This window comes from Variovorax sp. PCZ-1, assembly GCF_018413605.1.
Taxonomy (GTDB): domain Bacteria; phylum Pseudomonadota; class Gammaproteobacteria; order Burkholderiales; family Burkholderiaceae_C; genus JANMDU01.
Window position 1 is genome coordinate 57,672 of the sequence record NZ_JAHCDN010000004.1, and the last position, 57,671, is coordinate 115,342.

Annotated in this window: 49 protein-coding genes, 2 tRNA genes and 3 rRNA genes (2 of these 54 cut by a window edge); 29 read left to right on the forward strand and 25 right to left on the reverse strand. The window is 54.1% G+C overall.

What is annotated here, in order from left to right; translation table 11 throughout:
• Positions 1-160, forward strand: the 3' portion of a protein-coding gene (gene xdhB, locus KIH26_RS15270; protein WP_213446558.1) for a xanthine dehydrogenase molybdopterin binding subunit. The gene continues 2,231 nt to the left of window position 1, outside the view; the window shows 160 of its 2,391 coding nt (coding positions 2,232-2,391); its start codon lies beyond the left edge, outside the window; it ends in the stop codon at positions 158-160.
• A 181-nt stretch (positions 161-341) separates the two neighbouring features.
• On the opposite strand, the gene KIH26_RS15275 is transcribed toward xdhB, so the two are convergent.
• Positions 342-494: a hypothetical protein gene (locus KIH26_RS15275; RefSeq protein WP_213446559.1), complete on the reverse strand. Its 153-nt coding sequence runs from the start codon at positions 492-494 to the stop codon at positions 342-344.
• Here KIH26_RS15275 and KIH26_RS15280 point away from each other — a divergent pair.
• The 6 genes from KIH26_RS15280 (at position 493) to KIH26_RS15305 (ending at position 5,262) form a co-directional block, all read left to right on the forward strand.
• A complete protein-coding gene (locus KIH26_RS15280) occupies positions 493-729 on the forward strand; it encodes an oxidoreductase-like domain-containing protein (protein ID WP_213446560.1) in 237 nt (78 codons plus the stop codon). The two genes, KIH26_RS15275 and KIH26_RS15280, sit on opposite strands and share 2 nt — an antisense overlap.
• Positions 726-1,127: a lactoylglutathione lyase gene (gene gloA / locus KIH26_RS15285; protein WP_213446561.1), complete on the forward strand. Its 402-nt coding sequence runs from the start codon at positions 726-728 to the stop codon at positions 1,125-1,127. The genes KIH26_RS15280 and gloA overlap by 4 nt, the downstream gene beginning before the upstream one ends.
• 4 nt (positions 1,128-1,131) lie before the next feature.
• On the forward strand, positions 1,132-1,671 hold the full coding sequence (locus KIH26_RS15290; RefSeq protein WP_213446562.1) for a PaaI family thioesterase: 540 nt from the start codon (positions 1,132-1,134) through the stop codon (positions 1,669-1,671).
• 16 nt (positions 1,672-1,687) lie between these two features.
• On the forward strand, positions 1,688-2,416 hold the full coding sequence (locus KIH26_RS15295; RefSeq protein WP_503005260.1) for an FFLEELY motif protein: 729 nt from the start codon (positions 1,688-1,690) through the stop codon (positions 2,414-2,416).
• Positions 2,417-2,529: 113 nt separating this feature from the next.
• A complete protein-coding gene (locus KIH26_RS15300; RefSeq protein ID WP_213446564.1) occupies positions 2,530-4,245 on the forward strand; it encodes an AMP-binding protein in 1,716 nt (571 codons plus the stop codon).
• A 90-nt stretch (positions 4,246-4,335) separates the two neighbouring features.
• On the forward strand, positions 4,336-5,262 hold the full coding sequence (locus KIH26_RS15305; protein WP_213446565.1) for an MBL fold metallo-hydrolase: 927 nt from the start codon (positions 4,336-4,338) through the stop codon (positions 5,260-5,262).
• A gap of 168 nt (positions 5,263-5,430) precedes the next feature.
• On the opposite strand, the gene rrf is transcribed toward KIH26_RS15305, so the two are convergent.
• From rrf to KIH26_RS15340, 7 genes are all read right to left on the reverse strand, one after another.
• Positions 5,431-5,543: ribosomal RNA gene (rrf, locus tag KIH26_RS15310) — 5S ribosomal RNA — on the reverse strand.
• A gap of 162 nt (positions 5,544-5,705) precedes the next feature.
• A 23S ribosomal RNA gene (locus KIH26_RS15315) occupies positions 5,706-8,584 on the reverse strand.
• A 411-nt stretch (positions 8,585-8,995) separates the two neighbouring features.
• Positions 8,996-9,071 (reverse strand) — tRNA-Ala (locus KIH26_RS15320).
• Between the two features lie 27 nt (positions 9,072-9,098).
• Positions 9,099-9,175: transfer RNA gene (locus KIH26_RS15325), tRNA-Ile, on the reverse strand.
• A 105-nt stretch (positions 9,176-9,280) separates the two neighbouring features.
• Positions 9,281-10,805 (reverse strand): 16S ribosomal RNA (locus KIH26_RS15330).
• The 16S, 23S and 5S rRNA genes sit together here with 2 tRNA genes alongside, the layout of an rRNA operon.
• Before the next feature lie 536 nt (positions 10,806-11,341).
• Complete coding sequence (locus KIH26_RS15335) at positions 11,342-12,040, reverse strand: DsbC family protein (RefSeq protein ID WP_213446747.1); 699 nt, start codon at positions 12,038-12,040, stop codon at positions 11,342-11,344.
• Positions 12,041-12,149: 109 nt separating this feature from the next.
• Positions 12,150-13,253 carry an FAD-dependent monooxygenase gene (locus KIH26_RS15340; RefSeq protein ID WP_213446566.1) on the reverse strand — a complete coding sequence of 368 codons (1,104 nt, stop codon included), beginning with the start codon at positions 13,251-13,253 and terminating at the stop codon, positions 12,150-12,152.
• Between the two features lie 73 nt (positions 13,254-13,326).
• Between KIH26_RS15340 and KIH26_RS15345 the strand changes: the two genes are divergently transcribed.
• Positions 13,327-14,223: an MOSC domain-containing protein gene (locus tag KIH26_RS15345; RefSeq protein WP_213446567.1), complete on the forward strand. Its 897-nt coding sequence runs from the start codon at positions 13,327-13,329 to the stop codon at positions 14,221-14,223.
• Here the strand turns inward: KIH26_RS15345 and KIH26_RS15350 are convergent.
• Positions 14,220-16,106 carry a sensor domain-containing diguanylate cyclase gene (locus KIH26_RS15350; protein ID WP_213446568.1) on the reverse strand — a complete coding sequence of 629 codons (1,887 nt, stop codon included), beginning with the start codon at positions 16,104-16,106 and terminating at the stop codon, positions 14,220-14,222. The two genes, KIH26_RS15345 and KIH26_RS15350, sit on opposite strands and share 4 nt — an antisense overlap.
• A gap of 103 nt (positions 16,107-16,209) precedes the next feature.
• Between KIH26_RS15350 and ychF the strand changes: the two genes are divergently transcribed.
• On the forward strand, positions 16,210-17,304 hold the full coding sequence (gene ychF / locus KIH26_RS15355) for a redox-regulated ATPase YchF (RefSeq protein WP_213446569.1): 1,095 nt from the start codon (positions 16,210-16,212) through the stop codon (positions 17,302-17,304).
• A 73-nt stretch (positions 17,305-17,377) separates the two neighbouring features.
• On the opposite strand, the gene KIH26_RS15360 is transcribed toward ychF, so the two are convergent.
• Positions 17,378-18,367 carry a magnesium and cobalt transport protein CorA gene (locus KIH26_RS15360; protein WP_213446570.1) on the reverse strand — a complete coding sequence of 330 codons (990 nt, stop codon included), beginning with the start codon at positions 18,365-18,367 and terminating at the stop codon, positions 17,378-17,380.
• Positions 18,368-18,800: 433 nt separating this feature from the next.
• Here KIH26_RS15360 and KIH26_RS15365 point away from each other — a divergent pair, with 433 nt between their 5' ends.
• The 5 genes from KIH26_RS15365 to KIH26_RS15385 all read left to right on the forward strand — a co-directional run bounded on the left by KIH26_RS15365 (position 18,801) and on the right by KIH26_RS15385 (position 25,719).
• The gene (locus KIH26_RS15365; protein WP_213446571.1) at positions 18,801-19,949 is read left to right on the forward strand and encodes an ABC transporter substrate-binding protein; all 1,149 of its coding nucleotides are present in this window, start codon (positions 18,801-18,803) and stop codon (positions 19,947-19,949) included.
• A 42-nt stretch (positions 19,950-19,991) separates the two neighbouring features.
• On the forward strand, positions 19,992-21,452 hold the full coding sequence (gene dacB, locus KIH26_RS15370; protein ID WP_213446572.1) for a D-alanyl-D-alanine carboxypeptidase/D-alanyl-D-alanine endopeptidase: 1,461 nt from the start codon (positions 19,992-19,994) through the stop codon (positions 21,450-21,452).
• Positions 21,453-21,539: 87 nt separating this feature from the next.
• Positions 21,540-23,477, forward strand: coding sequence for a DNA helicase RecQ (gene recQ, locus KIH26_RS15375; RefSeq protein WP_213446573.1), 1,938 nt, complete (start codon positions 21,540-21,542; stop codon positions 23,475-23,477).
• A 206-nt stretch (positions 23,478-23,683) separates the two neighbouring features.
• Positions 23,684-24,421 carry a M14 family murein peptide amidase A gene (locus tag KIH26_RS15380; protein ID WP_213446574.1) on the forward strand — a complete coding sequence of 246 codons (738 nt, stop codon included), beginning with the start codon at positions 23,684-23,686 and terminating at the stop codon, positions 24,419-24,421.
• A gap of 92 nt (positions 24,422-24,513) precedes the next feature.
• Positions 24,514-25,719, forward strand: a complete 1,206-nt coding sequence (locus KIH26_RS15385; RefSeq protein WP_213446575.1) for an ABC transporter substrate-binding protein — start codon at positions 24,514-24,516, stop codon at positions 25,717-25,719.
• A 73-nt stretch (positions 25,720-25,792) separates the two neighbouring features.
• Here KIH26_RS15385 and pyrC read toward each other — a convergent pair whose 3' ends face one another.
• The 9 genes from pyrC to purB all read right to left on the reverse strand — a co-directional run bounded on the left by pyrC (position 25,793) and on the right by purB (position 35,391).
• Positions 25,793-26,824 carry a dihydroorotase gene (gene pyrC / locus KIH26_RS15390; RefSeq protein WP_213446576.1) on the reverse strand — a complete coding sequence of 344 codons (1,032 nt, stop codon included), beginning with the start codon at positions 26,822-26,824 and terminating at the stop codon, positions 25,793-25,795.
• Between the two features lie 76 nt (positions 26,825-26,900).
• Positions 26,901-27,638 carry an amino acid ABC transporter ATP-binding protein gene (locus KIH26_RS15395; RefSeq protein ID WP_213446577.1) on the reverse strand — a complete coding sequence of 246 codons (738 nt, stop codon included), beginning with the start codon at positions 27,636-27,638 and terminating at the stop codon, positions 26,901-26,903.
• A gap of 29 nt (positions 27,639-27,667) precedes the next feature.
• A complete protein-coding gene (locus tag KIH26_RS15400) occupies positions 27,668-28,336 on the reverse strand; it encodes an amino acid ABC transporter permease (RefSeq protein ID WP_213446578.1) in 669 nt (222 codons plus the stop codon).
• A gap of 2 nt (positions 28,337-28,338) precedes the next feature.
• Entirely contained in the window at positions 28,339-29,097 is a 759-nt protein-coding gene (locus KIH26_RS15405) for an amino acid ABC transporter permease (RefSeq protein ID WP_213446579.1), read from the reverse strand.
• Between the two features lie 153 nt (positions 29,098-29,250).
• A complete protein-coding gene (locus tag KIH26_RS15410; protein WP_213446580.1) occupies positions 29,251-30,150 on the reverse strand; it encodes an amino acid ABC transporter substrate-binding protein in 900 nt (299 codons plus the stop codon).
• Positions 30,151-30,284: 134 nt separating this feature from the next.
• Positions 30,285-31,187 (reverse strand): amino acid ABC transporter substrate-binding protein, encoded by a 903-nt coding sequence (locus KIH26_RS15415; RefSeq protein ID WP_213446581.1) that lies wholly within the window; start codon positions 31,185-31,187, stop codon positions 30,285-30,287.
• Between the two features lie 99 nt (positions 31,188-31,286).
• Positions 31,287-32,735: an aspartate ammonia-lyase gene (locus KIH26_RS15420; protein WP_249661435.1), complete on the reverse strand. Its 1,449-nt coding sequence runs from the start codon at positions 32,733-32,735 to the stop codon at positions 31,287-31,289.
• A gap of 151 nt (positions 32,736-32,886) precedes the next feature.
• Complete coding sequence (locus KIH26_RS15425; protein WP_213446582.1) at positions 32,887-33,879, reverse strand: LysR substrate-binding domain-containing protein; 993 nt, start codon at positions 33,877-33,879, stop codon at positions 32,887-32,889.
• Positions 33,880-33,993: 114 nt separating this feature from the next.
• Positions 33,994-35,391: an adenylosuccinate lyase gene (purB, locus tag KIH26_RS15430; protein ID WP_213446583.1), complete on the reverse strand. Its 1,398-nt coding sequence runs from the start codon at positions 35,389-35,391 to the stop codon at positions 33,994-33,996.
• A gap of 320 nt (positions 35,392-35,711) precedes the next feature.
• On the opposite strand from purB, the gene KIH26_RS15435 reads away from it, so the two are divergent.
• Both KIH26_RS15435 and KIH26_RS15440 read left to right on the forward strand, forming a co-directional pair.
• A complete protein-coding gene (locus KIH26_RS15435) occupies positions 35,712-36,692 on the forward strand; it encodes a fasciclin domain-containing protein (protein WP_213446584.1) in 981 nt (326 codons plus the stop codon).
• 59 nt (positions 36,693-36,751) lie between these two features.
• On the forward strand, positions 36,752-37,207 hold the full coding sequence (locus KIH26_RS15440) for a fasciclin domain-containing protein (RefSeq protein WP_213446585.1): 456 nt from the start codon (positions 36,752-36,754) through the stop codon (positions 37,205-37,207).
• A 49-nt stretch (positions 37,208-37,256) separates the two neighbouring features.
• Here the strand turns inward: KIH26_RS15440 and KIH26_RS15445 are convergent, their stop codons facing one another.
• On the reverse strand, positions 37,257-38,174 hold the full coding sequence (locus tag KIH26_RS15445; RefSeq protein ID WP_213446586.1) for a LysR family transcriptional regulator ArgP: 918 nt from the start codon (positions 38,172-38,174) through the stop codon (positions 37,257-37,259).
• Positions 38,175-38,251: 77 nt separating this feature from the next.
• Here KIH26_RS15445 and KIH26_RS15450 point away from each other — a divergent pair, with 77 nt between their 5' ends.
• The 7 genes from KIH26_RS15450 (at position 38,252) to KIH26_RS15480 (ending at position 45,382) form a co-directional block, all read left to right on the forward strand.
• Positions 38,252-39,553: a D-amino acid dehydrogenase gene (locus KIH26_RS15450; RefSeq protein WP_213446587.1), complete on the forward strand. Its 1,302-nt coding sequence runs from the start codon at positions 38,252-38,254 to the stop codon at positions 39,551-39,553.
• 102 nt (positions 39,554-39,655) lie between these two features.
• On the forward strand, positions 39,656-40,075 hold the full coding sequence (locus tag KIH26_RS15455) for a BLUF domain-containing protein (RefSeq protein WP_213446588.1): 420 nt from the start codon (positions 39,656-39,658) through the stop codon (positions 40,073-40,075).
• Positions 40,076-40,184: 109 nt separating this feature from the next.
• Entirely contained in the window at positions 40,185-43,052 is a 2,868-nt protein-coding gene (locus KIH26_RS15460) for a class I SAM-dependent DNA methyltransferase (RefSeq protein WP_213446589.1), read from the forward strand.
• A gap of 67 nt (positions 43,053-43,119) precedes the next feature.
• The gene (locus tag KIH26_RS15465) at positions 43,120-43,497 is read left to right on the forward strand and encodes a hypothetical protein (protein ID WP_213446590.1); all 378 of its coding nucleotides are present in this window, start codon (positions 43,120-43,122) and stop codon (positions 43,495-43,497) included.
• A 110-nt stretch (positions 43,498-43,607) separates the two neighbouring features.
• Positions 43,608-43,901, forward strand: a complete 294-nt coding sequence (locus tag KIH26_RS15470; protein WP_213446591.1) for an ADP-ribosyl-(dinitrogen reductase) hydrolase — start codon at positions 43,608-43,610, stop codon at positions 43,899-43,901.
• A 51-nt stretch (positions 43,902-43,952) separates the two neighbouring features.
• Positions 43,953-44,309, forward strand: coding sequence for a BrnA antitoxin family protein (locus tag KIH26_RS15475; protein WP_249661436.1), 357 nt, complete (start codon positions 43,953-43,955; stop codon positions 44,307-44,309).
• Between the two features lie 11 nt (positions 44,310-44,320).
• On the forward strand, positions 44,321-45,382 hold the full coding sequence (locus KIH26_RS15480; protein ID WP_213446593.1) for a restriction endonuclease: 1,062 nt from the start codon (positions 44,321-44,323) through the stop codon (positions 45,380-45,382).
• A gap of 31 nt (positions 45,383-45,413) precedes the next feature.
• Here the strand turns inward: KIH26_RS15480 and KIH26_RS15485 are convergent, their stop codons facing one another.
• Both KIH26_RS15485 and KIH26_RS15490 read right to left on the reverse strand, forming a co-directional pair.
• A complete protein-coding gene (locus KIH26_RS15485; protein ID WP_213446594.1) occupies positions 45,414-46,442 on the reverse strand; it encodes a zinc-binding alcohol dehydrogenase family protein in 1,029 nt (342 codons plus the stop codon).
• Positions 46,443-46,466: 24 nt separating this feature from the next.
• Entirely contained in the window at positions 46,467-47,561 is a 1,095-nt protein-coding gene (locus tag KIH26_RS15490; RefSeq protein ID WP_213446595.1) for an alkene reductase, read from the reverse strand.
• 160 nt (positions 47,562-47,721) lie between these two features.
• On the opposite strand from KIH26_RS15490, the gene KIH26_RS15495 reads away from it, so the two are divergent.
• From KIH26_RS15495 to KIH26_RS15520, 6 genes are all read left to right on the forward strand, one after another.
• Entirely contained in the window at positions 47,722-48,621 is a 900-nt protein-coding gene (locus tag KIH26_RS15495; protein WP_213446596.1) for a LysR family transcriptional regulator, read from the forward strand.
• Between the two features lie 90 nt (positions 48,622-48,711).
• Positions 48,712-49,449, forward strand: coding sequence for a DUF3025 domain-containing protein (locus KIH26_RS15500; protein ID WP_213446597.1), 738 nt, complete (start codon positions 48,712-48,714; stop codon positions 49,447-49,449).
• 68 nt (positions 49,450-49,517) lie between these two features.
• Positions 49,518-50,399: a protease HtpX gene (gene htpX, locus KIH26_RS15505; RefSeq protein ID WP_213446598.1), complete on the forward strand. Its 882-nt coding sequence runs from the start codon at positions 49,518-49,520 to the stop codon at positions 50,397-50,399.
• A gap of 235 nt (positions 50,400-50,634) precedes the next feature.
• Positions 50,635-51,462 (forward strand): orotidine-5'-phosphate decarboxylase, encoded by an 828-nt coding sequence (gene pyrF, locus KIH26_RS15510; protein ID WP_213446599.1) that lies wholly within the window; start codon positions 50,635-50,637, stop codon positions 51,460-51,462.
• Positions 51,463-51,650: 188 nt separating this feature from the next.
• The gene (locus KIH26_RS15515; RefSeq protein WP_213446600.1) at positions 51,651-53,612 is read left to right on the forward strand and encodes a DUF1800 domain-containing protein; all 1,962 of its coding nucleotides are present in this window, start codon (positions 51,651-51,653) and stop codon (positions 53,610-53,612) included.
• 13 nt (positions 53,613-53,625) lie between these two features.
• On the forward strand, positions 53,626-55,164 hold the full coding sequence (locus tag KIH26_RS15520; protein ID WP_213446601.1) for a DUF1501 domain-containing protein: 1,539 nt from the start codon (positions 53,626-53,628) through the stop codon (positions 55,162-55,164).
• Positions 55,165-55,166: 2 nt separating this feature from the next.
• On the opposite strand, the gene glcF is transcribed toward KIH26_RS15520, so the two are convergent.
• The 3 genes from glcF to KIH26_RS15535 form a co-directional block, all read right to left on the reverse strand.
• A complete protein-coding gene (gene glcF / locus KIH26_RS15525) occupies positions 55,167-56,393 on the reverse strand; it encodes a glycolate oxidase subunit GlcF (protein ID WP_213446602.1) in 1,227 nt (408 codons plus the stop codon).
• 1 nt (position 56,394) lies between these two features.
• Positions 56,395-57,522, reverse strand: a complete 1,128-nt coding sequence (glcE, locus tag KIH26_RS15530) for a glycolate oxidase subunit GlcE (protein ID WP_213446603.1) — start codon at positions 57,520-57,522, stop codon at positions 56,395-56,397.
• A gap of 62 nt (positions 57,523-57,584) precedes the next feature.
• Positions 57,585-57,671, reverse strand: partial view of an SDR family NAD(P)-dependent oxidoreductase gene (locus KIH26_RS15535; protein ID WP_213446604.1) — the end only. The gene runs 696 nt beyond the window's last position; 87 of the gene's 783 nt are visible here — the last part of the coding sequence; its start codon lies beyond the right edge, outside the window; it ends in the stop codon at positions 57,585-57,587.

Below are 57,671 nucleotides of genomic sequence, written 5' to 3' on the forward strand. Positions count from 1 at the left end.
CTTCGGCAGCAAAGCCGTAGGCGAGCCGCCTTTCATGTTGGCGATCAGTGTGTGGGAGGCTTATCGGGATGCTATTTCCTCAGCGGGTGGGGATACTTCTCGCTTGAATGCACCTTGTACTGCTGAGAATGTTTTGCGGTGTTTGAGCTCTTTTGAATAGCGCTCTTGGGCATTAGCCTGCCGACTGCGCTTGGGCTATCCCCCTCCACGAATGTCCTCCGCCGGCTGCGCCGCCTCCCCCTTTATTTCGTTGCGGGAGATAACCCAATCACAATCAGCTCAAACGGGCCAATGCGCGAAGATTTTTCCGAGTGCCAAAAGGCCACGCTTGGGCGCTGTGATTAGGGTACCTCACGCAGCAAAATAAAGGAGGAGGCACGCGCGCAGCGCCAGCCGGGGGACATTTGCGGAGTGGGATGCCCTAAGCGCAGCGCCCAAGGCGCAGCCGCTCGATCCAAAGCGAAATCTCCCGTGCGCTGGCAAAATATCAACATGCAAGAAAGCGCATTCACCCAACAACTAGAAGCATCATTAAGCCAAGTCAGAATTCAAATCGCTCAAACCCGTAAAGCCCTCAAAGAAGCCCAAATAGACCACAGACCCGCCCCACCCCAACCCACCACCTGCTGCGGCCGAGGCTGTAATGGCTGCGTGTGGGAGGGCTGGTATGCTGCTGTGAACTACTGGCAAGAACAAGCCGATCAACTCATCGCCAACCACAAACCATGAGACTCCTCCACACTATGCTGCGCGTGGGAAACCTGCAGCGCTCCATTGATTTTTATACCCAAGTCATGGGCATGCAACTGTTGCGCACCACCGAGCGACCTGAGCAGAAATACTCACTCGCTTTCGTCGGCTACGGCACCAATCCTGATCACGCTGAGATTGAGCTCACCTACAACTATGGTGTTGAGAGCTACGAGCTCGGCTCAGCCTATGGCCACATCGCCATTGGTGTGAAAGATGTAGCCGCCACCTGCGCCGCAGTTCGTGACAAAGCAGCCAGCCTCGGTGGCGCGATCACGCGCGAGCCCGGCCCCGTGAAAGGCGGCAACACCGTGATCGCTTTCATCACCGATCCCGATGGCTACAAAATAGAATTGATCGAGCGCCCTGCGATTTAAGAACATGACAACACCTGAAGACACATTACGCCAGTGGCGTGAAGAAGAAGCTGCGATGCGCCTGCAAATGAGTAAAGGCGTGGGTGCTGGCGTGGCCAAGCCAGAGCAAGTCATTGGCTTGAGTGGCCTTGAAGTCCTGCAAGCCTCTTTACGCGGCGAATTTCCGTATCCCAGTATTTCCGTCACCATGGATTTCGCCCTCATCTCCGTGAGCGCAGGCGAGGCGATTTTTCAAGGCACACCAGATAGCAGACACCTGAACCCGATGGGCACTGTACACGGCGGCTGGTATGCCACTCTGCTCGATTCAGCCGTAGGCTGCGCCGTTCACACCATGATGCCCCCCGGGCGCGGCTACACCACGGCTGAACTCTCAGTGAATCTCGTGCGCGGTGCTGTTGCAGGCAAAGAGCCGCTGCGTGTGATCGGCAAAGTCCTGCATTGCGGCAAACAACTCGCCACCGCTGAAGGTCGCATCGTGGATGCCACAGGCAAGCTCTATGCGCATGCCACCACGACCTGCCTCGTGTTTGAGATGAAGTAAGCTGCGCTTGCCACGTATGCTCACCCTGCCCACCATTCGCAACCTCGAAGCCTATGGCACTATCGCTCAAGCCTTAAGCGTCGTGGAGCATTTGCGCAAGCAACGACATACTCATCCTGAACTAGCCAAGCGCACCGAATCTTTGCGGCAATGGCAAGCCCAGCGCTTTCGCAATACCTATACGGATGTGTTGAAAGACCCCCACATGGGGCCTGCAGCCCTTTTCTTCTTGACTGAGCTCTACAGCGAACAGGATTTTTCCAAACGTGATGCACAGTTTGCCCGCATCGCAGGCGCGATTGAGCGCTTGTTTCCTCAAGCTGTGGTGCAAACAGCCACTTTGCTTGCCAAGCTCCATGCCCTGTCTGAAACTTTGGATGCCTGCATGGCCATCCAATGGCTTGATCAGGCCAAAGAAAACGATGATCTCAATCTGAATATCTATCAAAGCTTGTGGCAAAGCCTGATGAATGTGCCCGGCTATGCTCAGGCTCGTCAACAACAGCTTCATGCCACGCAAGACCTCGGCCTTCAACTCCAGCGCCACACCAAAGTGCCAGGCCTGCGCTTCATGCTCACCATGATGCGCGCGCCGGCCACTGCAGCAGGTTTGCAAGATTTGCAGCGTTTCCTAGAGCGTGGCTTCGATACCTTTGGGCAATTGGGTAAAGCCGGTAAGGTACCGAAGTTTTTAGCGATCGTATCGGAGCGTGAAGCCGCTTGGCTCGCCAAGATGGCCGCTTAGATAAACAGTGCTATTTTGAGTCCCGCAATTGACTCGTTCATCGGGACTTCACTGAGAGCTTGAACTACAGCACTGCCCTAGAATCATTCGAAGTGATTTTGGAGACTTCCACCATGCAGGTTACACAGAGCGCAAGCACCCCACAAGAACGCATCTGGCTCAAAAGCTATCCACCCGGCGTTGTGCACGACATTCATCCCGAGCAATACCATTCGCTGGCGCAGCTGCTAGAAGAAAGTTTCAAGCGCAACGCTTCGAATCCATTTTCTGTCTGCATGGATCGATGGATGAGCTACCGCCAGCTGGATAATTTTTCCAGCGCATTGGGCGCCTGGCTGCAAAGTCGTGGTTTGGAAAAAGATGCGCGCGTGGCCATCATGCTGCCCAATATTCCGCAATTCCCCGTCACGATGTCGGGCGTCTTGCGCGCGGGCTACACCTGTGTGAATGTGAATCCGCTCTACACACCGCGCGAGCTCGAGCATCAGCTCAAAGATTCTGGTGCGACTGTGATTGTCATTCTTGAGAATTTCTGCCACACGCTGGAAGAAGTGATTGGTAAAACGCAGATCAAAGAAGTCGTCGTCGCTTCCATGGGCGATATGCTCGGCTTTTGGTATGGCCAATGGCTCACCTTCGCTGTTCGTCATTTGGCCAAGATGGTGCCTGCGTACAAATTACCGCTGGATGGTGGACTGAAAGTTACGCCCTTTAATCGCGCCATTGCAGAAGGCACGAACAGGCCACTGAAGCCCTCGCAAGCCAACCTCGATTCGATTGCTTTCTTGCAATACACAGGAGGCACGACAGGTTTGTCCAAGGGCGCGGTGCTTACCCATCGCAATATCGTTGCCGCTATTCTGCAAGCTGAAGCTTGGTTCTCACCGGCCCTCAAAGATATCGGCGATATCAGCAAAACCAACAGCATTGCAGCGCTGCCGCTGTATCACATCTTCGCTTTGACCTTGAGCCTTCTTGCGATTCGTAATGGCTCGCACATGACGATGATTCCCAATCCGCGCGATTTCGGCAAGTTCATCGAAGTGCTTAAGAAGCGCCCCTTCCACATGCTCCCCGCAGTGAACACGCTGTTCAATGCTTTGCTGCAACACCCCATGTTCAAGACTGTGGATTGGAGCCACTTGCGCGTTTCGCAAGCGGGCGGCATGGCTGCTTCCGAAGGTACTGCCAAACATTGGCAGGAAGCCACAGGCTGCCCCATGGTTGAAGGCTGGGGCATGAGCGAAACTTGCGCGATTGGTACGAACAACCCAGTGACCAACAAAGAGTTCACCGGCACAATTGGTTTGCCTTTGCCAAGCATTTATGTTGCTATCAAAGATGATGACGGCAACACTTTGACCGTGGGCCAATCCGGTGAGATCTGCATCAAAGGCCCCAACATCATGGTGGGCTACTACAACCAGCCCGAAGAAAACGTGAAAGCCTTCACGCCAGACGGCTACATGCGTACAGGCGACATCGGCATCATGGACGAGCGCGGCTACACAAAGATCGTTGATCGCAAGAAAGACATGATCATCGTCAGCGGCTTCAATGTCTTCCCCAATGAATTAGAAAATGTGATTTCTCTCTGCCCCGGCGTGGTCGAATGCGCGGCTGTGGGCGTGGTTGACGAGAAGCAAGGCGAAGCGATCAAAGTCTTCGTGGTTAAAAACGATCCCGGCATGACGGAAGAGCAAGTCATGAGCTACTGCCGACAGAATCTCACGGGCTACAAGATTCCAAAATACATCGAATTCCGTGATGATCTGCCGAAGACCAACGTCGGCAAGATATTGCGCCGTGAGTTGCGCAGCGCAAAGTAAGTATAATGCTGCGCGTATCACTATGATATTCATAGCACTCTGCGCTGATTCTGTGCCACCGATAGGTAGTTTTCGCCTTAAATCTAGAACATGAGTGCACAGAGCCTGCTACCTGTCGGGTGCACCGTCCTCGAGCGTGGCTGGCTCTCTAGTAACAATATCGTTTTCACACAAGGTCAGCAAACGGCGATTGTTGACACAGGTTATGTGACGCATTCCGATCAAACATTGAGCTTGCTGCGATCCATCTTAGGCGAGTGCTCTCTTGATCTCATCGTGAACACGCACTTGCACAGTGATCACTGCGGCGGAAATGCACTTCTTCAATCGCAATATCCTCAAGCGCGAACACTCATTCCACCGGGTCATGCTACAGAAGTGGCTCAATGGGATGAAGATACCCTCTCATACACACCCACTGGGCAATCTTGTCCGCGCTTTGACTTCCTAGATGTATTGCAAGCCGGCCAAAGCTTGGCTCTAGGCAAAGATCTTTGGGAAATTCATGCAGCTCCCGGCCATGATCCACATTCGGTCATTTTGTTTGAGCCTCAATCACGCACCTTGATTTCAGCCGATGCGCTCTGGGAAAATGGGTTTGGTGTTGTCTTTCAGGAGCTGGAAGGTATAAAAGCCTTCGATGAAGTAGCTGCCACGCTCGATGTGATCGAACAACTCAAGCCTTCAACCGTTATTCCAGGCCATGGTCATGTTTTTACGGATGTGAGCGCTGCGCTCTCAAGGGCTCGAACGCGCCTAGAGAAGTTCATTCAGGACCCCATTCGACATGCCAACTATGGCGGCAAGGTTTTGATCAAGTACAAACTGCTTGAATGGCAGCACAGTACGATGGTGCAATTGCAAGAATGGATCGAGCAAACGCCGTATTTCCACATCTTGCATCAACGCTTTTTCATCGATCAACCCGTTGATCAATGGCTGCAAGGTCTGCTCTCGGATCTTGAACGCTCAGGAGCGCTGGAGAAAACACAGGGCATGTTGATCAACCGCGATTGAAGTAGATTTCTCAGGCTGCTATCTAGCTTCCAACGCTGATTTCTAAGAGATCTTGCTGCAATTGTGATGCTGCACAGCGTCCGAAATCATCACGAATTACACATGAGCACATTTCGTTCAGACAAAGAAAAACGCCCAGTCTTTCGACTGGGCGTTTTCAGCATAAGAGCCTGACAATGTCCTACTTTCACACGGGAATCCGCACTATCATCGGCGCTAAGTCGTTTCACTGTCCTGTTCGGGATGGGAAGGAGTGGGACCAACTTGCTATGGTCATCAGGCATAACTTGTCGTCATGTTGATTATTGCCTTGGCAGACAATCAACACAACCAATTCATAGAGTTATATCAGCAGCAGATCGCTCTAGGTGAATGCCTAGGCTTCATGCATATTCGATTGCAGTCAACCGCAAAGCTTCGATCTGTTTCACAGTCAAAGTTATAGGGTCAAGCCGCACGAGCAATTAGTATCAGTTAGCTTAACGCATTACTGCGCTTCCACACCTGACCTATCAACGTCCTGGTCTTGAACGGCTCTTTAGGGGGGTCAAGCCCCCGGCAAATCTCATCTTGAAACGAGTTTCCCGCTTAGATGCTTTCAGCGGTTATCTCTTCCGTACATAGCTACCCTGCGATGCCACTGGCGTGACAACAGGTACACCAGAGGTACGTCCACTCCGGTCCTCTCGTACTAGGAGCAGGCTTCCTCAAATTTGCAGCGCCCACAGAAGATAGGGACCAAACTGTCTCACGACGTTTTAAACCCAGCTCACGTACCTCTTTAAATGGCGAACAGCCATACCCTTGGGACCGGCTACAGCCCCAGGATGAGATGAGCCGACATCGAGGTGCCAAACACCGCCGTCGATATGAACTCTTGGGCGGTATCAGCCTGTTATCCCCAGAGTACCTTTTATCCGTTGAGCGATGGCCCTTCCATACAGAACCACCGGATCACTATGTCCTACTTTCGTATCTGCTCGACTTGTCAGTCTCGCAGTTAAGCACGCTTATGCCATTGCACTATTAGCACGATGTCCGACCGTACCTAGCGTACCTTCGAACTCCTCCGTTACGCTTTGGGAGGAGACCGCCCCAGTCAAACTGCCTACCATGCACTGTCCCCGACCCGGATAACGGGCCTAGGTTAGAACCTCAAACACACCAGGGTGGTATTTCAACGTTGGCTCCACAAGATCTAGCGACCCTGCTTCAAAGCCTCCCACCTATCCTACACAGATCTGTTCAAAGTCCAATACAAAGCTACAGTAAAGGTTCATGGGGTCTTTCCGTCTTTCTGCGGGGAGATTGCATCATCACAAACATTTCAACTTCGCTGAGTCTGCGGAGGAGACAGTGTGGCCATCGTTACGCCATTCGTGCAGGTCGGAACTTACCCGACAAGGAATTTCGCTACCTTAGGACCGTTATAGTTACGGCCGCCGTTTACTGGGACTTCGATCAAGAGCTTGCACCCCATCAATTAATCTTCCAGCACCGGGCAGGCGTCACACCCTATACGTCGACTTTCGTCTTTGCAGAGTGCTGTGTTTTTATTAAACAGTCGCAGCCACCTATTCTTTGCAACCCCGTTGGGCTCAGCTTGTACAGCTTCACCTACTTAGGGCACACCTTCTTCCGAAGTTACGGTGTCAATTTGCCGAGTTCCTTCTCCGCAGTTCTCTCAAGCGCCTTAGAATACTCATCTCGCGCACCAGTGTCGGTTTGCGGTACGGTCGTGTATAGCTGAAGCTTAGTGGCTTTTCCTGGAAGCAGGGTATCACTCACTTCGGGTGCAAGCACCCTCGTTATCACCCCTCATCTAAGCCCGGCGGATTTACCTACCAGGCACGACTACAGGCTTGAACAGACATATCCAACAGTCTGCTGAGTTAACCTTCTCCGTCCCCACATCGCACTATACATCGGTACAGGAATATTGACCTGTTTCCCATCAGCTACGCATCTCTGCCTCGCCTTAGGGGCCGACTCACTCTACGCCGATGAACGTTGCGTAGAAAACCTTGCGCTTACGGCGAGGGGGCTTTTCACCCCCTTTAACGCTACTCATGTCAGCATTCGCACTTCTGATACCTCCAGCAGCCTTTACAAGCCACCTTCACAGGCTTACAGAACGCTCTCCTACCACTTGCAATAAATTGCAAATCCGCAGCTTCGGTAACTGGCTTGAGCCCCGTTACATCTTCCGCGCAGGACGACTCGATCAGTGAGCTATTACGCTTTCTTTAAATGATGGCTGCTTCTAAGCCAACATCCTGACTGTTTTAGCCTTCCCACTTCGTTTCCCACTTAGCCAATTTTAGGGACCTTAGCTGGCGGTCTGGGTTGTTTCCCTCTTGAGTCCGGACGTTAGCACCCGGTGCTCTGTCTCCCAAGCTGTACTCAACGGTATTCGGAGTTTGCATTGGTTTGGTAAGTCGCCATGACCCCCTAGCCAAAACAGTGCTCTACCCCCGTCGGTAATACTTGAGGCACTACCTAAATAGTTTTCGGAGAGAACCAGCTATTTCCAAGTTTGTTTAGCCTTTCACCCCTATCCACAGCTCATCCGCTAGTTTTGCAACACTAGTCGGTTCGGACCTCCAGTACCTGTTACGGCACCTTCATCCTGGCCATGGATAGATCACTTGGTTTCGGGTCTACACCCAGCGACTGAATTCGCCCTATTCGGACTCGATTTCTCTGCGGCTACCCTATTCGGTTAACCTTGCCACTGAATGTAAGTCGCTGACCCATTATACAAAAGGTACGCCGTCACCCTTGCGGGCTCCGACTTTTTGTAAGCATGCGCTTTCAGGATCTATTTCACTCCCCTCCCGGGGTTCTTTTCGCCTTTCCCTCACGGTACTAGTTCACTATCGGTCAATGATGAGTATTTAGCCTTGGAGGATGGTCCCCCCATGTTCAGACAGGATTTCACGTGTCCCGCCCTACTTTTCGCTAGCTTAGTACCACACAGGACTTTTCACGTACGGGGCTATCACCCACTATGGCCGCCCTTTCCAGAGCGTTCCGTTAAATCTTGTGCTATCACTAGCAGGCTGTTCCGATTTCGCTCGCCACTACTATCGGAATCTCGGTTGATGTCTTTTCCTCGAGCTACTTAGATGTTTCAGTTCACTCGGTTCGCTTCCCACACCTATGAATTCAGTGTGGGATACCCTTGCGGGTGGGTTTCCCCATTCAGAGATCTCCGGGTCACAGGTTATTTGCCACCTCGCCGAAGCTTATCGCAGGCTATCACGTCTTTCGTCGCCTATCATTGCCAAGGCATCCAGCACATGCTCTTATTCACTTGACCCTATAACTTTGACGTTTCGTTAGAAACATCAAACAAATCAAGTAAACGTTGAAGTATTTAAACTTCACGCGTTTTATTTGCCGTAATCCATCACGCTTATTCATTAAGGTTGTCAATCAGCAATAAAGCCAACTGACGACTTTGAGAACATACATGTCAATTACCAGAATACACTTACAGATTTCTCTGCAGTTGAATTCGTGATTGACGCAATCAAAAAGCTGTTAGCGGCACGGTCTTGAATACTCAAAAGCAACAAGTTTCCGCTAACAGCGCTGATATCAACTCTATGAATTGTTAAAGAACAGCCGATTGACTTCGAGATCGAAGCCAACAACGAAGCAGACTCTTGCGAATCCGCTTTGGTGTTGACGTTTATCTGATTGATAAGAAAGAGATAGAACTGAAAATTGGTGGAGGATGACGGGATCGAACCGACGACCCCCTGCTTGCAAAGCAGGTGCTCTCCCAGCTGAGCTAATCCCCCGGGTTTGTAAAGGCAAATTGGAGGGGATGGTGGGTCTGGTTGGTCTCGAACCAACGACCCCCGCCTTATCAAGACGGTGCTCTAACCAACTGAGCTACAGACCCAAGCCGGTCGCAATAGCTACAAGTACATCAGTAATTGCAGACCGTTGGCGACTTCTCTTCCAACAACCGATAAGTGTGGGTGTTCAAATTTAATTGCACTTCTAGAAAGGAGGTGATCCAGCCGCACCTTCCGATACGGCTACCTTGTTACGACTTCACCCCAGTCACGAACCCTGCCGTGGTAATCGCCCTCCTTGCGGTTAGGCTAACTACTTCTGGCAGAACCCGCTCCCATGGTGTGACGGGCGGTGTGTACAAGACCCGGGAACGTATTCACCGTGACATTCTGATCCACGATTACTAGCGATTCCGACTTCACGCAGTCGAGTTGCAGACTACGATCCGGACTACGACTGGTTTTCTCGGATTAGCTCCCCCTCGCGGGTTGGCAACCGTTTGTACCAGCCATTGTATGACGTGTGTAGCCCCACCTATAAGGGCCATGAGGACTTGACGTCATCCCCACCTTCCTCCGGTTTGTCACCGGCAGTCCCATTAGAGTGCCCTTGCGTAGCAACTAATGGTAAGGGTTGCGCTCGTTGCGGGACTTAACCCAACATCTCACGACACGAGCTGACGACAGCCATGCAGCACCTGTGTATTGGTTCTCTTTCGAGCACTAAGCCATCTCTGGCAAATTCCAACCATGTCAAAGGTGGGTAAGGTTTTTCGCGTTGCATCGAATTAAACCACATCATCCACCGCTTGTGCGGGTCCCCGTCAATTCCTTTGAGTTTCAACCTTGCGGCCGTACTCCCCAGGCGGTCAACTTCACGCGTTAGCTTCGTTACTGAGAAAGTTAATTCCCAACAACCAGTTGACATCGTTTAGGGCATGGACTACCAGGGTATCTAATCCTGTTTGCTCCCCATGCTTTCGTGCATGAGCGTCAGTACAGGTCCAGGGGGCTGCCTTCGCCATCGGTGTTCCTCCGCATATCTACGCATTTCACTGCTACACGCGGAATTCCACCCCCCTCTACCGTACTCTAGCTATGCAGTCACAATCGCAGTTCCCAGGTTGAGCCCGGGGATTTCACGACTGTCTTACATAACCGCCTGCGCACGCTTTACGCCCAGTAATTCCGATTAACGCTTGCACCCTACGTATTACCGCGGCTGCTGGCACGTAGTTAGCCGGTGCTTATTCTTACGGTACCGTCATGAGCCTCCTGTATTAGAAGAAGCCTTTTCGCTCCGTACAAAAGCAGTTTACAACCCGAAGGCCTTCATCCTGCACGCGGCATTGCTGGATCAGGCTTGCGCCCATTGTCCAAAATTCCCCACTGCTGCCTCCCGTAGGAGTCTGGGCCGTGTCTCAGTCCCAGTGTGGCTGGTCGTTCTCTCAAACCAGCTACAGATCGTTGCCTTGGTGAGCCTTTACCCCACCAACTAGCTAATCTGACATCGGCCACTCTATTTGCGCTAGGCCTTGCGGTCCCCAGCTTTCATCCGTAGATCGTATGCGGTATTAATCCGGCTTTCGCCGGGCTATCCCCCACAAATAGGCATGTTCCGATGCATTACTCACCCGTTCGCCACTCTCAGGTATTGCTACCCTACCGTTCGACTTGCATGTGTAAAGCATGCCGCCAGCGTTCAATCTGAGCCAGGATCAAACTCTATAGTTTGATCTTGTTACTCAATCGGAATTGAAGAAGATAATCTTCATTCAATTTCTCATGAGTGTTTGTGTCTCGGTCTTTCGACTTTGACGTTTTCGGCAATTGCCTTCAAACACCCACGCTTATCGGCTGTAATTTTTTAAGTAACAACGAATTAGATTTGACTCTTTTTCGTTTTCTTCACTGCGATCAGCGAAGCCTTGAATTATGACATACTTTTCATCGAATCGTCAAGTTTGTCAAAACTTTTTCTACTTTCTTTTCGGCATTTCACTCTAGCGAGATGATTTTGCTTCGTTTTCAGCAGAGCCTCAGATTATATACCGAAAAACTCGTTCTCGTCAAATTTTGAGATTTTCTTTTGATTTATTTGTTTTGATTGATCCAGCAAGTGGGTTCACCAAAACAACACAAGATTGCGGGTAAACCCTTAATCTTTCTCATCAGCAGAGCCCGCTAGTATATACCGGAAATTGAGTTCAGTGCAAGTATTTTGAAATAATTTTGAAATACTTGGCTTGAATCACAGCTATCCCAATCTCTTACTTGGCTTCCGACAAGAATTTCTCCACTTGGGCTGCAGGTATGGCGCCTGGCACGCGAGAGCCATCAGCAAATATGAGGGTTGGCGTCCCGGTTATGCGGTATTTCTTCCCGAACTCGACGTTTCTTTGCAAGGCGCTGGCATCACAGGCTGCCGCGGCCGGCGCAGCATCCTTGATCATCCAATCTAAAAAGGTCTTGGTTTTGTCTTTGCTGCACCAGATGTTTTGGGACTTCGCTGTGGAATCAGCGCCCAGGATTGGATAAAGAAACATATGGATGGTGACGTTGTTCACATTCTGCAGATCACGCTCAAAACGCTTGCAGTAACCACAATTGGGATCCTCAAAGACAGCCACCTTACGCTTGCCATTGCCGCGTACGATGGTGAAGGCGTCTTTGAAGGGCAGGCTGTCAAAATCTACGGCCGTGAGCTTTTCGATGCGCTCCTCTGTGAGGTTCCTCTTCGCCCTGGTATCAATCAGGTTGCCTTGGATCAAGAAATTACCCTCAAGATCGGTATAAACGATGTCAAAGCCATTGATTCGCACCTCCAGCAAACCGGGCATGCCAGAGCGGGTGATTTCATCAATCTTCGGCAAATTGGGCAGGCGCTCGGTGAGCGCTTTGCGTACTGCTGCATCTTGGGCAGCAGAAACTGGCGCATTTGACTGTGCAAATAGGCCGCTCGCCGGCATAAATAATGCGGAGGCAGCTATCAATTTAATAGCAATTAAGTATTTTTGAACTGACATCTTGATCTTTCGTAACAATCTAACAATGTACCCTAGGCCTTCACATGCCGCATCAGCGCATGCCCGAGGCTTGGCGCATGAGCCAGGCCTTGAGTGGCGGCGCAGCATCTAAACCCTTCATGCCCCAGTGGCGCAAGCCTTGTAGCCTGGCATCGCTGCGGCTGAAGGTTTGTTGCAGACCATCCGTCGCCAACCTCAGCATGGCCGCATCTGCTTTACGCACACGCTCATAGGCTCGCAGCAGCTTCTTATCGCTATAGCTTCGGAAATACGGCTTGCTGGCCAGAACGTTGGCAAGCTCTGCAGCATCTCCCAAGCCCAAATTCAAACCCTGCCCAGCCAAGGGATGCACCGCGTGTGCGGCATCTCCCGCCAAAACCCAAGTGCCCCATTCGGCTAGACCACACCACTGCTGGGCTTGTGCGAGCATCAGTGGCCAGCTTGCGCGTTCGCTAAGCAGCTGCAAGTTGCCCAATTGATTCTGCGTCGCTTCTTGCAAGGCGATTGCGAAATCACCAGGAGCCATGGCTTGCAAAGTCTGTGCATGATCATTTGAAACTGACCAGACTAAGGCGACAGAGTTCCCCTCAGCGCTGTCACTGCGCGGCAGCAAGGCACAGATTTGGGATGAGTCCATCCACTGCCAAGCAGTATTTTCATGCGGTATTTCACAAGACAGATGCGCTGCAATAGCGGTTTGCCCGTAGGCAAACTGATCAAAGACTGCGCCTGTGGTCTCACGTGTTTGGCTCACACGGCCTTCACAAATCACCGTCAAATCAGCGATTGGCGCTGCTGTTTCCTTGAGAATTTGAACCTCACTGGCAAAAGACAGCGCCTGAGTTAAGCGCTCTTGCAAGGAAGCAGCATCCACAATCCAAGCCAAGGCTTCAGTTTGAGCGTCGAATTCAATATGGCCTGAGGAATCACCCCAAACCTTCATGTGTTGGACAGGCGTAGCATCCTGTGGCCATACACGCAACTCCGCCAACAGCTGACGTGAAGCGGCATTCAGCGCAAAGCTACGCACATCTTGGGTTTTGCCGGGGGAAGGCTTGGCAGATATCAAAGCCACCTGGATACGCGCTCGCGCGAGAAGCAGAGCCAAGACTTGCCCCACCACGCCAGCACCTCGAATACATATGTCTGTTTTCACACCCGAGATTGTAGAAGGCGGCACAATCGAGCGAGTTCACCTGATTCATTAACCTGGAACCTTGAGCCCCGACATGTCTGACTACGATCTGAATGCCACCATCAGCCGCCTCTTCGTTTACCCAATCAAATCTTGCGCGGGAGTTGAGCTGAGAGAGTCTCTTTTGATTGAGACGGGGCTGGAGTTTGACCGCGCTTGGATGGTGGTTGATGAAAAAGGGGAATTTTTGAGCCAGCGCGAATTGCCACGCATGGCCTTGATTGCGCCTCAGCTCAAGCAATTTGAAATGGTGCTGCGTGCGCCGGGCATGCTGGCTTTGCATATTGCATTGGATGCCGTGGAGCAGCCTTGCAAAGTTCGCGTGTGGGATGATGAATGCGCGGCCTTTGATATGGGTGATACAGCGGCGCAATGGTTCACCGATTTTTTGATGCAAGATCGCCAGGCTGGCATCCCTGTCATGAAGCTGCGTTTGGTGCGCTTTGATCCTGAACACAAACGCGCCTCCAACATGAAATGGACTCAGGGCCAACAAGCTCTTAATCAGTTCTCTGACGGTTATCCCGTCCTCGTCATCAGCGAGGCTTCGCTCGATGATCTGAATGCCCGACTCAAAGCGGCCGGCCATGCGCCCGTGACCATGGAGCGATTTCGACCTAATATTGTGCTCTCAGGCTTGGATGCGCATGATGAAGACCGCACAGATGAGCTCCACATTTCGGCCGGCGAGACGGACTTCAAGCTCGCATTGATCAAACCTTGCCCGCGCTGCCCGATTCCGAATGTGAATCCACAAACGGCACAAACCAGCCCCGAGGTCGGTCAGATGCTTCAAACCTACCGGCAAGATGCCCGATTAGATGGCGCCATCACTTTTGGCATGAATGCGATGGTGAAACGTCACGATCAAGAGCCTTTTGATTTACATCTCGCTGTAGGCCAGACCGCGCAGGGTCAGTTGCGTTTTTAGCGCATTGGCTTCGTTGGTGCAGGCTCAGAGATCGGAAAACTGGACGAGCCGCCTATCCCCCAGTGGCTGCCTGAAGAGCTGTCTATTGTTGCGGCTGTTGGCTCCCAGCCCGGCTTGATGTCGGCCGCTTCGACTTGGGCCGTCATCGCATCCAAGGCGCTGTGTTTGTTTGCAAGAGGCAATGGCGTACCGCCTGTGGACATGGCTTCCAAGAAACGGATCGGCCGACGCGTACGAGGCGACATCCCTTTGAGCAAGGCAAGCAAGCTATTTTTGATTTCGGGATCAATGTCGGGCGACTCACGTAACACGGTTGCGGCCAAGTGAAACTGCAAAGTCACTTCAGGCACCAAACCGGGCAAAGGCATCAGGCCTTGTGCAATCAAGCGAGCGCCTATATCAGTGACTCTGCTGCGGTGACCCGCGCCTTCCAATATCAGGCCAAAATGTGATGTCCCCACACGTGCCACTGTCTCCACATCCCGCAGAACCTTGCGTAATTTGATCACGGCACGCAAGACGCTTTGCTCCGCGACTGGCAGGCCATGCGCCGCCTCGATATTGGGGTAGTTGACCAATGAGATCAAAACAACGGCCGCGTTCTCGCGATGCTTCTTGTAGCGTGCCAGTGTTTGTGCCAAGCGATCATCAAAAATATGCTCAGCCAGCAAGCCTGTCAGTGCATCCTGCGTATTGAGTGCTTGCTCACGGGTCTGGATCTCATGCCTGTCGCGCGATCGCACATTCAAAGCGATCATCATCATCGGCACTTCAACCAGCAACGCAATCACCAGCCCATACTGCACGACCCATGAAACACTGATCCACCCATACGCTCGGGCTAAGGCGATCAACACGGCTCCCAGCAAAGGTATGTAAGCAAACACCACCCAACGCCCAACGCGATCCCCTCGACGCCAGGCGCGAAACGCCAGTGTTAATGCCGTGATAGACACCACAAACATATAGCCACCCAGAATCGCTACGCCTACTTTGCGGGTCATGTAGAAATACACCACTGACAGAGGGATAGCCAATATTGCAAGGATATTGAGTGATCGCGACAGTCTTCGCGCGAATTGCCGCCCTCCCAAGATGGACTCGATAAAGTACAGCGCGCCACCCGCTGTGAGTAAGGCCAGGATGCCTTGCGAGGCGTCTGACCAGTCGGGACTGTCTGGCCAGAGTAAATAGCCCGCCACGCCGGTGTATGCCGACACCGCCAAAATCATGGACAGCACATACAAACCATAAAGCAAATACAAGCGGTCGCGATAGGCATAGGAGGTGACAAGACACATCAACACCAAGGTCAGGAGGAGGCCAACGACCACGCCCAGGCCCAAAAAGCCATGACGGTCTGCCTCTTGTGCCGTGTGCTCAGAACCCATATGGAGCGCGATACTCACCGGGGTGCTGCCCTGAATCAACAGATACATCACCGAGTTGCCTAGAGGCAAGTCCATATGAAATCTCGGGTAGCGCCCTGGCTCGGGCCAATCCTTGACTGGCACCCTGTCACCAGCAGCTTCCATCAGCCATTTGCCATCTTCTGATTTTCTGTACAAGGTCACGCGATCAATGAGAGACAGAGGCAACCACAACACTTTATGCGGATCGCTGAGTGCACTGCGCTCTAAATCTAGGCGAATCCATAGCTTATGTTCTGGCTCTAAGCGAAACAGGGTTTCAAACTGCAAAGGCGCGAAGCTGGACGCTTTCATGCCTTCTTGGCTCGCGCTTCCCACCAAGGTCTCCAATTTGGACATTCCAGCCGTATCCAGCCAATAAACCGCCTTGGCTGTCACTTGCTTTTGATCTTCGGGGGCAATTTGTAAAGAAGCCGTGGTCTGCGCCAATGCGCCAGTGCTCACAACCAGCATGCACACCCATCGCATACACTTGAGGGCTTTGCCGCACGAGATGCTTGCGCGGCGCACGTTTGTTATGGCCCAGCAAATCATTGCGGCCTTGAGGATATGCACCATGAGTTTGAAATGTGGAATTGTTGGGTTACCTAATGTAGGCAAATCTACACTATTTAACGCCTTAACCAAGGCAGGGATTGCCGCAGAAAACTACCCTTTTTGTACGATTGAGCCCAATGTGGGCATCGTTGAGCTGCCAGATCCTCGACTTCAGCAGCTTGCGAAGATTGTGGAGCCTGAAAAAATTGTTCCTGCTGTGGTTGAATTTGTGGACATCGCGGGCCTGGTGGCGGGCGCATCCAAAGGCGAAGGCTTGGGCAACCAGTTTCTCGCCCACATCCGCGAAACAGACGCGATTGTGAACGTGGTGCGCTGCTTTGAAGATCCCAACGTGATCCATGTGGCGGGCAAGGTTGATCCGATCTCCGATATCGAGGTCATTCAAACCGAGCTGTGCTTGGCAGATTTGACGACCGTTGAGAAAAGCCTCCAGCGCTACACCAAGGTCGCCAAAACCGGCAATGACAAAGAGGCGGTGAAGCTGGTGGGCGTGTTGGAAAAATGCCAAGCTGCACTCAACCAAGGCAAGCCAGTGCGCGGCATTGATTTTTCCAAGGAAGAACTCGTCACGCTGAAACCCCTGTGCTTGATCACGGCCAAGCCGGCCATGTTTGTGGGCAATGTGTCCGAAGATGGCTTTGACAACAACCCCTTCTTGGCCAAACTGGAAGAGTACGCCAAAGGCCAAAACGCGCCTGTGGTGGCGATTTGCGCCAAGATTGAAGCCGAATTGGCTGATATGAGCGATGAAGACAAGACCACTTTCTTGGCAGACCTCGGCCAAAGCGAGCCAGGCCTGAATCGCTTGATCCGCGCGGGTTTCAAGCTGCTGGGCTTGCAAACTTACTTCACCGCTGGCGTGAAAGAAGTGCGCGCTTGGACCGTGCCGATTGGCGCAACCGGCCCGCAAGCTGCGGGGGTGATCCACACCGACTTCGAACGCGGCTTCATTCGCGCGCAGACCATTGCATTTGACGACTACATCGCCTTCCAAGGCGAACATGGCGCAAAAGAGGCGGGCAAGATGCGCGCTGAAGGCAAGGAGTACATCGTCAAAGATGGCGATGTGCTGAATTTCTTGTTCAACGTCTGAGCTGCAGTTACTATTAAATTAATAGCAATTCGCGCAGTATCTATACCGGCTAGGCATCTAAAAGGCTTAAAAATCAGCCTTTGAGCCAGCCCCGGCGTCGGAAATACCACATCGGTACGATGGCGCTGGCCAGCATGAGTGCAACAACGAAGGGGTACGCGCTTGCACCCAGCGCTTGCACCTCTGGGATTTGCATGTTCATGCCGTAGATGCTGGCAATCAATGTTGGAGGTAGCAAAGCCACACTGGCCACCGAGAAGATTTTGATGATCTTGTTTTGGTTGATGTTGATGAAACCGACGACGGCATCCATCAAGAAGTTGATCTTGTCAAACAGGAAGGCGGTGTGTGAATCGAGCGAATCAATATCGCGCAGAATCTGCCGCGCTTCGTTGAACTGCTCTGCAGAGAGCATCTTGCTTCGCATCATGAAAGAGAGGGCGCGGCGCGTATCCATCATGTTGCGGCGAATGCGGCCGTTCAAATCCTCTTGCTTGGCGATATTGGCCAGCACATCTGCGGCCAGATCGTCCGTCACATCGCCCTTCAAGACTTGGCCGCTGGCTTTTTCCAGCTCATCGTGAATGCCTTCGAGGGCATCGGCGCAGTATTCGGCATCGGCGTCATAGAGCTTGAGCAACACTTCGCGCGCATCTTCAATCAGCCCCGGCATGCGACGCGCGCGCAGGCGCAGCAAACGGAAGATGGGAATGTCTTGCTCGTGAATAGAAAACAGCACACCCTTGCTTTTGAGATCAGAATTGTTCAGATTCAAAATGAAAGCCACGCGCTCTGTTCGCGACTCTTCATCATCGATCAAAAAATCCGAGCGGATGTGTAGATCGCCGTTGTCTGCCTCGTAAAAACGGGCGGATTCTTCGATGTCTTCGTCCATCGCATCATCGGGGATGGAAAGACCGTAATGCTGCTTGATCCAGGCCTTTTCTTCGGGCGTTGGCGATTCCAAATCCACCCAAACAGGCTGAAATTTAGCGAGCTCTTCGAGCGATTCGATCTCTTCTTGGAAGAGGCGGCCATTGGCCAGCGTAAAAATGTTGAGCATGGTGCAGGCTCCAACTAAGGCGGTTGACGGGAAGTATGAATGTGTGCTTCCCGTGCCTGCGTGAGCCTAGCTGTTTGCCAGAGGGCTCATTCACCTGCCAGGGAAGCTACCAACTGGGGTAGGTGTCCAAGGGTTTGCTCCGAAATGAAGATGCGCGATTATCTTCCGAAATCTTCGCTGACAGAACTTTCGGGTGGCAAACAAACCACACGCAGATCAGTAAAAATAAAATTCGCACGATCGTGCTTTTTCTCACGATTTTAAAGGGTTAACCCTAGTATTTCTCTTGATCAAAACCGCTTTTGATTCTACAGTTCACCCCATCGCAGCAAATTTGTGACCCAAACACGCTGCGCTGGCATTCCGCCATCTCTGCAACCCGCTGCGCCAGCCGACCCGGCTGCTCGCAGCCTCAATGAGTGAGACAAACACCATGCAACGCCGCAATTTCCTTTCCTTGATTCCCCAAGCCGCCGTTTTGGCCAGTACCCCAGTATTGATGCGCCCCGCTTTCGCCCAAGACGGCGTGAACGCCCGCACGATCACTGTGGGCTGCTCTGGCGCACTGTCTGGCCCGCTGGCCGGCTTTGGCCAAGAACTGAAAATTGGCGTCGATGCTGCGATGACGCAGATCAACGCCAAAGGCGGCATCCAGGGCCGCGCACTGCAACTGCAGATGATGGACGATGGCTATGTGCCCACCCGCACCGTCGACAACGTGAAAAAAATGATCGGCGAAAGCAGTGTCTTTGCGCTCATGAGCTGTATTGGCACCCCGAACAACGCCGCCATCTTGCCGATGATTGAAGAAAATAATTTGCCTTATATCGCGCCACTGACGGGTGCGACGAGTTTGCGCAAAGCTTCACGCCATGTGTTTCATGTACGTGCAAGTTACAGCGATGAGACACAGCGCTTGGTGAGCAAATTGGTAGACATGGGCATCAAAAACCTGGCCATCGTTTATTTGGACAACGCCTTCGGCAAAGAAGTGCTGGCCGATGCGCAGAAGACACTGGCTGCCAACGGCATCAAGGCGACCGCCGAAGTGGCGCTGGCCACCGACGGAAAAAATCTGAGCGGCGTGATTGAGCAAACGCTGGCAGCCAAACCTGCTGCTGTGTTTTTGGCCTCGGCAGGTGCAGCTTCTACGGGCCTGGTAGCAGGCTTGAAGAAGGTCTCGCCCATGCTGCCCATCGCAGGCTTATCGGTCGCGCTCACCAATGATGGTCTCAAGCAACTAGGCAACGCCGTCAGCGGCTTGGCCATCACCATGGTTTTCCCAGACCCGAACCGTGCTCGCATCCAGATCGTGCGCGATTATCAAGCCGCGATGCGTGCCATGGGCAAAGAAGAGTTTTCGCTCGGCAGTTTGGAGAGCTACATCAACACCCGCGTCTTGGCTGAAGGCCTGGAGCGCGCAGGCCGCGATCTGAATCGAGCCAAACTGCAAACCGCTTTGGCCAGTGTGCGCAACTTTGATTTGGGCGGCTTCATGGTGAACTACCAAGCCTCGCCTTTTGTGGCCAGCAAGTATGTGGATTTGGGCGTGATGGGTTCGAGCGGACGCTTCATTGGCTAAGCCCCTCGGCTGACATCGCTGGCTTAACGCGATAATCGCTGCATGACGAACACGCGCATGCAGCGATTTTTTTATGGGCTTCTGATCACCTCAGGATGCCTCGCGAACTTGATGGCACAGCCGCTGCCCAAAGAGGTCACGCAGGCGCTCTCGCGTGCGGGCGTGCCAGCATCCGCCATCAGCATCGTCGTACAAACTGTGCCTGCTCAGGCCAGCCCCACAGCCGCGCTTGAGCCCGCCCTGATCAAACATCGCGCCGAAACCAGCGTGAATCCTGCTTCTGTGATGAAGCTGATCACCACCTACGCAGCGCTGGATCAGCTTGGCGCAGATTTCACCTGGAAAAACCGGGTGTATATCGACGGCACACTGGACGCAGATGTGCTGCAAGGCAATCTGATCATTCGCGGCAGTGGTGATCCCAAATTGGTGCTGGAGCGCATTGAAGAATTGTTTCGTCAAGTGCAGGCCAAAGGCGTGCGCGAGGTGCGCGGCGATATTTTGCTGGATCGGCGTGTGTTTGATGTGCCCGATAAAAATCCTGCAGACTTTGATGATGAGCCTCTGCGCCCCTACAACGCCGTGCCTGATGGCATGCTGGTGAATTTCAAAGCCCTGATCTACAACTTCATCCCAGATCCAGTCACGAAAAAAGTGATGTTGCGCGTCGATCCGCCGATTGCTGGCGTTGAGTTACCCACTGAAATCACGGCATCGTATGGCAACTGTGGCGATTGGCGCAGTAGCTTGCAAGCTGATTTTTCTAACCCGGATCGCGTCAGCTTTTCAGGCCGTTATCCGATCTCCTGCGGCGAGCGCGTTTGGCCGGTGGCTTATGTTGCGCCGCGCCAATATGCGGCGCGCGTGATCGATGCGATGTGGCGAAAATCGGGCGGGCTGCTCAGCGGCCAAGTGCGTGAAGAAGCCCTGCCGCGCACGGCCCGCCTGCTGCACAGCGAGCCCTCTTTACCGCTTTCCGACATCATTGCCGATGTGAATAAGTTTTCCAACAATGTGATGGCGCAGCAAGTCTTTCTTACCCTGTCCAATCAGTTTCCCAGCCCCGGACGCACTGGCAGCTTCGCCGCCTCACAGCGCAATGTAGCCGCTTGGTGGAAAGCACGTTTGCCTGACGCAGCAGCACCCACCTTAGACAATGGCTCAGGCCTCTCGCGCAAAGAACGCTCCAGCGCCGCAGCCATCAACAGCCTGCTGCAACTGGCCGCCAGCGGTCCGCAATCGCAGGTCTTTGCCAATTCTTTGGGGCTCGCGGGCGTGGATGGCACAGTCGCCAGAATGCGAGATCGCAATGGGACATCAGCAGCGATTGGCCAAGCCCAGCTCAAAACCGGCACATTGCGTGATGTCGCCGCCATCGCCGGCTACGCCAATGCCAGCAATGGCCAGCGCTACAGTCTGGCGGCCATCATCAACCACCCCAACGCAGGCGCAGCACGGCCCGCCTTGGATGCACTGGTGGAATGGGTGGTCAAGCGTCCCTGAGGTCTATTTATTGATTTTTTAAGCCTTTTATGCCGTTTGCCGGCGTACATACTGCGCGAAACGCTATAATTTTTATAGTAATCACCGATGGATTCCGCAGCTCACTCACCCCTCCAAATCCTGCACGATGTGTTTGGATACAACGCGTTTCGTGGCCAGCAGCAAGCTGCCATTGAACAAGTGCTCTCGGGTGGCGATGCCTTGGTGCTGATGCCTACGGGCGGCGGCAAATCCCTGTGTTATCAGATTCCTGCTATTTTGCGTGCGCAGCAAGGCAAAGGCGTTTGCATCGTCGTCTCGCCGCTGATCGCGCTCATGCACGATCAGGTGGGCGCACTTCATGAGCTGGGCATTCCGGCGGCGTTTTTGAATTCCACGCTGGATAGCCAACAGGCAGGCGAGATAGAGCAGCAGATGCTGCGCGGCGAATTGGCTTTGCTCTACGTCGCTCCCGAGCGCCTAAACACACCACGCTTTCTCGCTTTGCTGCAATGCTTGTATGAGCAAAAGCTTCTGAGTTTGTTTGCGATTGACGAAGCACATTGCGTCAGCCAGTGGGGGCATGATTTCCGGCCTGAATACCGCTCGCTTGCGCTCTTGCACGAGCGCTACCCCGATGTGCCGCGCCTCGCGCTCACGGCAACAGCAGACGAGCTGACTCGGCAAGACATGATTGAGCGTTTGCAGCTGCAAGGCGCGGCGCAATTGGTGAGCAGCTTTGATCGCCCCAACATTCGCTACCGCATCAGTGAAAAAACCGATCCGCGCAAACAGCTACTTCGCTTTATTGAAGATGAGCATGCCGGCGAAGCGGGCATTGTGTATTGCCAATCGCGCAAGAAAGTGGAAGAGACGGCTGAGTGGCTGCGCGGGGAGGGCATTCGCGCCTTGCCGTATCACGCCGGCATGGAGCAGCGCGAGCGCCAAGCTAATCAAGATGCTTTTCTGCGCGGTGATGCGCAAGAAGGCTCGGCCGTGGTGATGACCGCGACAATTGCTTTCGGCATGGGTATCGACAAACCCGATGTACGCTTCGTGGCGCATTTGGATTTGCCCAAAAACATCGAAGGCTACTATCAAGAAACAGGCCGCGCCGGCCGCGATGGGCTGAACGCCGATGCTTGGATGGCTTACGGCCTGCAAGATGTGGTGAACCAACGCCGCATGATCGATGAGAGCCCAGCTAACGACGAATACAAAGCCGTGATGCGCGGCAAGCTCGACGCGCTGCTCTCACTCGCCGAAGCCACAGATTGCCGCCGCGGCAGATTACTCAGCTATTTCAACGATCAGGGCCTATCGGGCGAGCAGCGGCTCAATTACCGCTGCAACAATTGCGATAACTGTTTGAGCCCCGCTGTGACTTGGGATGCGACACAGGCTGCGCAAAAGCTCCTCTCCTGCATCTACCGCGTGCAGCAGGCCAGCGGCATCAGCTTTGGCGCGGGGCACATCATTGATATCCTGCGAGGCAAGACGACGGACAAGATGGCGCAGTTTGCGCATCATCAGTTGTCCACCTTCGGCATCGGCGCAGACATCTCTGAGCAGCAATACAAAGCGCTGTTGCGCCAATTGATTGCGCTTGGCGCAGTCAGTGTGGATGCGGAGCATTTCAATACGCTCAAGCTGGAGCCACTGGCCAAGAGCTATCTCAAAGGTGAGCACACGGTGCTGCTGCGCGAAGCTGCACCCGAGAGCGCGCGTAAAGCCAAGAGCAGCATGCGCAGTGACGGCAAGCCGAAGACCAAAACACCCGAGACATTGGCTGCACTCGACAGCATGGCTCAACAGCGCTTCGCTGCGCTCAAAGCCTGGCGTGCGGAAGTGGCGCGTGAGCATGCCCTCCCCGCCTATGTGATCTTCCACGATGCCACTTTGCTGGCCATGGCCACAGCCGCGCCGCAAACATTGGCTGAGCTCTCAGGCATCAGCGGGCTGGGTGCGAAGAAGCTGGAGGCTTATGGCGAGGAAGTGTTGAGGCTTTTGCGTGATGATGCGGGGCAGGAATTGGCTGCTGCGTGAGTGTTTTGGAAAGGCAAGAAGTGAACGCAAAAGACGCAAAAAAAACGCAAAAGAAAACCCTAAGGAATTCTTCTGCGCATTTTGCGTTTTTTTTGCGCCTTTTGCGTTCTTTTGTTTTGCTCACCAGCGCTTCTTTTTTCATAGCACCTCTCGCACATTCCACGCCGGCTTGTGGCACTTTTTCTAAACATTTACCGAATGTGAGCATGCAGCTGTGCACGCAAGCGCAACTCAAAGACTCTGGTGCGCGCTCAGTGAAGGGGCAGCCAATTTACACGCAGGATTTGCCCAAAGCGGATGCCAAGATGCGTGTGTTGGTCGTTGGCGGGATTCACGGCGATGAACTGTCTTCAGCCTCGCTGGCTCTGCATTGGCTGCAGCTTGCCAAAGAAATCCCCGCTGATGCACACTGGCGTTTTGTGCCTTTATTGAATCCTGATGGCCTACTCATGAGCCCCGCGCGGCGCACCAATGCAAATGGCGTGGATTTGAATCGCAACTTCCCCACGCCGAATTGGGAGCGCGAAGCCAAGATTTACTGGGAGCAGAAAGTCAAGCGCGATCCACGCCGCTGGCCAGGCCCCAAGCCCTTGTCTGAGCCTGAATCGAAATTTCTCCACGATGAGATGGAGCGCTTCAAACCGCATCTGATCGTGAGCATTCACGCGCCCTACGGCGTGCTTGATTTTGATGGCCCCACCGCACCACCCGCCAAGCTTGGGCGGCTGTATCTCGATCAAGTGGGTATCTTCCCCGGCAGCTTGGGGAACTACGGCGGTGTCCACAAAGGCATGCCTGTGGTGACGATTGAGCTACCCAGCGCCTTTCGTACGCCGCTCAACGCCGAAATGCGGCAAATGTGGCTGGATCTGCTGCGCTGGATGGGCGAGCGCTTACTTAAGCCTGCCGACATCCAGGCGCCACGTAAAAATAACAATTTCTGACAATTTGCTGAAAATACAAGCAAATCGCTGGCAAACCCCATGTGCAAACGGGCGGTAATGACAAAAAATCGTCATTGTTCTGGAGTCGCATCATGAAGCACACACAAGTCACGCGGTTGGCCATCCTGACCGCATTCGTTCTAAGCCTGTTTGCAGGTACGGCAATTGCCCAAGGCAACACCTTCAAAATAGGCATCATCGGCCCCTTCACGGGCGCGTCTGCAGATTTCGGCAACCCCATGCTCAATGGCATCAAACTGGCTGTGGATGAGATCAATGCCGTGGGCGGCTACTTGGGCAAACCGCTGGAGCTCGTGGTCAAAGACGACAAAGCCAATCCCGATGAAGGCCTGAAGCAATCGCAAGCGCTCATCGCCGAGAAAGTCAATGTGGTAGTGGGCTTTTGTAATACGGGTGTGGCCGCGAAATCTCTGGATGTATTCCAAAACGCGCAAGTGCCACTGATCATTCCTTGCTCGACCGGCTCACCACTGACGGCGAAATTTCCAGCACCACAAAGCTACATCTTCCGTACATCAGCCAAAGATGCCATCCAAGCGCCCTTTGTGGTGGAAGATATCGTCAAGCGCGGCTGGACAAAAGTGGCCATCTTTGCTGACAAAAGTGGCTACGGTGAAGCCGGTTTGCAAGACGTGCTCAAAGCCATGGACGCGAAGAAGATCAAGCCTGTGCACGTTGCACGGTTTGATGTGGGCGTGAAGGATTTGAGCGAAGAGATGAAAGCGGCCAAGGCAGCGGGTGCAGATGTGGTCTTCAGCTATACCGTGGGGCCAGAAAACGCCGTGATCGCCAAAGCTAAGCAAGCCATTGGCTGGAAGGTGCCGCAAGTCGGCGCATGGCCACTGTCTTTCCCCTTCTTCTTGGATGGCGCAAAAGATGCCGCTGAAGGCGCGCTCATGGCACAAACCTTCATCGCCGAACCCAGCAATGAGCGTCGCGCATCTTTCCTCACGGCCTATGCTCGCAAATACCAAGCCAAGCGAATCACCGTGCCCATGGCTGCGGCGCAGGGCTATGACGCGATGTACATCTTGATGTATTCGATGTTCAATGTGCGCGACGGCAATGCCAGTGGCGCAGCCATCAAAACCGCACTGGAAAACATGTCGCGCGTGTATTACGGCGTGGTCGCGACTTACGACAAACCCTTCTCTGCCAACGACAAAGATGCCATCACCTCCAACATGCTCGTGATGGGACAAGTGAAAAACGGTTTAATCACCTTCGCTTATCCCGAAGATGCCAAGCGCAATTTGATCGTTCAGCGCAAACAGTAGTTATGCTATTAATTCAATAGCACTTTGCGCAGATTCTACGCCGGCGAAATGCCGATTTGGCTTAAAAATAGGCTTACGCCAATTTCCAAGCCAACTCCTCGCCACCGCGCAGAGGTTTGACCTCCGCATTGCCGAAGGGCAGGCTTTCGGGCAGCGTCCAGGCTTGCTTCTTAAGCGTCACCTTCTCGGTGTTGCGTGGCAAGCCATAAAAATCTGCGCCATTGAAAGAAGCGAAGGCTTCTAATCTTTGTAGCGCATTTGCTGCTTCAAAGGCTTCAGCGTAAAGCTCAATCGCGCTTAAGGCGGTGTAGCAGCCCGCGCAGCCACTGGCATGCTCTTTCAAGTGCGCTGGGTGGGGGGCGCTGTCTGTGCCGAGGAAGAATTTGTTTGTTTCGCTGGTCGCAGCTTGCACGAGCGCGATGCGATGCGTCTCACGTTTGAGCACAGGCAAGCAGTAGTAATGCGGGCGGATGCCGCCGAGAAAAATAGCGTTACGGTTGTAGAGCAAATGATGCGCAGTGATCGTGGCGGCGGTGTGCTGATCCGCTTGTGCCACATACTGCGCTGCCTCTTTCGTCGTGATGTGCTCAAACACGATTTTGAGATTTGGAAAGTCTTTGCGCAACGGAATCAACTGCGTGTCGATGAACACCGCTTCACGGTCAAAGAGGTCAATATCACTGCTGGTGACTTCGCCATGCACGAGCAGCAAAATACCTTCGCGCTGCATGGCTTCCAAGGCTTTGTAGGTCTTGCGCAGATCCGTCACGCCAGCATCGCTGTTCGTGGTTGCACCCGCAGGATAGAGCTTCAATGCCACCACGCCTGCATCTTTGGCGCGCTTGATCTCATCAGCTGATGTGTTGTCAGTGAGGTAGAGCGTCATCAAAGGCTCAAACTTCATGCCCGCAGGAACTGCGGCCATGATGCGCTTTTTGTATTCGAGGGCCAACGCAGCCGTCGTCACAGGTGGCTTCAAATTCGGCATCACGATGGCGCGGGCGAACTGCGCAGCGGTATGCGGCACGACGGCCTTGAGCGCATCGCCATCACGCAAATGCAAGTGCCAATCGTCGGGGCGGGTGATCGTTAATTGTTTAGTCATACCCGTATTGTCTCAAACCCGAGCGGGCAGAAAAAAGCCCGGAGCGAATCCGGGCTGATGGCAGAGCGTCGAGCGCTCAATGTGCGAGGATCTTCGACAAGAAATCTTTGGTGCGTGGCTGACGGTTTTCTGGATGATTGAAAAACTCGTCTTTGTTGCAATCTTCCAAAATATTGCCGCCCACATCAATGAAGATCACGCGATTGGCCACTTTGCGGGCAAAGGCCATCTCGTGCGTCACGACCATCATCGTCATGCCCTCATGCGCGAGCTTGACCATCACATCCAGCACCTCGCCCACCATTTCAGGGTCAAGCGCAGAGGTCGGCTCGTCAAACAGCATCACGATCGGATCCATCGACAAAGCGCGAGCAATCGCCACACGCTGCTGCTGGCCGCCGGAGAGCTGGCCAGGGAATTTGTCTTTGTGAGCCATCAGGCCCACGCGATCGAGCATTTTCAGGCCGCGTGTTTTGGCTTCATCGGGCGTACGGCCCAGCACCTTGATTTGCGCAATCGTGAGGTTTTCCGTCACGGATAAGTGTGGAAACAGCTCAAAGTGCTGAAACACCATGCCCACTTTGGAGCGCAGCTTGGGCAGATCCGTTTTGGGATCGTGCACGCCAATGCCATCCACCCAAATTTCGCCTTGCTGAATCGGCTCCAGTGCGTTCACGGTTTTGATCAGCGTGGATTTGCCTGAGCCTGAAGGCCCGCAGACCACGACCACTTCACCTTTGTTGATCTTGGTCGAGCAGTTGTTGAGCACCTGCACCTTGCCATACCATTTGGATGCGTTTTTGATTTCAATCATGTTTGTTCTCCGAATTTTTCAACGAACGATCAGCGAATGATCTGAATTTTTTGCTGCAATCTGCGCGCGGCGTATGACAGCGCCAAGCACATGAAGAAATACACCACGGCTGCCATCAAATAGGCCTCCACGGGGCGGCCATAGTTTTTGCCAGCGGTCTCAAAGCCTTTGAGCATGTCATACGCGCCAATCGCGTATACGAGCGAGGTGTCTTGAAACAAGATGATGGTCTGCGTGAGGAACACCGGCAGCATATTGCGGAAAGCCTGCGGCAAGATCACGATGCGCATGTTTTGCCCATAGGTCATGCCCACGGCCTGACCCGCATGAATCTGCCCGCGCGGGATCGACTGAATGCCTGCGCGCACGATCTCGGAGAAATACGCCGCTTCAAAAGCAATGAAGGTGATCACAGCGCTGGTTTCAGCACCGAGTGGCCGGCCGATGGCAAAGGGAATCAGCAAGAAGAACCAGAGCAACACCATCACGAGAGGAATGGAGCGCATGGTGTTCACATAAGCCGCAGCTGGAATATCCAGCCAAGCTTTGCCAGATAAGCGCATCAAGGCAAGAATAGTGCCGAGCACGATGCCGCCGATGGTGGCCACCACGGTGAGCCAGATACTGAAGATGAAGCCTTTGGTCACAAAAGGACCAATCACGCTCCAGTCAAAAAAGCCAAGGTCTAAATTTCCCATGATCAGTGACCTCCGCCCATGCCGCCAGCGGCCACGAAGCCAGGCACGCGGGATTTCTTCTCAATGAAGCTCATCACACGGTTGACCGAGAAAGCCGAAATCGCATAGAGCAAAGTCACGGCCAAATACATCTGCACTGGCTGAGATGTCTCTTCGCCAGATTGGCGCGCAAAGAAAGTGAGCTCAGCAATAGACACGGCAAACGCGACCGATGAATTCTTGATGATGTTCATCGACTCAGAAGTGAGCGGCGGAATCACGATACGCAGCGCCATCGGCAGCAGCACATAGCGATAGGTTTGCGGTGTGGTGAAGCCAACAGCCATGGCAGCGTAACGCTGGCCGCGCGGCAGCGCCTGAATGCCTGAGCGCACCTGCTCGCTCACGCGCGCGGAGGTGAAAAAGCCCAACGCAATGACCACCAAGATAAATGAGGGCACTGACTTGAGCACTGGAAAGACGGCAGGGATCACAAAATACCAAAGGAAAATCTGCACCAGCAGTGGGATATTACGAAACAGCTCTGTCCATGCATTGGCCAAGCGCGTGAGCCATGGCGAATTGGGCAAGGTGCGCAACGTGCCCATGAGCAAGCCCACAGTCAGCGCCACAATGAGCGCCAGTGCAGAGACAGTCAGCGTCCAGCCCCAAGCCGACAAGATCCAATTCAAATAGGTTTGATCACCACCTTTGCCAAAACAGCCAGCGATCTGCTCGCCCGTCGTGGTCTCTTTGCAGAAGATCTGCCAGTCCCAAGCCATAGTTGCTCCTCGTTATGTATTTGATGGTTGCGATACATCCGTTGTATCACGCCTATTAGAAAAACAAAAGCCCATCACGCATAAAAAAACCCCACCGCCTCAGGCCAGTCACGGCCAGTATTGGGGCAGGGTTTGCAAGAACTGCGCCAAATATTACTTCTTAGCGTAGTCTTCCATTGGCTTGTCGTTAGGCGTTGCCCATGCGGTCTTGGTGCTCTCAGAGAGTGCCAAGCCGACGCGGGTGTTCTTCGGTGGGATTGGCTGCATGAACCACTTGTCCCACAGCTTAGCCATGTCGCCGCTGCGAATCATGCCAGCAATCACGTCATTGCCCAGCTTCTTGAAAGCGGCATCGTCTTTGCGGATCATGATGGCAATGGGCTCGACAGAGAGCACTTCACCAACGATACGGAAATCTGCTGGTGTCTTGGAGGCAGCAATGTTACCAGCCAGAATAGCGCCGTCCATCACGAAAGCATCAGCACGGCCAGTCTCGAGCAGCAAGAAGCTGTCTGCATGGTCTTTACCGAAGACTTCTTTGAAGTCCACACCCGTAGCGCGCTCATTGCGGCGCAGGGTTTGCACAGAGGTTGTACCTGTGGTGGTGGCCACGTTTTTGCCATTGAGCTGGGCGATGCTGGTGATGCCAGAGTTAGCCTTGACAGCAATGCGCACTTCTTCCACGAAAGTGGTGTTCAGGAAGCTCACGTCTTTTTGACGGGTGGCATTGTTGGTGGTGGAGCCGCACTCGATATCCACGGTGCCGTTTTGCACGAGAGGGATACGGTTTTGTGAAGTCACAGCTTGGTATTTCACTTCCAATTTTTTGCCGGCTTGTTTCTCCAGCTCAGCCAAAATACGTGAGCAGATCTCAACGTGGAAGCCCGTGAACTTGCCATCACCCAAGGTGTAGGACAAAGCGCCAGAAGACTCGCGCACACCCATGGTCACCACGCCAGAGGCCTTGACCTTGTCGATGGTGGATTGAGCTTGTGCCATGGCTGCGCCTGCAGCGAGAGCGGTTACGGCCAGAGCCAAGATTTGCTTTTTCATAATTTCTCCTTAGAAACAAAAGCGGGGAAGTAAAACGAGAATTTAAACAACGGGATTGTAAAAAATCGGCTCTGCGGGTTATCCCGCGAGTTGGAGGTTTATACGGGTTTAACTGATGCTTTTCTTGCATAGCCTCAAAACGGTACAACATCTGTGGGGTATTTCCAGAAATCGCGCAGCAAATAACTGACTGGCAAATTCAGCGTGATGCCCTTGGGGGGAATGGCTTGTGTGAACCATTTGTCGTAAATCGGATAAATCTCACGCGTGCGAATCATACGCTTCATCTCTTCATCCACGATCTTTTTGAATTCAGGATCATTCTTTGGCAGTATGATGGCCAAGGGCTCAATCGTGAGGAATTTGCCCACCACCTTGAGAGATTTGGGGTCGGGCCGCGTCGCTGCCAAGCTGAAAAGAATCACATCATCGGTCATGTAAGCAGCAGCTTGATCTTTTTCGACCAAATCAACTGCCTCCGTGTGATCTTTGACCTCGACCAGCTTGACGCCGATCAACCTCTCCTTGTTGGCTGTATCAACGGCTTTTTGCGCCGTGCTGCCCTTGGTCACTGCGATGGTGCGCCCAGCCAAATCTTCAATGCGCTCTACATTGGTGCTGGCCTTGACCAGCATGCGCACGCCGGTGATGAAGTGGGGCACGGTGAACGAGACTTTTTCGCGGCGTTCTTTGTTATTGGTGGTGCCGCCGCACTCCATGTCTGCCTTGCCTTGAGCGATGGTGTCGATTCGGCTGGCCGGCGTGACGGCCAAGAAGCTCAGAGGCACAGTTTTTATCCCCAACTTAGTGCCCACAGTCTGCGCCAATTTCATGCACAGATCGACGGCATAGCCCACAGGTTTTTTGTTGGCATCGAAGTAAGAAAACGGCACAGATGCCTCTCGATGCGCGATCACAATCGCGCCGCCTGATTTCACACGGTCAAGCACAGGGCCGCTTTGCGCCCAAGCAGGGCTGTGGCTTAAAGCGAGCGTGGCGATTGAAATAAAAATACGATTCAATGAGAGGAGTTTCATAGATACAAACAAGAAATGCAGCCCGTTTCAATTACAAGAAACATGCCAGCCATGAGAGAGTTCACAGATGCGCTCTGCTGAACGACTGAGCGCTTGAGCTTAGGCTGCCAGGCGCAGAGGTTGCGTGAGTTTGTCTGGCACAAGCAGCGCTTCCATTTGCGCCTTGGTCAGAATGCCCAAAGACTCAGCGACCTCATCAATCGGTTGCCCCGTGGCAATCGCTGTTTTGGCAATCAGCGCTGCTTTCTCGTAGCCAATGATGGGATTGAGAGCGGTAACGAGCGTGACGGATTCGCGCACGCGCTTGGCGAGCAATTCGCGGTTGGGCTCAATACCTGCAACGCAATTGGCTTGCAAAGTGAGGCAGGCTTGTGAGAGATGCTCGATGCTCTTGAACAAGCTCCAGCCCATGATCGGCTCAAAAGCATTGAGCTGCAATTGGCCAGCTTCAGAAGCCATGGTGATCGTCATGTCGTTACCAATCACTTCAAAAGCCACTTGGTTCATCACCTCTGGAATCACAGGATTCACTTTGCCCGGCATGATGGAGCTGCCCGCTTGGCGAGCTGGCAATTTGATATCCCCAAAGCCTGCTTGCGGGCCGCTGGAGAGCAAGCGCAGATCGTTGCAGATTTTGCTGAGCTTGCAGGCAATGCGTTTGAGCACGCCCGAGAGCTGTACGAAAGCGCCAGTGTCTTGCGTGGCTTCCACCAAGTTGAAGGCTTTCTTGACAGGGATTTTGCTTTCTTCGGCAAGGTAGGCGCAGGCCATATCGGCATAGCCTGCAGGTGCGTTGATACCTGTGCCAATCGCGGTCGCACCAAGGTTGATTTCTTCGATCAAGGCGCGGGCTTCACGCAGTCGCTGCACATCTTCCTCGATCATGACGGCATAGGTTGAGAACTCTTGCCCCAGAGTCATGGGCACAGCATCTTGTAGCTGCGTGCGGCCAATCTTGAGAATGTCTTTGAACTCATCAGCCTTCAAAGCAAAACCGCGCTGCAAGGTTTCCATCGATCCAAGCAGGCGGTCAATTCCTGTCCACAGCGCGATGCGCACGGCGGTGGGATAGACATCATTGGTGCTTTGTGAAGCGTTCACGTGGTCATTGGGGTGAAGCACGTCATAGCGGCCTTTCTCGAAGCCGAGTTTTTCGAGTGCGACGTTGGCAATCACCTCGTTGGCATTCATATTCGTGGATGTGCCCGCGCCGCCTTGAATCACATCCACCACGAATTGCTCTTTGAAATTTCCAGCGATCAGTTCGTTGCAAGCCAAAATGATCGCGGCCGTGCGCTTGCGATCTAGCGCGCCCAAATCCGCATTGGCACGCGCTGCAGCTTTTTTCACAAAACCAAAAGCGCGGATCAAATCTGGCATGGCCGAGATCGGCGTGCCAGAGATCGGAAAATTCTCCAATGCGCGGGCCGTATGCACGCCCCAATAGGCTTGCGCGGGGATCTGCTTTTCACCCAGAAAATCATGTTCTGCGCGTGTGAGAGCAATTTTTGCTGCCTCTTGAGCAGCTTGCATGGCGGTGGTGTTCATTCGCTTCAATCTTGATCCACCCGATGGAGTGGTGATGCGGTGAACTGTAAAAACAAGTCGCCTAAAAAGCCAATGCCTTTTGCAAGATCATCGATGCAATTTATTCATAGTTGCCAAATTATGAATAAATCGCATGATTTAATCCTGGTGTTTACCCTGTGGATTTGCCTTTGATTGCCGAGCCCATGCTGGGCTTGTTGGTATCGACCAAATACTCCCACAGCACTTGCGCCGTGCGCTTCAAAGGGCGCTGGCTTTCGCTCTTGTTTTCCTTCGTCTCGCGCAGGCTGGGCTTCTCGCGGTAGGCGCGGATGTCCATCGTCATTTGCATTTCGCTGCTGGGCACATCAGCAGTTACCAAGCGCTTGGCACGCAGCTCTTTTTTCACGGCGCTATGTGGCAAGAAGGCGATGCCATGGCCTTCCAAAGCCATGGCCTTCAAGCCCTCGGCCATATCGGTTTCATACACGCGATCCAAATGCACGGGAAGCGGTGCCGTTTTGAGAATCATATCGACCACTCGCCCGAGATAAGCCCCGGGTGCATAACCAAGATAGGGCAGCGGTGTCGCAGATCGGCCTGGCAAACTGAAAATCGGCTGGCCTTGGCTGTCGGCCTGTGAAAAGGGCGCGAGTATTTCGCTGCCCAAACTGATGAATTCATAACGATCTGGATCGAGCTGCAGCGGCTGGGAAGGATGGTGGTAGGCGATCAACAAATCGCAGCTGGCCTCCACCAAGCGCATCGCGGCGTCGTGCGTGTTCAGGGCGATCAGGCGGCTTTTGATCGGGCCAAAGCGTGTGCGCAGCGTGGTCAGCCAGCTTGGAAAGAAGGTGAATGCCAGCGTGTGAGGCACAGCAAACTCAATCACATCTTGCCCGGCCGATGAATGCGCACGCAACATGGCACGCGTCGATTGAAGGCCTTGCAAGGTTTCCAGTGCTTGTGAGTAAAGCGTCTCGCCGGCGGGCGTCAGGCGTGTGGGATAGGAGCTTCTGTCCACCAGATCGGTGCCGGCCCAAGATTCGAGCGACTGAATGCGCCGCGAAAATGCAGGTTGCGTCACGTGCCGCAATTGCGCTGAGCGGCTGAAACTGCGCGTTTCAGCCAAGCTCACAAAGTCTTCAAGCCATTTGGTTTCCATGTGCTGGATTATCTCTGGCGGCTAGTTTATGCAAAATTCGCATTTACCCTGCTATTTAATCAATAGCACTCTGCGCAGATTCTACGCCGGCAAATCCCCGAAATCACTCAAAAATCAAGCCCGCAGCGCCAGCCCCACCGCCATACCCAGATAGCTGCCCGGTGTCATTTGCAGCAGGCGATCTTTGTCTGCTTGTGGAATCTCCAGCGAGCGAATCAGTGCATGCAAATCTTCTTTGCGCACCACTTTGCCGCGCGTGACTTCTTTGAGCTTCTCATACGCACCAGCCACGTTATAACGGCGCATCACGGTTTGAATCGGCTCGGCCAGCACTTCCCAGCTGGCATCCAAATCAGCGGCAAGTGCCTCTTCGTTCAGCTCCAACTTGTTCAAGCCGACCATCAATGATTGATACGCAAGCACCGCATAGCCCAGCGCCACGCCCATGTTGCGCAGCACGGTGCTGTCCGTCAAATCACGCTGCCAACGGGAAATCGGCAACTTCTCTGAGAGGTGGCGCAAGAGCGCATTGGCCAAACCCAAGTTGCCTTCAGCGTTTTCAAAATCAATCGGGTTGACTTTGTGCGGCATGGTGGATGAGCCAATCTCGCCAGCTTTCAAGCGCTGCTTGAAATAACCCAGAGAGATATAGCCCCAGACATCACGAGCGAAATCAATAAGGATCGTATCGGCGCGAGCCACGGCATCAAACAGCTCGGCCATGTAGTCGTGCGGCTCGATCTGGATGCTGTAGGGCTGAAACGTCAGCCCCAAATCTTTCTCGATCACGCGCTGCGAGAAAACTTCCCAATCCACCTCGGGATAGGCCGCCAAATGCGCATTGAAATTGCCCACCGCGCCATTCATCTTCGCCATCAGCTTCACACCCGCAATGCGCTCGCGCGCAGCTGCGAGGCGCACGAGCACGTTGGCGATTTCTTTGCCCACGGTCGTCGGCGTCGCGGTTTGGCCATGCGTGCGGCTGAGCATGGGCACAGCGGCAAACGCTGTCGCCATCTCACGCAGCTTGGTGAGAATTGCATCCAGCGCTGGCAACACGACTTCCGAGCGACTGCTATGCAATTGCAGCGCGTGTGAGGTGTTGTTGATGTCTTCACTGGTGCAAGCGAAGTGCACATACTCAGCAGCTTGCTCCAGTGCGGCATGGCCTTTGAATTGCGCCTTGATCCAATACTCCACCGCCTTCACATCATGGTTGGTCGTCTTCTCAATCTCTTTGATGGCCTGTGCATCGCCTTCCGAGAAATGAGCCACCAGGCCTTGCAGATAAGTGCGCTCGGCAGCGGGTAGCGGTGCGAATTCTGGCAAGCCCGCATCAGACAAAGCAATGAACCAAGCCACCTCCACCTGCACCCGGCGATGCATATACCCGAGCTCACTCATGAGCGGGCGCAGCTGGCTGAGCTTGCCACCGTAGCGGCCATCTAAGGGCGAAAGTGCATTGATGGGGCTCAGAGCGGCGGCGACAGGGGGCTTGGATGTGATGGTCATAAGCCACCGATTTTAAAAGCCCTCAAGCTTGTGGGTGTACACACGCCGCGCAAGCTCCCATCGTGTATCCATTTGAAAACCTCAATCGCTACATTTTCAATAGCACTCTGCGCAACAAATACGCCGTCAACAGGCCAATTTTGTTTAAGTAATAGTTTGCGACGTCGATCAGAATGCATCTCGATGTAACTCATAAGTCAATTAAATTACTGATCGGTAATATTTAAGAATGTTCGGTATATACTCAGCGCCGGAGGGTGCATTCAACCCGCTGCATCTAGCTCAAGAGCATCGCAGCATCTGTTCATGAAAGTACCGCTATGAAACAAACTTTGAGAAGACAATTCCTCAAAACCAGCGCCACATTTGGCGCAGTGGCAGCCAGCTCAGGCCTCTTGGTGGCCTGCGGTGGAAGCGATGATCCAGTGGCACCAGCTGCCAAGAACATCGTAGAGACTGCGCAAGCCACACCAAGCTTAAGTATCTTGGTCGAAGCCGTGATTGCGGCCAATCTCACCGGCGCCCTCTCAGCCCCCGGCACCTTGACCGTATTTGCGCCGACGAATGATGCCTTCACAGCCTTGCTCGGCGAGTTGGGCTTGACCAAAGCACAACTCTTGGCCAATACCGGCTTACTCACCAAAGTGCTGCAGTATCACGTGCTGGGTGCGACGGTGAAGAAAGCCAACATCCCATTGGGCAAAGCAATTGATCCCATCGTTCCCGGCACACAAGACGTGTTCAAAATCGATGCGGTCGGCGCAAATGTGGTCATTACCGATGGCCGCAACCGCAAATCCAACATCACAGCCACAGATATTTCAGCCAGCAACGGCGTGGTTCATGTGATCGACAAGGTGATCTTGCCTGCAGATAAAGATATTGTCACCACTGCGCAATCCGTGCCAGACTTCAGCATCTTGGTAGAAGCAGTGGTTGCTGCCGGTCTTGTGCCAACCTTGCAAGGCACAGGCCCCTTCACGGTATTTGCACCGACCAATGCCGCCTTCGCTGCGGCACTTTCTGAGCTCAATCTCACCAAAGCTCAACTTCTTGGCGATATCCCGCGTCTGACCAAAATCTTGACGTATCACGTTGTCTCTGGCCGTGTGCTCAAAGCAGATGTGCCTGTTGGCGCGCCGATCACCACAGTTCAAACCGAGACCTTCAGCGTGAGCGCTGCATTGGCCATCACCGATCAAGAAAATCGCGTCTCGAACATCACGGCTACCGATGTACTCACGACCAATGGCGTGATCCACACCATCGACAAGGTCATCCTGCCCAACATTCTGCCTTGATGGCAACTCTTTTCTCTCTCGTTTCTTCAACCCCGCTTCAACATTTGAAAGGAAGCACCATGAAAAAATCCCTCATCGCTCTCACATTGGGCTTTGGCGTCTCCATGAGCGCTTTTGCGCAAGATATTGTGGATGTCGCATCCAAAGCTGGCACCTTCAAAACCTTGGTGGCCGCAGTGCAAGCTGCTGGCTTGGTGGACACCTTGAAAGGCCCAGGCCCATTCACCGTGTTTGCGCCTAGCGACGAAGCATTCGCCAAGATCCCTAAAGACAAGCTGGATGCTTTGATCAAAGACAAAGCCGCTTTGACCAAGGTGCTGACCTATCACGTCGTGCCAGGCAAAGTGATGGCCAAAGATGTGAAGGCTGGCAAGGTCAAGACCGTGCAAGGCTCTGAGATCACTGTGGCCACGACGGGTGGTGTGATGGTTGACGGCGCGAAAGTGGTCGCTACCGATGTGGCCGCAACCAATGGTGTGATCCATGTGATCGACACTGTGATCATGCCCAAGTAATTCTTGGCTGCATTGACCCAGCTGCCTGCTCTCAAGCAGGCAGCTTTTTTTATTTCAAAAGTCGCTTAGCGCTGCTTTGAATCGCATGCGTCAAGCTATCGAGCACCTCTGATTCCAAATTCCAGCAATGCCAATACAGCTGCACTGGCAGCGAGAATTGCGGCAAGAGATGCACCAGCTCACCTGAATCAATCGCGCTCTGAACCAACATCTGCGGCAGTACGCTCACGCCCCAGCCATCGCGCACCGCACGCAACTGCGCCTGCGTGCTCGGTACAAAGAGCTGCTGCAAACCCACGCGCTTCAAGCCAAACGCCTTGGCCACGAATTCGGTTTGCATATCGTCTTTGCGGTTGAAGGCGATGAAGGGGATATCTTTGAGATGATGTGCAGTCAAAGATTTTTTATGATCAAAACCCTTGTTCGCCGGCATAGAATCTGCGCAAACAGCTATGTAATTCATAGCACCTAAGGGCACCACCTTGCAACCACGCAGCGCGGCTTTGAGCGTCGTCACGCAGCCGAGCACCTGCCCGCCACGCAGCCATTCCTGGGTGAAATCCTGATCGTCGGTGATGATCTCCAGCGGCAAACCCTCGCGCACCAACTCACCCAAAGCATCCAGCGCCCAAGTGGCAATGCTGTCGGCATTGATCGCTATGGCTACGCGCTCGTCTTCTCGTGTGCCGCCGCTGCTCGATGGCGCCAGCTCCTTCATATCGCGCTCCAAATCAGCGCGCAGCAAGCGCATTTGTTTGGTGTGCTTCAAAAGCAATTGCCCAGCCGCTGTGGCTTTGAGTGGCCGGCTGCGCACGATCAACACCGTGCCCACTTGCGCCTCCAGCGAACGCAGGCGCTGCGAGACTGCCGATTGCGTGATCGACAAACGCACCGCCGCCCTCTCAAAACCGCCCTCTTCCACAATCGCGGCCAAGCATTCCAAAGCATCGGGATCAAAGGTGCTCATTATTAGGTTTTCTAATGTTAATCCGAAGAGTTTAATTTCACTGTTATTACAAGTCAATATCTGGCACAGTGGCGAGCATGAAAGTTTTAGTTCTCGGCGCAGGCATCATCGGTGTGAGCACAGCATGGCATTTGTTGCAAAACGGCCATGAGGTCACGCTCGTGGATCGGCAGGAGGAAGCCGCGAGCGAGACGAGTTTTGCCAATGCTGCGCAAATCTCGGTGAGCTACTGCGAGCCTTGGGCGAATAAAGACGCGCCGCTCAAAGCGCTGAAGTGGATGTTTTCTGACGAAGCGCCCTTGCTGTTTCGCCCCCAGTTTCCGCTGGGCAAAGGCTGGCATCAATACCGCTGGGGTTTGGAATTTTTAGCCAACTGCAACGATAGGGCTTTTGAACGCAATGTGGCGCAGATCGTGGCGCTGGGCAGCTACAGCCATGCCGCGCTCAAAGATGTCGTGGCGCAAACCGGCATGGATTACAACCGCCTGCAAAAAGGCATTGCCCATATCTTCACCGATGAACGCGCCTTTGCAGCCGCTGAAGATGCCGCTGAGCTGATGCGCCGCCATGGTGTGCAACGCGAAGTGGTCAGTACACACAAATTGCTGCGCATTGAGCCCGCCTTCAAAAGCTTTGCCTCGCGCATCGTGGGCGGCACTTACACCGCCAGCGACGAATCTGGCGATGCGCGCGAGTTCACACGCCAGCTCGCTGAGCGCTGCGGTGAACTGGGCGCACAACTCTTGTTTGGTCATGATGTGCTGAGCATGCACAAGCTTGGTAACGCTATTGATTCAGTAGCACTTCGCGCAAGATCGACGGGCGTGGAGCGCACAATTCATGCAGATGCTGTGGTCGTCGCTTGTGGTAGTTATTCCGCGCCGCTGCTGCGCACCGTGGGTGTGAATCTCCCCGTCTATCCCGGCAAAGGTTATAGCGTCACGCTGCCACTCTTAAAGCCCGAGCTCGCGCCACAAGTCTCAACGATTGACGACGAAAAGAAAATCGCCATGACGCGCTTGGGCAACTATCTGCGTGTCGCCGGCACGATTGAAGTCGGCGGCTACGATCTCTCGCTCGATTCGCCACTTGCTCAAAAGCGCTGCGAAATGCTTTTGAAGCGCATCGAAACCATCCTCCCTGGCGTGGCCGACACCCGCACACCCGCGCAAGGCGGCAACCCGCAATACTGGTGCGGCCTGCGCCCCGCCACGCCCACCAACATCCCCTTCATCGGCAAAACCAAGGTCAACAAACTCTGGGTCAACACCGGCCACGGCACACTCGGCTGGACACACGGCGCAGGCTCAGGCAAAGCGATTGCTGAGCTCATCTCGGGGCGAAAGCCTGAAATGGCGTTTGATTGCTTAGGCAGTTGACGGTCTAGCTGAAGCCCTGGGCTGCGAATGGGCGCTATGCCCTTACAAGCAGTCACAGCTTAGGCCTTATGGGAAGATTTCGGCATGTAAGGACACTCCAACATGCTCATCCAACTCACCTACGCCAGCCGCATCTCTGCCGCCTTCACCAACACCGATTTAGCCAAAATTCTCGCCGCTTCCCAGCGCAACAATGCCCGCGTCGGCGTCACGGGTGCATTGTGCCTCGCCAATGGCATCTTCTTGCAACAGCTCGAAGGCGACCGAGCTGAAGTCAACCGCCTGTATCACCACATCTTGGCCGATACGCGCCACCGCGAGCCCGCCGTGCTGGATTTTGCAGAAATCCCCAGCCGCCGCTTCACCACCTGGGCGATGGGCTCGCTCGCCCCGCTCGACACCAATCGCCACATCTTTCTCAAATACTCCCGCTCCGCCAGCTTCGATCCCTATGGCATGAGCGCCACCACCTTGCAAGCCTTTTTCAGCGAATTATTGGCCAATGGTGAATGGATCGTGTGATCGCGTGATATTTCGGCATTTTTAGGCCGAAATCGGCACATCGCCGGCATAGAATCTGCGCAAGCTGCTATTATTTTCATAGTTAGCAACACTATCAAGCGAGACATGCATGCCCCTGAGCTGGAGTGAGATTCGAGATCGCGCCGTCGCCTTCAGCCGCGAATACCGCGAAGCGCAGAGCGAGAAATCGCTCTCGCAGCAATTCTGGCGAGATTTTTTCCAAGTGTTTGGCGTAGATGCCAAGCGCGTTGCCAGCTATGAGCAGCAGGTGAAACTCGCCAAAGCCGGCGGCACATTCAGCAACGGCTGGATTGATGTGTTCTGGCGCGGCAAGCTCTTGATCGAGATGAAAAGCGCTGGGCAAAACCTAGACCGCGCTTTCGGCCAAGCTCTGCAATATTTTGACAATCTGCCCGAGCGCGATTTGCCGCGCTTCATCCTCGTTTGCGATTTCCAGCAATTTCGCCTCTTTGATTTGGAAACCAATCAAGAGCATCGCTTCAAGCTCTCGGAATTATCCAAACACATCAAGCTCTTCGGCTTCATCCCCGGTTATCAGGTGCAAACCATTGCGCCGCAAGATCCGGTCAACATCAAAGCCGTGCGCCGCCTGCGCGATCTGCATGATGCGCTGCGCAAAAACGGATATGAAGGCCACGATCTGCGCGTCTTCCTCGTGCGCATCTTGTTCTGCCTCTTTGCCGATGACACCGGCATCTTCCAGCCCGCAGGCCGATTCAAAGAACTGCTCGATCAACTCACCGACCCTGCCGAGGTAGGCCGCCAGCTCACCGAGCTCTTTGAAATCCTCAACACGCCGGAAGACAAGCGCCAAAAGGCTCACGCTGAGAATTACGCTGGCTTTCGCTACATCAACGGCAAGCTCTTCGCCGAGCGCATCTCTACGCCCGCGCTTGATCACGCCGCGCGCGAGGCCTTGCTGGAAGCCGCCGCCCTCGATTGGAGCGCGATCAGCCCCGCCATCTTCGGCGCGATGTTTCAGGACGTGATGTCTGGGGCAGAGCGCCGCGACATTGGGGCGCACTACACCAGCGAAGAAAACATCCTCAAGCTCATCAAGCCCCTCTTCCTCGATGAGCTCTGGGCGAAATTCCACAAAGTCAAAACCAATCGCAATCGCCTCTTCGATTTCCACAAAAGCCTGCGCCTGCTGCATTTCTTCGATCCTGCCTGCGGCTGCGGCAATTTCTTGGTGATCACTTACCGCGAGCTACGCAAGCTCGAAGCCGAAATCTTGCGCACCGCCTACGCCGATGGCCAGCAAATGCTCGATGTGCATCAGTTCACCACGGTGGATGTGGATCAGTTCTACGGCATCGAAATCGAAGAATTCCCCGCACAAATCGCCCAAGTGGCGCTCTGGCTCACGGATCATCAAATCAACCGCGATTTGAGCGACGAATTCGGCAAATACTTTGACCGCCTGCCGCTCAAAAGCACGCCGCACATTCATCATGGCAATGCCTTGCAGGTGGATTGGGAAGATGTGCTGCCTGCGAGCCAATGCAGCTACATCCTGGGAAATCCGCCATTTGTAGGGAAAAAGGAGCAATCAGCTTCGCAAAAAGCAGATTTAGAACCACTGACACGCGGCATCAAAGGCGCAGGTGTGCTCGATCTGGTATGCGCTTGGTACATCAAAGCTGCTCTTTACATGAAAGCAGCACAAATTCCAAGCAAAAACGAGCTTTCGCCGGCAGAGAATATGCGCGGCCTGCTATCAAATTCATTGCAAGCTGCCTTCGTTTCCACCAATAGCATCACACAAGGCGAGCAAGTAGGCGTGCTCTGGAGTTGGCTTCTCGCGCAAGGCATCGAAATCAGTTTCGCCCACCGCACCTTCAAATGGAACAACGAAGCCTCGGGCAAAGCCGCGGTGCATTGCGTCGTTATAGGCTTTGGTTATGAATGGGGGGGGGTAAAGACGATTTACGAATATGCAAACATCGCTGGCGAGCCCATTGCAAAACTCGCAGCAAACATTTCTCCTTATTTGACGGACACACCCTCTGTGTTGATCGGTAAGCGCGGCGCAGCGATTTGCGCCGTACCTCCCATAGTCTTCGGCAGCAAGGCCGTGGATTTTGGCCATTTCACTTTTGACGAAGCCGAGGCGTCGCAATTCATCGCCATAGAACCCAAGGCGAAAGCTTTCATTCGGGAATTTATTGGCAGCGAAGAGTTTCTCAATAGCAGTAAGCGCTTTTGTCTGTGGCTGAAAGATGCAACACCTGCTGACCTTCGCGCTATGCCAGCCGTTCTCAAGCGTGTGCAGTTGGTCAAGCAAGCGCGCGAGGCCAGTATCAAAGTGCCAACTCAAGAGTCTGCCCACACACCAGCGCTGTTTGGGGAAGACCGCCAACCTAGCAGCGACTATTTGCTCATCCCCAAGGTTTCTTCCGAAAATCGGGATTACGTGCCGCTTGGTTTCTTCGGTGCTGAAGTCATCATCAATCCATCCGTTCTCGTTGTGCCTAATGCCGGTTTGTTTGAATTGGGCATCTTGCAGTCCAAGATGCATATGGCTTGGATGAGTGCTATCTGCGGACGCTTAGAGAGCCGTTTCCAATACTCAGCGCAAATCGTCTACAACAACTTCCCTTGGCCCGTCGAACTCCTGTTTTTAGATGAAAAAGAGCCTCTCGCCGGCATAAAATCTGCGCGAAGTGCTATTGAATCAGGAGCGCAAGCCGTGCTCGACGCGCGCGCCCAGTTCCCTGGCAGCTCACTGGCGGATCTGTACGACCCACTGGCCATGCCGCCCGCCCTGCTCAAAGCGCATCAAAAGCTGGATGCAGCAGTGGACAAAGCCTACGAATTCTCCGGCGGCAAAAAGAGCTACAAAACCGACGCCGAGCGCGTGGCCTTTCTCTTCGAGCTGTATCAGCGCTTAACGAGCCTGCTGCCCACAGAAAAAGCCAAAAAATCAAGCAAAAAGCGGGCTTCGCCGGCATAAGACCTGCGTAGAGTGCTATCAATTTAATACTCATCTAATCTTTGCATTGAGTCTGGACAATTGCCCCATGCCAATCATTGACACCCCTGAAGCCACCGAGCTGAAGTTGATGATGGGAGATTGGGAGAGCTTGTGTACAACGCTAGAAATGGGCTGGATCTCGCCCGGAGCGTATTGCGCGGAGCTCGCGCAGCGCTACTTTTTGGGCGAGATGCTGGAAAAAGCTTTGCGCATGCAGCCTGAAAATAACCTGTGGCAGGCCTTGAGCGAGCGCCTGCACCTTGCAGATGAGCGATTTGAACGCGAAACCGTGCCGGTGAGCTATTGCGTGGTGGACGATTGGCAAAAGCGCTTGGCTGAGAAGGGGGAAGAGGTTTGGTCAAATTGGCCGGTGGGCATGACCAATGTCGAGAAACACAGCTATTTGTTTCGTATTGAGGGCTGAGCGGGGCTGGGTACTCATAGCCTGTAGCAAAACGGGAAATTACTGTGTCCCCCAGCATGATTCGCTTTTGTATATACAATACGCTTTCTTAGAAACCACCGGCTGATGCCATGCGTCTTGATCTCTCCCCGAAAATTCGCCAAAAGCTGGCAGACAAAACGCCCCCCGTCAGCGAGAACGATATTTGGGAATGTTTTGCCAATCGAACGCATGGTTTTTTGATCGATACGAGGGAAGATCATCTGACAGACCCAGTGACTCAGTGGTTTATTTCAGAGAATGATTATGGTCGCCGCTTGAAGATATGTTTCATGCACCAAGCTGACAGGGTGAGTATCAAAACGGCGTATGTGCCGAATGCAGATGAAGAGCGTATATACAAACGAGTGGCACTGCCTCGTTGACATTTGAGCTGCTTGCTTTTTTAAAGTCAAACGACTTTTGGAGAATAGATGATGACTAAGAAAATTCTAGGTTCTGCCCAAGCTTGGGAAGAACGCGCCTTGGGCGCTGACGAGCAGTTTGCCGCACCCGTGCCTTCGTCGGTGGAGCTAGATGCGCAGATTGATGATGCATTGGCTTTGCGCATGATCTCGATTCGCCTGCCCGAAACTTTGATCGAAGATTTCAAAAATATCGCCACCGTGCGCGGCGGTGCTATGGGCTACCAAACCCTGATGCGCCAAGCACTCAAGCGCTTTGCAACGAGCGAATTGAAGCTAATTGCGCGAGAAATGGCTGAGCAAGTGCAACAAAAAAGGGCGGAAGCTGCGGCTAAGCCGCAAGGCGATTTGATGCGGAAAGCCGCTTAGAAAGGCGCCTTATGGCACTCTGGTTGGTACGCGCTGGCGCGCATGGTGAGTTTGAAGGCAAGTTCCTGGCTGAGAACAAGCTGTTTTTGACTTTTGATGATCTTTGTGTTGACCTCCGCAGGTTTGAATCTTCTGAGGCCTTGGCGCAAAAATTGGGGGAGATTTATACGCAAGATGGCTTGGGGCGAAGGCGCAATCATGCCTCGCAGTTGTGGCCGTTTGCGCATCGCATGCAGGTCGGTGATTGGGTAATCTTGCCGCGCAAAACTGATCGCACCATCTGCATAGCGGAGATCGCGGGTGAGTACGTTTTCAGTGACAAGGAGGAAAATCCGTTTTTCCACTCGCGCAAAGTCAAGTGGATTAAGGAAGGCATTCCTCGCTACCACTTTGGGCAGGATTTACTGAATTCTTTTGGCGCATTCATGACGGTATGCCGTATCGTGCGTAATGACGCTGAAAATAGGGTGCGCAAGATGGCCGCGCATAAGTTTGGCCCGGAGCAATTGATTGATATTGTGAGCGCTGCCCATAAAAATGGGAGCGAAGCTGGCATAACAGATGATGCTGAGGCGAGCGATGCAGCAACGGATTTAGAGGCTGCAGGCCAAGACCAGATTGCTAAGCTGGTGATGGCTAGATTCAAAGATCATGGCCTATCGCGCTTAGTTGAAGCAATTTTGCAGGCACAGGGCTACAGTACCTTGCGCAGCCCTGCCGGCGCAGATGGGGGCGTGGATATTTTGGCGGGCTCAGGTGCTTTAGGCTTTGGGGAGCCCAGGCTTTGCGTGCAGGTGAAATCGCATGTTGACAAGCCAGCTGGTATCAAGGAGTACAACGAGTTGGGCGGTGCCATGAAGAAGGTACGCGCCTCCCATGGCTTGTTTGTCTCTTGGGCTGGGTTTACAAAACAAGCTGAGGCAGCGGCAAGGGATGAGTTTTTCTCCGTGCGGCTATGGACGCAGCGCGAATTATTTGCAGCTTTGTTTGAGGTTTATGAGCGCCTTCCAGCAGATCTGCGCTCTGAATTACCAATGCAAAAAATCTGGGCAGTGGCTGTGCCGGATGTTTAGCATTTAGTGATTGCCCCTTCTCTAGCGGTACTTAAAACCCCGCCAGCACCACCTTACCGCGCGATTTTCCCGATTCAATCAAAGCATGCGCACGCTTGAGATTCGCCGCATGGATGCTGCCCATTTGCTCTGCAGCTGTGCTGCGAATCACACCCGCATCCACGAGCTGCGCCACTTCGCTGAGCAAGCGGTGCTGAGCGATCATGTCGGGCGTTTGGAAGAGTGAGCGGGTGAACATCAGCTCCCAATGCAATGAAATGCTTTTGCGTTTGAGTTGCATGATGTCGATGGGCAACTTGGGATCATCAATGAGGGCGAGCTTGCCTTGCGGTGCGAGGCATTGCACGATTTGCGCGTAGTGCGCATCGGTGTTGGTGAGGCTGGCCACATGGGTGACGTCTTCGATGCCGATGCGCTTGAGCTCTTCAGACAAAGGTTTGCTGTGATCAATCACATGATGCGCGCCCAGCTCTTGTACCCAGGCTTGCGTCTCAGGCCGCGAGGCTGTGCCGATCACCGTGAGTGATGTGAGTTGGCGCGCGAGCTGGGTGAGGATGGAGCCTACGCCGCCGCTTGCGCCCACGATGAGCAAACGCTCATTGCTGGCTCGCTTGCCCGGCTCATTGCTTTGCACGACGCCCAAGCGATCAAACAACAATTCCCAAGCGGTGATGCTGGTGAGCGGCAGGGCGGCGGCTTGCGCAAAATCCAAGCTCTTGGGCATATGCCCGACGATGCGCTCATCGACCAATTGCTGCTGCGCATAGCTGCCCGCACGAGTGATGTCGCCGGCATACCAAACGCGATCACCGGGTTTGAACAAAGTCACCTCCGGCCCTACAGCCCGCACGATGCCGGCAGCATCCCAGCCGATCACCGCCCATTGGCCGGGCTGCGGCTGGCGAGAGGCGCGGATTTTGGTGTCCACCGGGTTGACGGAGATGGCTTGCACATCAACCAAGATGTCATGGCCGCTGGCTTGCGGCGCGGGCAGATCCACATCTTGCAAGCTGAGGGCATCGCTGATGGGCAAGGGGTTTTGGAAGGCAATGGCTTTCATGAGGTGTTCTCCAAAAAATGAGGTTTACTGAGCTGGGGCGTAATCAAAGTAGCCACGCGCATCGCCGCCAAACAGCGTGCTTGTATCGGGGCTGGTTAAGGCGATGTTGTGGCGCAAGCGCTTTGGCAAATCAGGATTGCCGATGAAGGGGCGACCGAAGGCGACCCAATCTGCAAAGCCTGCATCGATCACAGCTTGCGCTTTCTCCAGCGTGTAGCCACCTGCCACGCCAATCGCGCCCTTGAAAGCCGCGCGCACATCGCGGCGAAAGCTCTCGGGCACTTCGGGGGCATCATCCCAATCTGCTTCGGCGAAATGCAGATAAGCCACGCCTTTGTCAGATAACAGCTTGGCCGCTTGCAAAGTGGTTTCGATCATCTCGGGGCAATTCATGCCGCGTTGCGTGATATGCGGCGACATGCGCACGCCCACACGCGCTGCGCCCATCACGCTCACCACCGCATCCACCACCTCTTCAAAAAAGCGCAAGCGCTTGTCGTTGGAACCACCATACGCATCGGTGCGTTGATTCGAACTTGAGCGCAGGAAGGAGTCAATCAAATAGCCATTGGCTGCATGGATTTCCACGCCATCAAAGCCTGCATCTTTGGCGTTTTGCGCGGCTAGTGCGTAGTCCTCAAGGATGGCTTGAATTTCGCTGACTTCGAGTGCGCGCGGCACGGGGCAATCCACCATACCGCCTTGGCCGTTGGCATCGACGATCCACACTTTGGCATCTGGTGCAATGGCAGAAGGCGCAACGGGCGCGCCACCGCCTTGAAACGAGGCATGCGACATGCGACCCACATGCCACAACTGCAGCGCCATGCGCCCGCCCGCCGCATGCACAGCATTCGTCACACCGCGCCAGCCGGCCACTTGTTCTAGGCTATGAATACCGGGCGTGAAGCTGTAGCCCTGCCCTTGAGGCGAAATCTGTGTGGCCTCGCTCACGATGAAACCTGCACTGGCGCGCTGCGCATAGTAAGTCGCCATCATGTCGTTCGGCACATTGCCGGGCTGGGTGCTGCGGCTGCGCGTCATGGGGGCCATCACGACGCGATGGGGCAACTCAAATGCGCCGAAATTCAGAGGAGAGAAGAGCTTGGAGGTATTCATGTTTTTTCTATCTGAGTTCATCATCAAAGTGGTTTGGCTTAGGCTTGCCTTGGCGATGAGTGAATTGTGATTTCATTTAATTCAAAGATAAATAGCCAATCATTTGAATGTATTTTCAAATAAATATTTAAAATAAAGCTTCAATGACTCAAAAACGCCCATGAAAGCCCTCCAGGATCTGGATATCTTTGTGCGCACCGTTGAAACGGGCAGCCTGTCTGCCACGGCGCGCGCCCTGGATCTCACGCCCGCAGCGGCCAGCGCGGCCTTGAAACGCCTGGAGGCTGAGCTGGGCGCGGCGCTGTTTGTTCGCTCCACGCGCAGCCTGCGCCTGACGCCGCGCGGGGAAATCTTTCTGGAGCAAAGCCGCCCGGCGCTGCAAGCTTTACAGCAAGCAGCTCGCCTTTTGGCGCAAGGCGAGGCAGCGATCGAAGGGGCGCTGAAGCTGTCTGCGCCTTCGGATTTGGGGCGCAATGTGCTGCTTCCCTTGTTGGAGGAGTTTCAGCAAGCGCATCCGCGTGTGCAAGTGCGATTGCAGCTCTCAGATCGCGTGGCCAATCTCTACAGCGAGCCGGTGGATGCCGCGTTTCGTTACGGCGAGCCGCCTGACTCGACTTTGGTGGCACTGCCCCTCGCGCCAGACAACAGGCGCGTGCTCTGCGCCTCGCCAGAGTATCTGAAGCGCCATGGCGAGCCCGCTTCGCTGCAAGAACTTTCCGAGCGCGATGGGCTGTGCTTCATGTTTGGCGAAACTGTGTATGACCGCTGGCACTTCGCAGGGGAGGATGGCAAGAATTTAAGCGTGCGCATGCGCGCCGTGAATGTATCCAACGATGGCGATGCAGTGCGCCGCTGGGCGATCTTGGGGCGCGGCATCGCTTACAAAGCGCAGCTCGATGTGCAGGCTGATTTGACAGCCGGCAGGCTGCGCGTGATCTGCCCCCAATGGTCAGAGCCAGCGCCGCTGTACATGGTCGTGCCTGATCGCCGGCAACTGACACCACTGCTCAAAAGCTTGCGCGATCACATCGCGCAAGGTCTTGTTGATAGGCAAGTCTGAGTGCTTGAATACAAGCATTTTAAGAACAAAATAGGCCTCTCGCCGGCATAAAATGTGCGCGAACAGCTATCAATTTAATAGTAATCTCAGATGTTTCCACCGATTGATTGGCAAGCTCCGTGGTGGCATCACTGGCGCGAGCATGGCGTCCGCGTGGCTGCGCTAGTGCATGCGGGCGCGCGCGTGCATGAGGCGCTCAATGCGGCTGGTGTGGATGGCAGCGTGCGCTTCGTGCCGCAATCCGCTTTGCCCGAAGGCCTGGCCTATGAAGCCTTTATCTTCGAAACGAACACCGTGCCCACGCGGGATAACTTGCATGATTTTTTCAACGGCTTGGCATGGCTGCGCTTTCCGTTGATCAAGGCGCGGCTCAACGCCTTGCAATATGAACAGATTCGAAAAGATGGCGTGCAACAACTTCGCGGCGCAGTGCGCGATGCGCTCACCTTGTTTGACGAAAACGCAGCTTTTCTTTGCGCAGATTTACACGCTCCCGTGATTGCTGCGCTGCGCAAACATGATTGGCAAGCAGCCTTTCAAACTCACCGCCACTTGCTGGCCGAGCATCCACCCGTGCTTTTCGGCCATGCACTGCTTGAGAAACTGGTTTCACCCTATAAATCCATCGTAGCCCACGTCTTTCCTGCGCGAAGTGCTATGAATTTAGAAGTAATAGACGCGGCAGTTGCAGCGCAACTGAGTGAAAACAGCCTGATCCCCAAGCCTTTTGCGCCACTGCCTGTGCTCGGTGTGCCAGCTTGGTGGGCTGCGAACGAGAATCCTGATTTCTACACGGACAGCACGGTCTTTCGAGCGCCGCGCCCTTGATTTTTGGCATGCTGGCCTTACCATTAGCACCATCGGCTCACCTTCGTGCGCTGTTTTGAAGTTTTGACATGAAACGCATCTTCTTGTTTCTTTTGACCAACATCGCCGTGATGGTGGTGCTCGGTGTGATCACCAGCATCTTCGGCTTGAACCGCTTCATGGGCCCAGGCGGCCTGAGCATTCCTACGCTGATGATGTATTCACTCGTGGTGGGCTTCACTGGCGCATTCATCTCGCTGCTCATCAGCAAGCCCATGGCCAAATGGAGCACCGGCGCGCGCGTCATTGGCGGCCCCGGCGTGCAGCCCTCCACAGGCGATGAAGCATGGATCGTCGGCACGGTGCAAAAGTTTGCTGACAAGGCAGGCATCGGCATGCCCGAAGTGGCCATCTACGAAGGCGAACCCAATGCCTTTGCTACGGGTGCATTCAAAAATTCCGCACTGGTTGCCGTATCTACTGGCCTGCTGCAGAGCATGACCAAGGAAGAAGTCGAAGCCGTGATCGGCCATGAAGTGGCGCACATCGCCAATGGCGATATGGTGACGATGACTTTGATCCAAGGCGTGATGAACACCTTCGTGGTCTTCCTCTCACGCGTGATCGGCTACTTTGTCGATAAGGTCGTGCTGCGCAACACCAGCGATGGCCCCGGCATTGGCTACTACGCGACCACCATCGTGCTCGATATCTTGCTCAGCTTCTTGGCGCACATGATCGTAGCCTGGTTCAGCCGTCAGCGCGAATTCCGTGCCGATGCTGGTGCAGCCAGCTTGATGGGGCAAAGCCGCAGCATGCAAAACGCACTCGCCCGCTTGGGTGGCCTGGCTCCCGGCGAGTTGCCCAAGAGCGTGGCTGCCATGGGCATTACGGGTGGTTTAGGCAAACTCTTTTCTACACATCCTCCGATGGAAGAGCGCATTGCCCGCTTGCAGCAAAGCAAAATCTAAATTTTCCTGATTCTTCAGGACGAGCCCACCTTGTGTGGGCTTTTTTTATGGGTTTTCATTTAGCGCTGCAATATGCCGAAATGAGAACGCAGAAAGCGCAGAAAACCCATCACCACTAAGAGCAATACGGCGAGCGACAGCAATCAGGTTTTTTTGCGCCTTCTGCGCATTTTTGCGTCTTTTGCGTTCTCCTCTTGGATCGCCAACCCAAAAAAGCAAAGATTAAAATCAGAGCATGCGTTTCCTCGAACAACTCCAAGCCGCCCAGAATCAAAACCAATCCATGCTCTGCGTCGGCCTCGATCCTGAGCCAAGCCGCTTCCCCGGCGCCTACAAAGGCAACGCCAACAAGATTTACGATTTCTGCGCAGCAATAGTGGATGCCACGGCAGATGCTGTGATCGCCTTCAAACCACAAATCGCCTACTTCGCAGCGCATCGCGCAGAAGGCCAACTCGAACGCCTCATGGAACACATGCGCCGCGCTGCGCCCAACGTACCCATCATTCTCGATGCCAAGCGCGGAGACATTGGCTCCACAGCCGAGCAATACGCGATTGAAGCTTTTGAGCGCTATGGTGCAGATGCCGTCACGCTCTCGCCCTTCATGGGCTTTGATTCTGTGCAGCCCTATTTGAAGTATCACGACAAAGGCGCTTTCTTGCTCTGCCGCACCTCCAACAAAGGTGGAGACGATCTGCAAAACCAGCGCTTTGCCTCCATCGAAGGCCAACCTCTTTTGTATGAGCATGTTGCCAAGCTCGCTCAAGGGCCTTGGAATCTCAATGGCCAGCTCGGCCTTGTCGTAGGTGCAACTTATCCCAATGAAATCGAGCGTGTGCGCAGCATTGCACCCACACTCCCGCTACTCATCCCAGGTGTAGGTGCGCAGGGCGGTGATGCGCGGGCCACTGTACGCGCAGGTTGGCGCGCCAATGCGCCCATCATCGTCAATTCATCGCGCGCAATTTTGTATGCCTCCAATGGCGATGATTTTGCACAAGCCGCACGGACGGAAGCCCTCAAAACCCGCGATCTTCTGCAGCAAGCACAAGCAGTTTGATCAGGCCCGACATCTAACAGATTTGTCACTTTTTCCTTTCATCCAAGCAAGCGCGCCGCTCGTCTTGGCGCGCTAACAGCTGGTCACAGCTTCGTTGAATTGGTAGCGATTTTTCACCTCTACTTTAGGAACAAAGTCATCAACAAGGCTTTACATTGGCGTGACCTCATGTCACCTCTGTACAAGCCATGCAAGAAATCGACACTCCAAATATCGCTGCTGACAGCCCACCTCTAGCACACCGCGCGTCTTCACTGCCGGATGCAAGGTCTGAATCATCATGTGCAAATCGATCACCAGCGGCGGGGCAATCCTACAGCCCGCATGCACTGACTTTGCTTGCCTCTGCACTGCTAGCAGCCTGCGGCGGAGGCGGCAGCGGTGGCTCAGCAGACGACGGAAGCTTGCCCAGCGCACCTGGATTTAATAACTTTCCCAAAGCCGCAAACGATAACGAAGCTTCGCGCTTTTTACTCCAAGCGCAGTTTGCTGCCAAACCCGCCGATGTGAGCACCGTTCGTGCCGGATCGTTCGCAAGCTATTTGAAGCAGGAATTTGCCAAGCCCATCAACACCGCCTGGGATTGGCTGGAGTCTCGCGGTTATGGTGCTAACGGATCCGTGGATAAAAACGTCTACAACTCCAACATTGGCGACTACATGGTCTGGCGCGATCTCATGAGCGCGCCTGATGTGCTGCGCAAACGTGTGGCATTGGCACTCTCAGAATTCTTTGTCGTCTCGCTCAATTCCATGGAAATCGACTGGCGCGGCTACACGATTGCGGCCTATTGGGATGTGCTCAACAAGCATGCCTTTGGCAATTTCCGTGATTTGCTGGAAGACATCACCCTCAATCCAGCCATGGGTTACTACCTGAACACACGCGGCAACCAAAAAGAAGATAACCGAGGCCGCCTACCGGATGAAAATTACGCGCGTGAGGTGATGCAGCTCTTCACCATCGGTTTGTACGAGCTCAATCTGGATGGCACAGCAAAAATAGATGCTGCTGGCAAGAAGATTGAGAGCTACGACTCCGATGACGTGAGCCAACTCGCTCGTATCTTCACAGGCTACAACTTCGACCCTGCTTACTCACCTTCCTCTCCTAACGGCATACAGTTTCCAGGACAAAACTACAAAATCTGGTCGCGTGAATATGCCCGTCGCCCCATGACTTTGGATGCCACTCGGCACTCCACTTTGGCTGCTAGCTTTTTAGGTATCAACGTCCCGGCACGCCCAGGTGGAACCGGCGGCGCAGCGGCGCTGAAAACTGCGCTGGACGGCTTGTTCAATCACCCCAATGTCGGCCCCTTCTTTGGCCGTCAGATGATTCAGCGCTTGGTGACCAGCAACCCATCTCCTGAGTATGTGACGCGTGTGGCCAGTGCTTTCAACAACAACGGGGCAGGCGTTCGCGGCGATATGAAAGCCGTGTGGGTGGCGATCTTGCTCGACGACGAAGCACGCGGCTCGCAGGGTTTGGGCAACCCAGAGTTTGGCAAACTGCGCGAGCCTATGCTGCGTTTTGTGAATTGGGCGCGTAGCTTTGGTGTCGTTTCCAAAGCAGGTTCGTGGAAGCTCGGTGACTTATCCAACGCTTCCAATGGCTTGGGGCAAAGCCCTTTGCATTCACCTTCAGTATTCAACTTCTTCCGCCCTGGCTATGTGCCGCCCGGTACTGCGCTGGCGACCAAGCAATCGACTGCGCCGGAGTTCCAACTGGTCAATGAAACCACGGTGGGCGGCTACGTGAACTACATGCAAAACCGTATTCGCAGCGGTATCCGAGTTAACAATGCCACTTCGCCCGATGGGGATTTCGTCGCCAATACGGATACCACCGACTTCGAGGGCGACTACACCGCGCTGCTGGCGTTGATCAACAACAGCACCAGCACCGATGCAGAAAGCCAGCGTGTGGCGCAATCGTTGGTGAGTTATCTCAACACCTTGCTATGCGCAGGCCAGCTTGGCGGTAACAACGTGGCAGAGATCACCAATGCTTTGAGGGCAGCCATGATGCAAAGTAATCGCCGCGTCACCAATGCCAACACCACGCAAATGGATGGCTATCGCCGAGATTTAATTGCTTGTGCCATCTTGATGGTGATGGCCAGCCCCGAATACCTGATCCAAAAATAACGTAAGGATTGCCATGCATCTGATCCAACCTCATCTTCACACCCGCCGCGCCTTCTTGCGCCGCGCTGGTCAATTGGCATTCACGGGCGCTGCCTTGCCAACTGCCATCAATTTGGCAGCTCTGGGCGAAGCCGCTGCCTTCAATGCTGGCTCGGATTACAAAGCGCTGGTCTGCATTTTTCTCTACGGCGGCAACGATTACGCCAATACCGTGGTGCCCTACGATGCAGCCAGCTATGCCGCCTACCAAACCATTCGCGGTACGACAGGCTCGGTCGCTGCCAATGGTATTGCATTAGCGCAGGCTGATCTCGCACCGATGTTGCTGAACCCTACTGTTGCTGGTGCGCCGGTCTCTGCCATTGGTCAAACAGGTTTGCAATATGCCTTGCACCCCAGCATGACAGGGCTGCGTGATCTGTTCAATACCGGTAGAGCCGCTGTGCTGCTGAACACGGGCCCCTTGGTCAAACCCATTACCAAAGCGCAGTACCAAAGCAACGACCGCACGAACTTCCCTGTGCCACCCAAGCTGTTTTCCCATAATGATCAACAGTCCATTTGGCAGTCTTCCTCGCCTGAGGGCTCTACGGTCGGCTGGGGGGGCAACTTGGGCGATTTAGCCATGAGCTCGAACGCGACGCCCCTGTTCACTTGCATTTCCGTCACCGGTAATGCCGTGTTTCTCTCGGGCGATCAGGCGCTGTCATATCAGGTGGGCACGGGCGGCGCCGTGCGTATCAACAGTGTGGGCGCAGCAGGTAACAATTTCGGGCTGAACTCCGTGGGCTTGGCGATGCAAAACCTCACCACGAGCATTGGTCGCAGCCATATTTTGGAAAACGAATACAACCGCGTGACACGCCGCGCCGTGGATGCTGAGCTGGCAATCACTAGCGCATTGTCTCAACCCGATAGCCTCCCCACCGCAGCAGCTTTCAGTGGCTTTGACAACAACAACCCGTTATCGGTGCAATTACGCATGGTCGCTCGCTTGATTTCAGCCCGGACGAATTTGAACAACAAACGCCAAGTCTTCATGGTCTCACTGGGCGGCTTCGATTCGCATGACAATCTTCTGTCTGACCATATTCGCAATATGGGCCGTGTCAGCTCTGCAATGAAGGCTTTCTACGACTGCATGAGCACTTTAGGTGTCGCGAATAAAGTCACGGCATTCACTGCTACAGATTTTGGTCGTACCCTCTCGTCCAACGGCGACGGCTCAGATCATGGCTGGGGCAGCCATCAAATCATCATGGGCGATGCGGTCAATGGCCAAGCGTTTTATGGCTATGCACCTCCAGTAAGCGTAAGTAGCACGACAGCGCCACAAGATCAATGGCATGTGGGTCAAGGCCGCTTGCTGCCCACCACAAGTGTGGATCAGTATGCAGCCACTTTGGCGAAATGGTTTGGCGTAGATAGCAACGAGCTCACAGGAACGAGCAGCGTGCTGCCCTTCTTGGATAATTTCGCAGGGCGTCAGCTCACAGTGAACGGAACAAGCTTGACCTATGCCAATGATCTTGGCTTCATGAAGCCGGCTTGATTTCAAGCCAAAGCAGCATCGAGTATTTCAATCCAATGCCGCACCGGCAGATCTGTGCCACTTTGCAGGTGCGTGATGCAGCCTATGTTGGCGCTCAAAATCGCTGCTGGCTTCATCTCTTGCAAATTGCCGAGCTTACGGTCGCGTAATTGATACGACAACTCGGGTTGCAAGACGCTGTACGTGCCTGCTGAGCCGCAGCACAAATGCGCTTCGCAGCTGGCGGTTTTGATGTTGAAGCCCAGCTCTGAGAAATGCTTTTCTACGCCGCCTTTGAGCTGCTGGCCGTGTTGCAAGGTGCAGGGTGGATGGAAAGCGAGTTGCTCTTGGCTCGCAGTTTTGAGTTTTGGCTTCAGTGCAGTGACCAGCTCTGCAAGTAATTCGCTGACGTCTTTGGTGAGCGCGCTGATCTTCGCGGCTTTGCTTGCATACGCCGCATCATGCTGCAGGATGTGGCCATACTCTTTCACTGTCACGCCGCAGCCGGAGGCATTCATGATGATGGCCTCAATCTCGCCTCTTTCTACATACGGCCACCAAGCATCCACATTTGCACGCATCTGTGCCATACCGCCGTCTTGGTCGTTCAGATGGAATTTCACCGCGCCACAGCAGCCCGCTTTGGGCGCACTGATGGCTTGAATGCCCGCTGCATCCAGAACGCGCGCGGTGGCTGAATTGATATTCGGCGACATGCTCGGCTGCACGCAGCCTTCCAGCATCAGCACCTTGCGCGCATGCTCTCGCGTGGGGCGCTCACCTGCAGAGCGCTTCTCAGGCACTTTGTTTTTCAAAGCTTTGGGCAGCAATGGGCGCACTATCTGCCCCACAGCCATCGCGGGTGCAAACAGCGGCGATGGCAAACCTTCCTTCAAAGCCCAGCGCAGCGCAGACTCGCCCGCAGGCCTGCTCACTTTCTCATCCACCAGCTTGCGCCCAATGTCCACCAAATGCCCATACTGTACACCGCTGGGGCAAGTGCTCTCGCAATTGCGGCAGGTGAGGCACCGATCCAAATGCATCTGCGTCTTGCGTGTCGGCTCCTCGCCTTCGAGCACTTGCTTGATCAGATAAATCCGGCCACGTGGCCCATCGAGCTCATCGCCGAGCAATTGATAGGTGGGGCAAGTCGCGGTACAAAAACCGCAGTGCACACACTTGCGCAAAATACTTTCTGCCTCTTGGCCTTCGGTGCGAGATTTGTATTCGGGAGCGAGATTGGTTTGCATGTTAGATCACCCCCAGACGACCTGGATTGAAAATTCCGGCAGGGTCGAATTCAGTTTTGAGCTTGCGATGAATCGTTTTCAAGGGTTCATTTTGAGTATCAAATCGGCTTATAGCCGGCATAGAATCTGCGCGAGATGCTATGAAAAGTGTAGTGTTCCCGCCAGTTGCTTGGACGGCTGCGCGAATGCGCTGCGCGGCTTGCGAGCGCTCTGCGCTGGGTGTGAACAGCCAGCGCTGGCCGCCTAGCCAATCCATCATCGTGTCGCCCAAGCCCATGGGCGGCGTGATTTGCGGCACGCTGATGCGCCACAAATCATCACCACGCGCAAAGCCCTCTTTGAACCATGGCAGCTGCAAATCACGCGCGGCGCTCCAATCAGCAAGCGTTTCTGGTGAATCCACACGAATACCGCCAGCCTCGATGGCCAAGCGCTGGCAGGCGGAATTCACCGCCGCGACTGCGCCACGCAAACGCAGATACAAACTCGGCACGCCTTGATCCATCACCCAAGAGCTGGCATTCAATGGCAGCGGCTGGCCAGCCCACTCATTGCAGTAGCGAATGGCAGCGGCCTCATCCATTTCAAAGCGCAGAGTAGCCTCTGCGACGGCTTTCGGCAAAACTTTGAGCGAGACTTGAGTGATCAACCCAAGTGTGCCCATGCTGCCTGCAAGGGCGCGAGACACGTCGTAACCCGCGACGTTTTTCATGACCTGGCCGCCGAATTCAAGCAGCTCTGCTTTGCCATTGACCAAATGTGCACCGAGCACGTAATCTCGCACGCCCCCTACGCAAGCGCGCGCAGGGCCAGCGAGGCCAGCGGCAACCATGCCGCCAACGGTACTGCTTTCATTGAAATGCGGCGGCTCGAAAGCCAAGCACTGTCCTTTTTCTGAGAGTACGGCCTCAAGCTCAGCCAAGGGCGTGCCGGCTTTTGCCGTGATCACCAATTCACTGGGCTCATAGCTCACGATTCCAGCATGTGCACGCGTATCGAGAACGGGAAGTGCAGCATCAAAGGGCTCACCATAAAAATCTTTGCTGCCCCCGCCGCGAATACGCAGTGGGGCTTTGGCTGAAACAGCGGCTTGAATCTGATCAACGAGAGAGATAAGGCTTGCATCCATTGCCCTATCCTAACTGGCTTCATGAAGGAAACGCGTGAAGTTTGCTCAAAGTAACTGTGAAATCAGCCCACCACAGAGACCTGCGCCAAGCCTGCATCCACGATCAGGTTGTGCCCTGTGATGCCTTCGGAATCATCGCTAGCAAGGAA

Coding starts and splice junctions, on each gene's coding strand:
- KIH26_RS15280 (WP_213446560.1), top strand. CDS start 493: ATGCAAGAAAGCGCATTCACCCAACAACTAGAAGCATCATTAAGCCAA.
- KIH26_RS15275 (WP_213446559.1), bottom strand. CDS start 494: ATGTTGATATTTTGCCAGCGCACGGGAGATTTCGCTTTGGATCGAGCG.
- gloA (WP_213446561.1), top strand. CDS start 726: ATGAGACTCCTCCACACTATGCTGCGCGTGGGAAACCTGCAGCGCTCC.
- KIH26_RS15290 (WP_213446562.1), top strand. CDS start 1,132: ATGACAACACCTGAAGACACATTACGCCAGTGGCGTGAAGAAGAAGCT.
- KIH26_RS15295 (WP_503005260.1), top strand. CDS start 1,688: ATGCTCACCCTGCCCACCATTCGCAACCTCGAAGCCTATGGCACTATC.
- KIH26_RS15300 (WP_213446564.1), top strand. CDS start 2,530: ATGCAGGTTACACAGAGCGCAAGCACCCCACAAGAACGCATCTGGCTC.
- KIH26_RS15305 (WP_213446565.1), top strand. CDS start 4,336: ATGAGTGCACAGAGCCTGCTACCTGTCGGGTGCACCGTCCTCGAGCGT.
- KIH26_RS15335 (WP_213446747.1), bottom strand. CDS start 12,040: ATGCCGGCGAGCGGCCTATTTGCACAGTCAAATGCGCCAGTTTCTGCT.
- KIH26_RS15345 (WP_213446567.1), top strand. CDS start 13,327: ATGTCTGACTACGATCTGAATGCCACCATCAGCCGCCTCTTCGTTTAC.
- KIH26_RS15350 (WP_213446568.1), bottom strand. CDS start 16,106: ATGCTGGTTGTGAGCACTGGCGCATTGGCGCAGACCACGGCTTCTTTA.
- ychF (WP_213446569.1), top strand. CDS start 16,210: ATGAGTTTGAAATGTGGAATTGTTGGGTTACCTAATGTAGGCAAATCT.
- KIH26_RS15360 (WP_213446570.1), bottom strand. CDS start 18,367: ATGCTCAACATTTTTACGCTGGCCAATGGCCGCCTCTTCCAAGAAGAG.
- KIH26_RS15365 (WP_213446571.1), top strand. CDS start 18,801: ATGCAACGCCGCAATTTCCTTTCCTTGATTCCCCAAGCCGCCGTTTTG.
- dacB (WP_213446572.1), top strand. CDS start 19,992: ATGACGAACACGCGCATGCAGCGATTTTTTTATGGGCTTCTGATCACC.
- recQ (WP_213446573.1), top strand. CDS start 21,540: ATGGATTCCGCAGCTCACTCACCCCTCCAAATCCTGCACGATGTGTTT.
- KIH26_RS15380 (WP_213446574.1), top strand. CDS start 23,684: ATGCAGCTGTGCACGCAAGCGCAACTCAAAGACTCTGGTGCGCGCTCA.
- KIH26_RS15385 (WP_213446575.1), top strand. CDS start 24,514: ATGAAGCACACACAAGTCACGCGGTTGGCCATCCTGACCGCATTCGTT.
- pyrC (WP_213446576.1), bottom strand. CDS start 26,824: ATGACTAAACAATTAACGATCACCCGCCCCGACGATTGGCACTTGCAT.
- KIH26_RS15395 (WP_213446577.1), bottom strand. CDS start 27,638: ATGATTGAAATCAAAAACGCATCCAAATGGTATGGCAAGGTGCAGGTG.
- KIH26_RS15400 (WP_213446578.1), bottom strand. CDS start 28,336: ATGGGAAATTTAGACCTTGGCTTTTTTGACTGGAGCGTGATTGGTCCT.
- KIH26_RS15405 (WP_213446579.1), bottom strand. CDS start 29,097: ATGGCTTGGGACTGGCAGATCTTCTGCAAAGAGACCACGACGGGCGAG.
- KIH26_RS15410 (WP_213446580.1), bottom strand. CDS start 30,150: ATGAAAAAGCAAATCTTGGCTCTGGCCGTAACCGCTCTCGCTGCAGGC.
- KIH26_RS15415 (WP_213446581.1), bottom strand. CDS start 31,187: ATGAAACTCCTCTCATTGAATCGTATTTTTATTTCAATCGCCACGCTC.
- KIH26_RS15420 (WP_249661435.1), bottom strand. CDS start 32,735: ATGAACACCACCGCCATGCAAGCTGCTCAAGAGGCAGCAAAAATTGCT.
- KIH26_RS15425 (WP_213446582.1), bottom strand. CDS start 33,879: ATGGAAACCAAATGGCTTGAAGACTTTGTGAGCTTGGCTGAAACGCGC.
- purB (WP_213446583.1), bottom strand. CDS start 35,391: ATGACCATCACATCCAAGCCCCCTGTCGCCGCCGCTCTGAGCCCCATC.
- KIH26_RS15435 (WP_213446584.1), top strand. CDS start 35,712: ATGAAACAAACTTTGAGAAGACAATTCCTCAAAACCAGCGCCACATTT.
- KIH26_RS15440 (WP_213446585.1), top strand. CDS start 36,752: ATGAAAAAATCCCTCATCGCTCTCACATTGGGCTTTGGCGTCTCCATG.
- KIH26_RS15445 (WP_213446586.1), bottom strand. CDS start 38,174: ATGAGCACCTTTGATCCCGATGCTTTGGAATGCTTGGCCGCGATTGTG.
- KIH26_RS15450 (WP_213446587.1), top strand. CDS start 38,252: ATGAAAGTTTTAGTTCTCGGCGCAGGCATCATCGGTGTGAGCACAGCA.
- KIH26_RS15455 (WP_213446588.1), top strand. CDS start 39,656: ATGCTCATCCAACTCACCTACGCCAGCCGCATCTCTGCCGCCTTCACC.
- KIH26_RS15460 (WP_213446589.1), top strand. CDS start 40,185: ATGCCCCTGAGCTGGAGTGAGATTCGAGATCGCGCCGTCGCCTTCAGC.
- KIH26_RS15465 (WP_213446590.1), top strand. CDS start 43,120: ATGCCAATCATTGACACCCCTGAAGCCACCGAGCTGAAGTTGATGATG.
- KIH26_RS15470 (WP_213446591.1), top strand. CDS start 43,608: ATGCGTCTTGATCTCTCCCCGAAAATTCGCCAAAAGCTGGCAGACAAA.
- KIH26_RS15475 (WP_249661436.1), top strand. CDS start 43,953: ATGACTAAGAAAATTCTAGGTTCTGCCCAAGCTTGGGAAGAACGCGCC.
- KIH26_RS15480 (WP_213446593.1), top strand. CDS start 44,321: ATGGCACTCTGGTTGGTACGCGCTGGCGCGCATGGTGAGTTTGAAGGC.
- KIH26_RS15485 (WP_213446594.1), bottom strand. CDS start 46,442: ATGAAAGCCATTGCCTTCCAAAACCCCTTGCCCATCAGCGATGCCCTC.
- KIH26_RS15490 (WP_213446595.1), bottom strand. CDS start 47,561: ATGAATACCTCCAAGCTCTTCTCTCCTCTGAATTTCGGCGCATTTGAG.
- KIH26_RS15495 (WP_213446596.1), top strand. CDS start 47,722: ATGAAAGCCCTCCAGGATCTGGATATCTTTGTGCGCACCGTTGAAACG.
- KIH26_RS15500 (WP_213446597.1), top strand. CDS start 48,712: ATGTTTCCACCGATTGATTGGCAAGCTCCGTGGTGGCATCACTGGCGC.
- htpX (WP_213446598.1), top strand. CDS start 49,518: ATGAAACGCATCTTCTTGTTTCTTTTGACCAACATCGCCGTGATGGTG.
- pyrF (WP_213446599.1), top strand. CDS start 50,635: ATGCGTTTCCTCGAACAACTCCAAGCCGCCCAGAATCAAAACCAATCC.
- KIH26_RS15515 (WP_213446600.1), top strand. CDS start 51,651: ATGCAAGAAATCGACACTCCAAATATCGCTGCTGACAGCCCACCTCTA.
- KIH26_RS15520 (WP_213446601.1), top strand. CDS start 53,626: ATGCATCTGATCCAACCTCATCTTCACACCCGCCGCGCCTTCTTGCGC.
- glcF (WP_213446602.1), bottom strand. CDS start 56,393: ATGCAAACCAATCTCGCTCCCGAATACAAATCTCGCACCGAAGGCCAA.
- glcE (WP_213446603.1), bottom strand. CDS start 57,522: ATGGATGCAAGCCTTATCTCTCTCGTTGATCAGATTCAAGCCGCTGTT.